Below are 57,671 nucleotides of genomic sequence, written 5' to 3'. Positions count from 1 at the left end.
TCACGCCGACCATCGCGCTTAGTCACAAAAAGAGTTTGAGTCATCGCTGAAGTGTTCCATTTCTTTTATAAATTTGATTAAACCGCACTTAGCACGCGGCGAGAAAATACACAGACGTTGCTGACGAATTACACAACATATGGGTGTATTTCAAAAGACGATCACAAGATAGTGTGTATTTGTTGATTTTGCAAGGGAAGGGAACAGGCTATTTTAGGCAGAGAACCGCAAGGGTGAGTAGCTGCTAACCTGCGGCTCAGTGTGCGTGTTCTTGCCTGATTTAGGCAAGCTTTTTTAACGGAATTTTTCTTAAAAAATTATTTGTTCTATAAATGAGCTTTTTAAGTCCAACCAGTTATTTGGCCGCTAAAGATCTACGGCCATCACCATGTTACGACAAATTATGCCGGTTTGCGTGCCACGACAAAATAGTTCACATCTAAACCGGGCCCCATTTTAAAGCTGTTATGCAGCGGATTAAAATGCAAGCCCGTGGCATCTACTAAAGACAATCCCGCATTTTCGATATGGCGCATCAAAACGGATGGTCTGATAAATTTAGCGTATTGGTGTGTACCTTTAGGAACCAGTCGTAGCAGATACTCGGCGCCTAAAATAGCAAATAAGTAGGCTTTAGGTGTTTTATTAATGGTGGAAAAGACTAAGGTTGCGCCTGGTGCAGCCAGATCAGCACAAGCCTGGATCACTGAGGCAGGATCGGGCACGTGTTCCAGCATCTCCATACAGGTTACCAGCTCAAAACTACCAGGGGATAATTTAGCGAAGTCTTCCGCTGTACTTTGTTGGTAATTTACCGTTAAACCACTTTCTAAAGCGTGCAGCCTGGCGACATTCAAACCATCAGTGGCCATATCGATGCCAGTGACCTCGGCGCCGGCCCGTGCCATACTTTCTGCCAAAATGCCGCCACCGCAGCCGACATCAATAGCTTTGCGACCAAATAAGCCACCCAGCTGGTCACTAATGTAAGAGAGTCGGGTCGGGTTTAACAGATGCAAGGGTTTAAACTCGCCTTCAGGATCCCACCAGCGGGCGGCAATATCATTAAATTTGGCAATTTCCGCCGGATCTACATTGTTATGTGTTGTCATTATTCAAACCTGGTTGTTTTTCGCTATTATAAAGCCTTGATCTGTTATGGCAAAGGCGGCAATCTAAGCACCCTGCATAATCAGGCATGGCAAGGTGCTTTTTATGTGGTAGAATCCGTCGTTGTCTCGCGCTAAACAAAGGCAAGAAAAGCGAGTTATCTATCTGATTTAAGGGAAAATAACGTTTTATGACAGATCTGGCCAAAGAAATAGTCCCAATTAATATCGAAGAGGAATTAAAAAATTCCTACCTCGATTATGCGATGAGCGTCATTGTTGGCCGCGCCTTACCCGATGTACGGGATGGTTTAAAGCCGGTACACCGTCGCGTCTTATTCGCCATGAAAGAGCTCGGTAACGATTGGAATAAAGCCTATAAAAAGTCGGCTCGTGTAGTCGGTGACGTTATCGGTAAATACCATCCTCATGGTGATAGTGCGGTATACGATACTATAGTGCGAATGGCTCAACCTTTTTCGCTACGCTATATGTTGGTGGATGGTCAGGGTAACTTCGGTTCGATTGACGGTGACTCAGCAGCGGCGATGCGTTATACCGAAGTGCGGATGGCCAGGATAGCGCATGAGCTATTAGCCGATCTGGATAAAGAAACGGTTGATTTTGTACCTAACTATGACGGTACCGAGTTAATTCCTGCGGTATTACCTACCAAAGTACCTAATCTATTGGTTAACGGCTCTTCTGGTATTGCTGTAGGTATGGCTACTAACATTCCGCCGCATAACCTCAACGAAGTGATTGATGGTTGTTTAGCGCTAATTGCTAATCCAGATATTGAATTGCACGAGTTAATGCAGCTAATCCCAGGGCCAGATTTCCCTACAGCCGCCATTATCAACGGCCGTAAAGGTATTGAAGAAGCGTACCGCACTGGCCGTGGCAAGGTTTATATCCGCGCCAAAACCTTTATTGAAACGGACGAGAAAACCGGCCGTGAAGCTATTATTGTTTATGAAATTCCGTATCAGGTTAACAAAGCCCGCCTAATTGAAAAAATTGCCGACTTGGTTAAAGAAAAACGTATTGAGGGCATTTCGGCGCTGCGCGATGAGTCTGATAAAGACGGTATGCGCATTGTTATCGAACTTAAGCGTGGCGAATCGACGGATGTGATGCTAAACCAGCTGTATACCAACACTCAGATGCAAACAGTGTTTGGTATCAATATGGTGGCCTTGGCAAACAATCAACCGAAATTGCTAAGCTTAAAAGAGATGCTGGAATACTTTATCCTGCATCGCCGTGAAGTGGTTACCCGTCGTACCGTTTATGATTTACGTAAGGCACGTGACAGAGCACATATCTTAGAAGGCTTAGCCATAGCGCTGGCTAATATTGATGAAATTATTGAGCTGATTAAAAACTCAGCCAGTCCAGCGGAAGCGAAAGCGGGCTTAGTGGCTCGTGGTTGGCAGCTTGGCGATGTTTCTGCCATGTTAGAGCGTGCTGGTGAAAATGCTGCGCGTCCAGAGTGGTTAGAAGCCCATTTTGGCATTCGTGAAGGCATGTATTTCCTAACCGAACAACAAGCGCAAGCCATTCTTGATTTACGCTTGCATAAGTTAACCGGGCTGGAACATGACAAGATCCTGGCAGAATATAAAGAACTACTGCAACTGATTGCCGAGTTACTGCATATCTTAGGTAGCCCAGAGCGTCTGATGGAAGTGATCTGTGAAGAGTTAGCTGCCATCAAAGCGCAATATGGCGACGCTCGCCGTACTGAAATCCAGGATAATATGCTGGATATCAATATGGAAGACTTGATCACCGAAGAAGATGTCGTCGTGACCTTGTCACACTTGGGTTATGCGAAGTATCAGCCGATTACTGACTACGAAGCACAGCGTCGTGGCGGCCGTGGTAAAGCGGCCACTACGGTAAAAGATGAAGATTTTGTTGATAAGCTGCTAGTAGCTAGCACCCACGATACCATTTTATGCTTCTCAAACCGTGGTCGCATGTACTGGATGAAGGTATATCAATTGCCTCTGGCCAGCCGCACGGCTCGCGGCAAACCTATCGTAAACTTATTGCCGCTAGAAGAAGGCGAACGTATTAATGCCATTCTGCCTGTTCGTGAATACGAAGAAGGCAAATATGTGTTTATGGCAACGGCTAATGGTACTGTGAAGAAAACGGCTTTAACCGAATATTCACGGCCACGGGCTAATGGCATTATTGCTGTGAACCTGAACGAAGGCGATCGCCTGATTGATGTAGGCATTACAGACGGCACTAATGAAATTATGCTGTTCTCTGATGATGGTAAGGTTGTGCGCTTTACCGAAGATCAGGTTCGTGGTATGGGCCGCACCGCCACCGGTGTACGTGGTATTAAACTACGTGAGGGCGGTAGTGTAGTGTCACTGATCATTCCAAACGGTGATGGTGCCATCTTAACAGTAACGGAAAATGGCTACGGCAAACGTACCTCGTTAACCGAATATCCGGCGAAGAGCCGTGCCACCCAGGGTGTGGTCTCCATTAAAGTATCAGAGCGGAATGGCCTGGTAGTGGGTGCAGTACAAGTTTCTGAAAGCGACGAAATAATGATGATTTCGAACAAAGGTACTTTAGTACGTACCCGCGTTAACGAAGTGTCAGAAGTGGGTCGTAACACCCAGGGCGTGATCTTAATCCGCACGCAAGAAGGCGAGAAAGTGGTAGGTGTAGAACGTATTGACGAAATTCAAGACGATGAAGCACTGACTGCACTGGCGGAAGGTAGCAGCCGTACGCCAGAAACGCAGGATAGCCAGTTAGCACAAGATGCGACAGGCGAAGAAGAGTAACAAACATAAAACGGGCGCTTTGGCGCTCGTTTTCTTTTTAAAATACTAAGAAAAATAACGTATTGTTTGTATGAATACCTTCGCTATTGGGCGTTAGCCGCGGCAAAGGTTTTACCAAGGCCAGTTAAACAACTCCATTATCTAACTCAAATAGTTAACGTAGAAGTGAGAAGTAAAATGACCACCTATAATTTTTGTGCTGGCCCGGCGATGTTGCCAGTTGATGTGATGCAACAGGCACAGCAGGAATTTATTAATTGGCATGGCCAAGGCTGTTCGGTGATGGAAGTAAGCCACCGCAGTAAGCCGTTTATTAAATTGGCTGCCGAAGCAGAGCAAGATTTACGTGATTTATTGGCAATACCGGCAAATTACAAAGTGCTCTTTATGCACGGCGGTGGCCGTGGCCAATTTTCGGCAGTGCCTCTTAATCTGATGCAAGCAGGCAAGAGCGCTGATTACATTATCTCGGGAGCCTGGTCTTTGGCTGCGGTAGAGGAAGCACAAAAGTTCGGTCAGGTGAATGCACAAGATATTCGCATTAGAACGGCTGAACAATTGCGTGGCCTGGTAAATACATCTAATTGGCAGTTAAATGAGAATGCTGCCTATGTGCATTGCTGTCCAAATGAAACGGTAGATGGCCTGGAGTTCACTGATTTACCGGTAACCTCAGTCCCTATCGTAGCCGATCTGTCATCGACTATTTTATCAAGACCGATTGATGTTAGCCGCTATGGGGTGATTTATGCGGGTGCCCAAAAAAATATTGGGCCATCAGGTTTAACACTGGCCATAGTGCGCGAAGATTTGTTACCGGCTAAAAACGCTGCTATTCCTGCAGTGTTAGATTATCGCTTAGCTGCTGAGAACGACAGTATGTTTAATACGCCGCCTACCTACGCCTGGTACTTAGCGGGCTTGGTGTTTAAGTGGTTAAAACAGCAAGGCGGTATTGCAGCAATGGCTGAGCGTAATCAACTAAAAGCCAATACCTTGTACCAGTATATAGACCAAAGTGGCTTTTACCGGAATGATGTTGATCCAACTTATCGCTCCTGGATGAATGTGCCGTTTTTCTTAGCCGATGAAAAGCTTAATGATCTTTTTGTGAGTCAGGCCGAACAGCATGGTTTACTGGCCTTAAAAGGTCATCGCATAGTCGGTGGCATGCGGGCCAGCATTTACAATGCGATGCCATTAGAGGGCGTGCAAACGCTGGTGAGCTTTATGCGTGAATTTGAGCGGGTAAACGGATGAAGACATTAACCTTAACGCCAATTAAACATATTGCCGGTGAAGTGCATTTACCGGGTTCTAAAAGTATTTCAAATCGCGTACTCCTTTTGGCGGCCTTGGCTGAAGGCGAAACCCAGATCACGAATTTATTAGATAGTGATGATGTTAAGCATATGCTTAATGCCTTAACCGCGCTTGGAGTTAAGTACCGGTTATCAGCATGCCGCACCCAGTGCGAAGTGCAGGGGCTGGGTGGCTTATTTCAACATACCGCTGCGCTGGAGTTGTTCTTAGGCAATGCAGGGACAGCCATGCGGCCACTCACTGCAGCTTTGGCGGCATCTAATGTGGATGTCACCCTAGTTGGCGAGCCACGAATGTATGAGCGACCAATAGGTCACTTGGTAGACGCGCTAAGGCAATGGCAGGCGGATATTCGCTACCTTGAGAATGATGGCTTTCCGCCACTACATATCAAAGGCAAAGCGCTAAGTGGTGGGCGCATTAGTATCGATGGCAGCATCTCTAGTCAGTTTTTAACCGCTGTTTTAATGGTGGCTCCACTTTTAGCAGGCGACAGTGAAATTGTCATTGAAGGCGAATTAGTCTCAAAACCTTATATCGACATTACACTGGCTTTGATGTCGCGCTTTGGTATTGAAGTGGAAAACCATAATTATCAACGGTTTTTGGTAACGGGTAACCGGTGTTATCGTTCGCCTGGGCAGTGGTTAGTTGAAGGTGATGCCTCTTCGGCGTCCTACTTTTTAGCAGCCGCTGCAATTAAAGGTGGCACCATTAAAGTCACCGGTATTGGTAAACATGCGGTGCAGGGCGATATCCACTTCGCTGATGCCTTGGAGGCGATGGGGGCCAGTGTTGAGTGGGCTGACGATTATATTGCGGTAACGCGTAACACCTTGCATGGTATTGACCGGGATTATAATGCCATTCCTGATGCGGCGATGACCATTGCGACCACGGCATTGTTTGCACAAGGTCCAACTGTCATTCGCAATATCTACAATTGGCGGGTAAAAGAAACGGATCGTCTCGCGGCGATGGCTACTGAGCTTCGCAAGGTAGGTGCTGAAGTAGAAGAAGGTCACGATTATATCAAAGTCACGCCACCGGCAGCACTTAAACATGCGAGTATTGCCACTTACAATGATCATCGGATGGCGATGTGCTTTTCGTTAGTGGCACTTAGCGATACCGCCGTAACTATTGAAGATCCAGACTGTACCGCCAAAACTTTTCCAAGTTATTTCGATGTTTTCAAAGGCTTAAGTCAGCAGTGATGCGATAATTATATCGACTTAAAGTAGAACGCGTAACCGTTTTCGTTACGCGTTTTTCTTTTTTAAGGCCAGTTGTAGATGTCGAATTAGCCGCAATTACTTTAAGGATAAGCACAGCAATTGTCATAAAAAGCTGTATAATAAGCGCCATTTTGAAACATCGATTAACCAGCTTTTTCACAGGGGGTAGGATGCCACAATTAGCACCAGTAGTTACCATCGACGGTCCGGGTGGTTCGGGTAAAGGCACGATCAGTCGTTTACTCGCTGAGCAACTGGGTTGGCAGTTACTTGATAGCGGCGCAATTTATCGGGTACTCGCGCTGGCTGCAATGCATCATCAAATTGCGCCCACTGACGAAGCCGCACTACAACCGCTGGCCGCACATCTGGACGTACAGTTTGCCAGCGACGCACAAGGGAATACCTTAGTGACGCTGGAAGGTGAGAATGTCAGCCAAACGATTCGTACTCAAGAAGTCGCGGATATGGCGTCTAAAATTGCGTCATTGCCCACGGTTCGTGAGGCATTATTGCGCCGGCAACGCGCCTTCGCGCAGGCACCAGGTTTAGTTGCCGATGGTCGTGACATGGGAACCGTGGTTTTTCCGCAAGCAGAAGTGAAAGTTTTCCTTACTGCCGATGCGCAAGAGCGCGCCAATAGACGTTATTTAGAGTTGAAAGCAAAGGGTTTTGATGTTAATATCGGCGACCTTTTGAGCGAGATCCAGACGCGGGACGAGCGCGATATGAATCGTGCAACGGCGCCGTTAAAACCGGCTGCAGATGCCCATATGTTGGACTCCACCAATAAATCTATTGAACAAGTGCTGCAAGAGGTGCTGCAGTTAGTTAACAGTAAGTTATCGTTAACCAGCTGATGAACCAGGCCAAGGCCGCATTTTGGACAGCCAGTGACAAGGATATTGCTGGTAAATTTAGCAACCCCATAACACATGACGTGAAATGGAGCACTTAACTGAAAAAGTGACTATGACTGAAAATTTTGCACTAATGTTTGAGGAAAGCCTCAAAGTAATCGAAACCCGCCCAGGTGCCATCGTTAAAGGTACTGTTGTAGCAATTCTGAAAGACGTTGTAATGGTTGACGCCGGTCTGAAATCAGAAGCTGCTATTCCTGTTGAGCAGTTCAAATCTCTGAACGGCGAAATAGAAGTTAGCGTGGGTGATATCATCGATGTAGCCTTAGACGCTATCGAAGATGGTTTCGGTGAGACCTTATTATCTCGTGAAAAAGCTAAGCGTCATGAAGCCTGGGTCCGCCTGGAAAAAGCTTGCGAAGATAAAGTAACCGTTATCGGTGTTATCACTGGTAAAGTTAAAGGTGGCTTCACAGTTGAAGTTGATGGCATCCGTGCTTTCCTGCCTGGTTCATTAGTTGACGTACGTCCAGTACGCGACACCCTGCACTTAGAAAACAAAGAACTTGAGTTCAAAGTTATCAAGCTGGATCAGAAGCGTAACAACGTGGTGGTATCACGTCGTGCTGTTATTGAATCAGAAAGCAGCCAAGAGCGCGATCAGCTGTTAGAAAACTTAGAAGAAGGCATGGAAGTCAAAGGTATCGTTAAGAACCTGACTGACTACGGTGCTTTCGTAGACTTAGGTGGCGTAGACGGTTTACTACATATCACTGATATGGCCTGGAAACGCGTTAAGCACCCAAGCGAAATCGTAAACGTTGGCGACGAAATTCCAGTAAAAGTACTGAAATTCGACCGCGAGAAGCAACGCGTTTCTTTAGGCCTGAAACAAATGGGCGAAGATCCGTGGGCAGCTATCGCTTCACGTTACCCAGAAGGTGCTCGCATCACTGGTCGCGTAACTAACCTGACTGATTACGGCTGCTTCGTAGAAATCGAAGAAGGCGTAGAAGGTTTAGTACACGTTTCAGAAATGGACTGGACCAACAAAAACATCCACCCATCTAAGGTTGTTAACCTAGGTGATTCTGTGGAAGTTATGGTTCTGGAAATCGACGAAGAACGTCGTCGTATTTCTTTAGGCCTGAAACAGTGTAAAGCTAACCCATGGGAAGAGTTCGCTAAGGGCTTCAACAAGGGCGATCGCGTAAGCGGTAAGATCAAGTCAATCACTGACTTCGGTATCTTCATCGGTTTAGATGGCGGCATCGATGGTCTGGTTCACTTATCTGACATCAGCTGGAACGCCACTGGCGAAGAAGCGGTTCGTGAATTCAAGAAAGGCGACGAAGTACACGCTGTGGTATTACAAGTTGACCCAGAGCGCGAGCGTATTTCTTTAGGTATCAAACAACTGGATGAAGATCCGTTCAATGGTTACCTTGCTGACAACAAAAAAGGTGCTATCGTTAAAGGTGAAGTAACTGCCGTTGACGCGAAAGGCGCTACTGTGATGTTAGAAGGTGCAGTTGAAGGTTATGTTCGTGTATCAGACATCGCTCGTGAGCGTATTGAAGATGCATCAACCGTACTGAAAGTTGGCGAAGAAGTTGAAGCTCGTTTAATGGGTGTGGATCGCAAAAACCGCGTAATCAGCCTGTCAATCAAAGCTAAATTCGAAGCTGAAGAAAAAGAAGCAATGGATACTGTTAATACCAAGCAGCAGCAAGAAGCTGACTTCGGTGGTAACGCCATGGCTGAAGCATTTAAGGCTGCTCAAAAGCAGGATTAATTGCTAATGAAGCAGGGGGCTTGTGCCCCTTGCTTTCTCTTACTGCAGGTTTGCCGGAGGGTCTATGACCAAGTCTGAATTGATTGAAAAGTTAGCTACAGATTTCCCCCATATTCAGGTCAAGGATGTTGAAGCATCTGTAAAAGAAATTCTTGAACAGATGGCACAATCACTTGCTTCCAGTGAGCGAATCGAAATTCGCGGTTTTGGTAGCTTTTCTCTGCATTACCGTGCACCACGTGTTGGCCGTAACCCAAAAACCGGCGATAAAGTGGAACTAGACGGCAAACATGTACCGCACTTTAAGCCAGGTAAAGAATTGCGCGATCGCGTAAAAGATAATACCTGATGCTACTGTTGCAGGTTACAGAAGCGGAGCTAAGTGTTGCGTAAAGTCCTATTTCTTATTTTTAGCATAGCCGTATTATTGCTGGGCTTTTTACTTGGCTCTACTAATCAACAGCTTACCGAGCTGAATTTATTAGTCGTTAAGCTCAATTTACGTGTAGTCGACATCGCTGTAATTTTCTTGATAGTTGGCATAGTACTGGGTTTGTTGTTTAGCTTATTCTTTGCCCTGCAACGTAAAACCAAACGCTGGTTGACTAACTCTACCGAAAAAACCTGATTTTTATGCCTGAATTGCTATTTCTGTTGCTTCCAGTTGCCGCCGCCTACGGTTGGTTTATGGGACGAAATAGCCTTAAGCATAAAGAGTTAAAGGGCAGGGCGAATATTACCCGCAACCTGTCTTCTGGTTTGAATTTTTTATTAACAGATCAAGAAGATAAAGCTATTGAGCAGCTATTAGAGTTGCTCGATATTGAAGCTGCGACCATAGACACCTATCTGGCCTTGGCCAACTTATTTCGGCGCAAAGGTGACTGGGATAAAGCTATTCGCATTCATGAAAAGTTACATAAGTTAAAATTACCTAAGCTACAAGCGCAGCAAATCCAATTTGAACTCGCCAAAGATTATTATTCTGCCGGTTTATTTGACCGCGCAGAGTATTTATTGCAGCAAATTGTCAGTTGCGAACCGCTACGAGAAGCCATACTTAAACAGTTATTCAGTATTTTTATGGCGACGCACGAACTCAATAAAGCTGTAGCACTGGCCGCTGAGGTGGAAAAAACCAAATCCAAGTCGTTGCGTATTGCGCTTGCCAATATGCATACGCAAACTTTGCAAGACAAGTTGTCTGAGCCTGCTCAAAGTGAAGTCCTGCCAACCGCTTATAGCAATAACTTAGCCGAGCTTGCCAGCCGCTATCCGCAAGCAGTGCGGCCACGTTATGAATTGGCTAAGTACGCGTTGTTACAACAAGACACTGCTACAGCGAAAGGCGCTTTGCTCAGTATTTTAAAGCAAAAGCCACAATGGAGCGCAGAGCTACTGCCGATGTTAAGTCAATGTCAGATGGATGCAGATGAGTGGTATCAGTTACTTACTCTGCTTGCTGATAAGCATCATAATATTAGTGCTCGTTTATTATTAAGTGAATGGCTAGCTGAACATGGCTCAACTAAAGCCGCAGAACACTATTTATTAGATAAGCTACGTCAACAACCTAATATTCGGCTGTTCCAAAAGTTATTACAACTACGCCAACAAGAATCGGCGCAAGCCGCCGAGGTATTGTCTTCGGTTGAAGAGCTGGTTAATGCCTATTTAGCCAGTAAAGTATTATATAATTGCCGCAGTTGCGGTTTTAAAACCCGTCAGCCTTATTGGCTATGTCCGTCTTGTCAGCAATGGGAAACGGTAGAACCCATTAGCGGTGTTGACGGTCGGTAGATCTCTAGCTCAAGGATTATTCATGTCTTGCCATACCCCTATTGTTGTTGCCCTGGATTACGAAAAGCAGGCCGATGCTTTGAATTTAGTTAGTCAACTTGACCCCAGTTTGTGTCGGTTAAAAGTCGGCAAAGAAATGTTTACCCGCTTTGGCCCACAGTTTGTTACCGCGCTTCAGCAGCAGCATTTCGATGTTTTTCTCGATTTAAAATTTCACGACATCCCGAATACGGTAGCAAAAGCCGTGCAAGCTGCTGCAGATTTAGGCGTATGGATGGTCAATGTTCATGCCAGTGGCGGTAGCCGTATGATGGTTGCGGCGAAAGATGCACTGACCTGTTTTGGCGCTAACCGGCCGAAACTTATTGCCGTGACAGTATTAACCAGTATGGAGCAAGCCGATCTGCTGGAATTAGGAATAACCTTAACACCTGCAGAGCAGGTATTGAGATTAGCGAGTTTAACTGCAAGTGCAGGCTTGGATGGTGTGGTGTGCTCCGCTCAGGAAGCAACACTATTAAAAAGTCAGTTTGGAAATGCATTTCAGTTGGTTACACCGGGGATCAGACCTGCAGATAGCGCTGCGGATGATCAGCGCCGGGTGATGACGCCACAGGCTGCCAAACAGGCTGGTGTTGATTATATGGTAATAGGTCGTCCTATTACTAAAGCTGCGGATCCATTAGCGGCCTTACAAAGTGTCGTGGCGCAATTAACCTAAGCCTCTGCCGTAACGATGAAAAAGGTAGGCTGAATGTAGTAGGGGATTAACACCTGAGATTCAGCCTGCAACTTAAATGGTATTTACTGCCGAGAAAGTTATCGAGTATAACGTAATCGAAAAAGCGCCATCCTGTTTATCCGCCAACATAATACTTATTTGACTAACATCGGCTAAGTTAAGTTTTGGCATGTTTCTGATGGCTTGCCCCCGATACTGGCCCCGAAATGCCGCCAGTGGCACATAATAATGCTGAGGCATGGTATCTGTTTCGAACTCTGCAACATAAGCAACGCCATTTGGAATAAATGGCGTTTTTAGACGTAATTGATACTTTCGACCATCAGCTAACGCATGCAAATAGAGACTATTTAATACCTTATCCCTTAAAGGTTTCGCTAAAGTAAACTCGGCAGAGGCAAAGCCGCCGTTATTAGCTAAGGATAAGTTACCAACAAACAATAAACCCGGAGGCTCATCAATAACAGCGATATTACCGGTAGAGCGACCACCCATAACGGTATCGTGAATAAGTCTGATCTGCGTAAAATGTTCAGGCTCGTAAAACGTTAAACTGATAGTTGAAGGCAAGTTGGCGAGCATAGTGTCAACCCTGGTATTTGCTGAGGCTTTAGTTATGGCTGTTTGTAATAAGACAGCCATAAAAGCGGTAATTATCATGTTAAAGCGCATAGCTAGGTCCAAGCGATTTTTTGTATAATACGCACACAACAGCAAAATAGATTGCATTTGCGGATACCAGCAAATCTAAAAGGCTTAGCTAGCCGTTTAACACAGCAATGAACGAGATACTGTGTTTATGAAACAACAAGTTGCTTGCGAGCTTTGCGGTAGACATTGTCTGCTAACATTTCATCATTTAATTCCTAAGAAAATGCACAGGCGTAGTTTTTTCCGGAGCCATTACAGCAAAGCCGAATTACAAAATGGCGTGATGCTCTGTGTAACATGTCATAAAACCATTCATCGTTTCTATGATGAAATGACGTTGGCCAAAAGGTTTAATACTTTATACGCGCTGCAAGCTGATGAGAAAATACAAAGCTACTTAGTTTGGGTGAAAAAGCAGAAGATACAGTAGTTTAGAGTAGTCAATAAGCTTGAAAAACTCTCTATTATGACGCAACTTATATAGCTCATAATGTATATTATGTTAAATTGACAATTGTAATGATACTATCATCACTATATTATTATCTGTATCACACTATTCGGCTTAGCACATGCTGCTTATATAAGGTTTTCCAATGGACTCTGATTTGCCCTTCTCTCAGGCTTGTGAAAATAATAAAGAACCGATTCTTGCCGTACTTAAACAAGCTTTTTACCAAACAACCACTGTATTGGAAATTGGCAGCGGTACTGGTCAGCATGCGGTGCACTTTGCTAGCCAATTAACACATCTGCGCTGGCAAGCCAGTGATCAGCAACATTACTTGCCAGATCTCAATGAGCGATTACGCAGAGCCGCTCTTCGTAATTTGCCTCAGGCACTCTGCTTAGATGTTACCCAGCAACAGTTACCGCCTGGCAACTTTGATGGCCTTTTTACCGCCAATACACTGCATATTATGAGTTTGTCAATGGTTGAAAGCATGTTTAAAAGGCTAAATCGGCTACTGAGTGAAAACGCAACACTTTGTATTTACGGGCCTTTCAACTACAACGGCACTTTTACCAGTGCGAGTAATCAGGCTTTTGATCAAAGCCTTAAAAGCCGTGATCCTGCTATGGGAATTCGTGATGTTGAACAAATACTAGTATTAGCCGAAGCACAAGGTTTTAGTTTACAGCAAGATCACGCTATGCCGGCTAATAACCGTTTATTATTGCTTCGACGATAATCAGCATTGTTCGGTCGCTTTATAAGGCAAAGCTTGCTTGGCAGCAGCGACATAAGCGGCAAGTTGCTGCGACTCTTGCATAAAATAGTTGTTAATTGCTGCCGATAATGGCGTATTGTCAAAAGCATAAGCGCCAAAACGTTTTACTGGTTCAAAACCCCGCTTTAACTTATGTTCGCCCTGGGCACCGGCATCAAAGTATTGCAGGCCATGTTTAATACAAAACGCAATTCCCTGGTAATAGCAGAGTTCAAAATGCAGTAAGTCGTTCTCTGCCAGGGCTCCCCAGTAACGCCCATAAAGTGTATCGTTACTCTTAAAACATAACGAGGCCGCAATAATATGGTCGGGTTGCTCAGGCGAAAACGCTGCAAATACCACTATCTGCTCTGCCATACTTTGCGCTATTAGGCTAAAACTGGCCTCACTGATGTAACCAGTGTGACCAGAGCGTTTAAGATAAGTGGCTTGATAACAGCGTATCAACTGTTGCCAGTGTGCAGCACCAAGCTCATCACCTGTAAGCGTTTTCAGAATTAAGTGCTGACAGCTAGCGCGCTCTTTTTGTAGTTGTTTGCGCTTTCGAGACGTTAAGCTGGCAAGAAAGTCTGTAAATTGCAGATAGCCTTTGTTCTGCCATAAAAATTGCACATCATGGCGTAGCCAAAAACCCTGCGCCATCAGTGACTGACATAAGACAGGATCGGGATAAAGCCACTGCACACTCGTTAACTGTTTAGCCGCAATAGCGTTTAGTAAGTACTGGCTTAAAAGCGGTAAGATCTCAGGTAATAATGCGTGATCAAGCAGACCTAAACGTGGCCCCGCCACCGGCGTAAACGGAATAGCCGCTACCCATTTAGGATAAAACGGCAGGCGATATTGCTCGTAGGCTTGTGCTATTTGCCAATCGAACAGGTATTCGCCATAAGAGTGCGTTTTTAAATAGCCTGGTACAGCAGCAATTAAGTGTTCATCTTGCCAAACAGTAAGATGCTGGCTGCGCCAACCACTGTTACCATCGACACTAGCGCCCTGCTCTAGCGCCTTTAAAAAAGCATAACGCGTAAAGGGAAAGTCTTGTGGAAACAATGGATCCCACTGCTTAGCCGTAACTTCGGCTAAGCTTGATAAAAAACGCAGGTTAATGCTCATACCAAGGCTTAGCTATTATCCTGCTTCTCTAAAAAATCTTTAAACTCAATGGTATAAAGCCTTAACAATACCATGGTTAACGCAAAAATAATGGGGCCATAAATTAAGCCTATCAAACCAAACAGCTGTAATCCGCCTAGGAGCGATAAGAAAATAAGTAAGGTGCTCATTTGCGAGCTACCCTGCATTAAGATAGGTCTTAAAATATTATCGATAGACCCTACTACAACGATGCCCCAGACCGCCAAAAAGATCCCCCAGCCCCAATCGCCAGTGAGTAATAAATATAAGCTGGCCGGTAACCAAATAAGCGCGGTCCCTACCGCTGGTATAAAGGAAGCAAACGCCATCATGGTGCCCCAGAACAAACCAGGAAAACCAGCCAGCGCCATAGCAATACCACCAGCAAAACCCTGAGCGATCGCCGTTAAGACAGATCCTAAAACCGCAGAACGTGCCACTTGTCTGGCTTCGTTTAACAACGCATCTTCTTGAGAACGGGATAAGGGTATTACCCAATACAGCGTATCAACAATCTTGTCGTGATCGCGTAGCAGGAAAAACAGGATAAATAACATCAAAATAAAACCAAAGACAAAACCCGTAATATCTCCAACCAGTTTGGTGCTCAAATCTAGCAGTTCTTTACTAAAGCTGGAGGCGAACTCCGTCATTTTTTCTATTAGAGATTGCGCAGTAAGGAAATCCGCAGGAATATATTCAGCCAATACTAGCTGCAATTGCTGTAAATAAGGATGCTGCAATAACTGCTCTGCACCACCGCTGTTTAACCAGGTATAGCTTTGCCGGGTAAAGGTTAGGCCTTGTTGTAAAATTGCCATAAAGACTAAAGATGCCGGCACCAATATCACGATCACCAACAAAACGCACGATAGGCTTGCAGCCAGGTTAGGTTTTCCAGGTAGCTTTTTTTCTATCCATTGATGCACAGGAAAACACAGCAAAGATAACACGAAAGCAAGTACTAGCGCACCAACGTAAGGCGCAATTAATAGGTAACTGGCATAGAGTGCGAGCAGTAGCGCGGCTATAAGAATATAGTGGCGCGATTCGACATCAAATTTATTCTGCATGTTCAAGTATCACTCCCTGTTTACTAGTACTAAGACGAAAGCCATCTTAGAATAAAATTACGCGTTAGTAACCGATTAATTTGGATTATTTAGAGGGGGTTAACATTTTTTAGATTTCACCTCTCGATTATCAGCAACACTTTCGTTTATACTGATAATCCCTTGGTAATACGGAGTGTTGTAATCAACTTGTATGAGTCTTTTAATCACCTTTGTGGTGCTATCTATTTCAGTGTCGTTTATTTGCTCGATACTGGAAGCTGCTCTCTTATCCATAACCCCCAGTTACATTGCCCAACAGAAACTTTCCAGACCTAAGCTTTATGAAAAACTTAAAGTACTGAAAGATAAAATTGATCAGCCTTTAGCCGCTATTCTTACGTTAAACACTGTTGCTCACACTGTTGGTGCTACCGGTGTTGGTGCGCAGGTTACTGTTGTGTTTGGTGATGGTTATCTTGGTATTGCTTCTGCGGTGATGACATTACTTATCCTTGTGCTGTCAGAGATCTTACCCAAAACGATTGGCGCCAGATATTGGCCAAAGCTAGCCCCCGTTTTACCCGCTTTACTAAATGGTATGATTTTTATTCTTAAGCCCTTTATTTGGTTATCAGATCAAGTGATGAAGCTTTTTGGCGGTGGGCAGCATGAGCACGATTTGCGGCAGGAAATTAAAGCTCTAACCATTTTAGGCCGTGAATTAAATAAGTTAGACGAAGATGAGCAACGTGTTATTGCCAATATTCTTGACTTACACGATGTTAAAGTACGCGACATTATGACACCGCGAACGGTTTGTGAAACTGCCAGGCCGGATGAAAAACTAGTCGATTTAGTTGAGCGTGTTAAAAAAGACCAATATTCCCGCTACCCCGTGATTGATCAGGATGAAGCACCGCTGGGTATCGTTTTTCGTTATGATATGTTAGATATTGCCGATAACTCCGTGGCTGCTGATATTATGAAGCCCGTTAAAATCATCTCGGATAAAATGAGTGTTGAGCAGCTAATGTCACAGCTGATGCGAGAGCAACAACACATGTGCCTGATTTATGATGAGTATGGCAGTTGGCTTGGTTTAGTCACGATGGAAGATGTGATTGAAGCCATTATAGGTCAGCCGATAATGGATGAAACCGATGATATTCCTAATATGCGCCGTTTTGCCAAGCGGCGCTGGGAACACAAACAAAAACAGCTTAGCGAAGAGTAAATAGATAAAGCCCCGTAATGGGGCTTTATCTTAAGCCGGGATATTGATGTTAAACTGGCTCTGCTGGTTGAATGCTTAGGGTCACCACCCTATCACCCACCATTTCAACGATTTTAAAGTGCCTGTCGGCATACTTAAACTCAGCTTGCTCTGCCAGGTTATTACCTAACATCCTTACACAGAGTCCTTCAAGGCTGATATCTTCTCTACCCTGATTTAACTTAGCGCCGTAACCATAACACCAATCGATATCGCTGAGCATAGTCGCGCCTTTCATCCGTAGTGGCCCTGCTGGTCTGCTGCCGGCAAAGCCTTTATCGGCGAAAGCTTGCTCAACAAAATCTTTATAATCGTCTTTTAGCACAATAAACAAGTGATCTTCAGGTTGTAGAATGGTTGAGCCGCGCGGGGCTATGACTTTCTCACCGCGGGTAATCATCGCTACGACCACGCCTTCTGGCAACGCCATTCGTGACAAACGTCGATATGCCGCTCTGGAGTTATCAGACAAGGTATATTCAACAATAGCGGCATCAACATCACCAAGCGACGTAATTTCCAGCGTGGCGGGTGCTTGTGCCTGGGGTTTCTCAATCAGGTTTAAACGCCGGGCTATCCAGGGTAAGGTAGACCCTTGCAAAGTCGCTGAGATCAGCACGACAAAGAATACAACATTAAATATCAGCTGAGCATTAGGTAAACCAAACATTAACGGGAAAATGGCCAGTATAATGGGCACCGAGCCTCTTAACCCCACCCAGGATACCAAGGTCGTCTCTCTTAGATTAAAACCAAAGAGTTTCATCAACGGAAAAACTGCCAGGGGTCTGGCGATAAAAACTAGCACGCCAGCAATTAAAATACCCTGCCACCAAACATCCAGCAGTGAGCTAGGAGTAATTAATAAGCCCAGCACCACAAACATGGTAATTTGACTGAGCCAGGCTAAGCCATCGTGAAATAAAAAGGTAGTACGCTGAAAGGCAAATTGGCTATTACCAATCATCACGCCGCAAATAAAAATAGCTAAAAAGCCACTGCCGCCGATGTTTGCTGCAAGTCCAAAGGCTAACAAACCCGATGCAGTAACCAGCACAGGATATAAACCACTGGCTTGCAAATGGATGCGATTAATCAATTTGATGACGGCATAACCGACGATTAAACCAATTATGGCTCCTAAGCCCATTTGCATCACGAATAATTGTAATAATGGTAGGCCTGGCTGCATATCGTTGACCAGTATTTCTAATAAACCGACTGTAAGGAATATCGCCATAGGATCGTTCGAGGCACTTTCTATTTCTAAGGTAGACTTCAAACGTGGGTTAAGATGAATACCGGCATTTCGCAGCAGTGAAAATACCGCCGCGGCATCGGTAGAGCCTACTATTGCCCCCAAGAGCATGCCGGTAATTAGGCTGATATCCAAAATATAGCTTGCCGCTGCACCAGTAATTACCGCAGTAACAAATACCCCTAAGGTGGCGAGCATCGACGCCGGCTTCCATACTTGCTTGATTGAACTTAACGGCGTTTGTAAGCCGCCATCAAATAGAATCAATGCCAACGCCAAGGTACCCAGAGCATGCGCCGCCTGAGGGCTATCAAAGCCAATACGGCCAATACCGTCTTCTCCTGCTAGCATCCCAACTAATAAGAACAGCACTAGCATAGGCAACCCTAACCGGGCAGAAATTTTACTGGAGAAAATGCCAAGTAATATCAGTACTGCAGCCAGTAAGATCAGTTTATCTACTACAAACATAATGTGGGGATCTTCTCTTGGGCTTAAAATTAAAAGTTAAACAACATAAAACCGACGCCAATACCATTTTGGCGACAGAGTTTTTTCACCGCTAAGTCCATCGTTAATTATTAGCAAATAATAACAGGTAAACATGACATTTCACTGAACCAATGTATTTTAGCAGATCTCTAAGCACAAAATATTGATTAGTATAGCTAAGTTTAAAAAGTAAACTACACCATCTAAATGTAACCCGGTGGCTTTACTACCTGTAAATATCGCTCATTATAGAGGTTTTATATTTATGAACTCATCGACTTATACCCCACCTAAAATTTGGCAATGGCAGCAGCAAAATGGCGGTGCCTTTGCCAATATTAACAGACCTGTGGCAGGTGCCACCCATGAAAAAGCCTTACCCGCGGGTAACCAGCCGCTGCAGCTGTACTCTTTAGCTACGCCAAATGGCGTTAAAGTCACTATTTTGTTGGAAGAGCTGGTGGCCGCAGGCATTAGCGCAGCGGAATACGACGCTTGGCTTATCAATATCCGTGAAGGACAACAGTTTAGTTCAGGTTTTGTTGCTATAAATCCTAATTCAAAAATCCCTGCCTTGGTTGATAACAGCACGGTACCGGCAACACGGGTCTTTGAATCTGCCAGTATTTTATTGTACCTCGCAGAAAAGTTTGGCGTTTTTATACCCAGGGAGCCAGCTAAGCGCACCGAAATGCTGAACTGGCTGTTTTGGCAAATGGGCAGTGCCCCCTTTTTAGGCGGCGGTTTTGGCCATTTTTATGCGTATGCTCCAGAGAAAATCGCCTATGCGATAGATCGCTATGCTATGGAGGCAAAACGGCAATTAGATGTATTAAATCAACAATTAGCAAAGAATACTTACATTTGCGGCGATGACTATACCATTGCCGATATGGCAATTTGGCCCTGGTATGGTGGTTTAGTGCTAGGTCGACTTTATGACGCGGCAGAGTTTTTATCGGTTAACGACTATCCCCATGTACTGCGCTGGGCAAAATTAATTGATAGCAGACCCGCGGTAAAACGCGGCTATGCGGTAAATCGTAATTTTGGTGCAGAGCCGCATCTTCCTGAACGCCACAGTGCGGCTGATTTTGTTGCCCTCGGCTTGTAAGCAACAGGCGCATTTAGGCGCCTGTATTAATCATTAGGCCTGAGCGAGCAACTCGGCTTCTTTTACCTGCTGGCGAAGTGCCAATTGCAGGCTGTCTGGCAGCTGCAGCTGCTTCGCCAGCTCGCTAAGGTAGCTTCGCTCCATAAAACTCTCTTCATCAATGACTAACAAACTGGCAAGATACATTTGTGCGGCGGTTTCTTGATCTTTAGCAAGACGGGCAACAGCGGTAGGGTCCAAAGGCTTTTTAAGTTCTGCGTCAACAAACTGGATAATTTGTGGCTCTGTAGTCAGTTTTGCGATCTCTGCATCAATAATTTCACGTTCCCGGTTATCAATATGCCCATCCGCTTTTGCGGCAGCAATAACTGCAACCAAAATAGCCTTACACTGCTGTTCTGGCAACACCGCATCAGGTGCCTGTGTTAACCTGTCCGTGTTAGTCTGCGCACTACTTTGGTTGTTTTGCTGCCAGTTATCAAAAGCTTTGTAAGCTAAAACCCCCAACGCGGCCATACCACCATAGGTCAACACTTTACCGCCTATCTTGCGCCCTTTTTTACTGCCTAGCAGTAAGCCCAGAGCACCACCTGCCAGCGCCGCGCCGCCCTTACCTTTTAACATCCCAGCCAAACCACTGCTAAGATCGTTGCCTGTTGTTTGAGCCGTAACCGCTGCGCCAGATTTTAATAATTTATCTAAAAAGGTTTTATTAATCATAAAATAAGCCCTAAAAATATCTTGCTCAATTAGAACAAGAAAATAGTAAATAATTCACTAATTATTTTGGACAATTCCCCGCCAGCCGGTAGCCTTGCTGCTCAGCTTCTGCACTTGTTTGAAAAATAATACGATTCGCCGGTGCCATACTTGAATAGTTTGGACAATCTGCCCGATGATAAACCCGGGAATTACGATTACCATGTATGGGTGAAACAATTGCCTGAGGCGTCTTTGAAATACTGCCAACGGCGGCAATGTTGCTGGGTACCCCGCTATTATTGGCCAGCCAACCTTGTGGGGTTAAGCCTACCCCACTTGTGTTAAAACCCAATTGCCAACTTTTTTCGCCAGTGACAAAAGGATTACTACGTTGGGTTAGTGCAGCAGTGCGATGATGACGCAGTAACTCTAGCTCAGAAACCGGATCTTGTTTATGCCAAGCAAGGTAAAGCTGCTGATCCTGACGACTCAAGGCTAGGTTGTAGCGATCTGCCATATAAAAAGCAACCCGGGCTATATCACCCCGGATATCGGCTTTTGGCTGGACTTTGCGATTTTTGGTATCAATTTTAATATCGCAGCGGCCAAACTGCGCACTAATATTTTCAGTGACCATCGCAAAGGGTAAATCAGAACGAATACCGTTAATTTGCCCTACAGCATAGGTCAGGTTAAATAAGTCAGCTTCGATCTTGTTGAAAATGGGATCTGTTGCCTGACAGTTTTTCCGCCCCCCATTTTGCCAGCACTTTAGCTGTTTACCTACCCAAGAAATCGGAATGATGTGTTCCACCTCTGAGCGTGCGGCTCTGGCAATTGTGGCCTCACTGGGTAAACCTCTTGGAGCATAAATAGCAAACCCGCAGGAGTCATGATCTACCCTACCGCCACTGCGGCCTACCCAGCTGATCTGACAATCACAATAAAAAGTGCGTTCACTACCCTGATAAATTTGTTTTAACTGTATTTTAGCTTGTTCAAAGTTAGCGGGCTCTGCAGCTAAACTTATACTAAAGAATATAGCGAATACTACCCAAGAAACCTTTAATATCACAACGATTACTACCGCGCTGGCCTGACGCTCCTGATGACTGCAAGTTCAAAAATGGCCAATTTTGAACGACTATCCTGTTGCGAGGCATCATGTTAACAAATTTTAATATGGCTCGGCGGGTTATTTATTGTGACGAAGCTTAAAAAACGCTATAACTTAAGGTACTAAACGATAAGGAAATATTTCAGTAATGCTGATTTTGGGATTTAGGCTGATTTTGCTTGCTTTGATAGTGTTGTCTTTGCCGGTAAAAGCGAGTGATTATCTGTTTAAAGCGCCTACCGATCCCCTTATCGCCCGACAATCTTCGGTTTATCATATATCTCAAGACAAAGACGGTTTTATTTGGTTTGGCTCAGATACCGACGGTCTTTTGCGCTACGATGGCAATCAAAGCATCAATTGGTTAAATCCTAATGCCAGTGGTGCAGCCAGGCTTAACATTAACACTGCCATTTTTACTGATAGCGGCGATCTGTGGCTAGCCAGTTGGCGTGATGGTTTACGCTACTACCCCAAAAACAAAACAGCTTATGCTTTTCCTATTGATGTTAGCAGCCGTAATGCTTTAGCAAGTCAGCGTGTACAAACCTTGTTTAAAGACAGTAAAAACCGGCTTTGGGTTGGAACTATCGAAGGGTTACATTACATCGATCTTGCCAGCCCCTATACTATTCAACGTATCGCCTTTGCGATGCCGCAGCATCCGCTTTATCAGCAGCGGATCTGGGGTATCACTGAATCTCCGGAAGGATTATGGGTCGCAACCTCACAGGGAATTGTGCTGCTTGATTTAGCGCTGCAGACTACGCAGCATTTCAATTTACCCACTGTTACCGATACCGATATTGCCAGAGCGAACGAAGCAAGGACTATCGAATATATTCACGAAGCCGTTTGGGCTGGCTCTGCTAATGGTGTCTTTAGTTATCAGCAGCTTTGCAACTGCTTTGTCCAATTGCATCAGCCAGCAGAGCTTGCATATCCCAGAGTGAACGCCCTACATCAAGGTATTGGTGCTACCCTCTGGGTGGGTGCTGCTAATGGTCTGTATCAGTTTGATACTGCAAAGCAAAATTGGTTAAAGACAGATGAACAGTACAATTTTTTACCCGATGTCGATGTCCGCAGTATTTTTTTAGATAAAGACCAGCAGTTATGGTTAGGAAGTCGTGAACAAAGTGTTTTTGTAGGGCATCAACAGTATCAAAGTTTTCAACTGTTATCGCGGCAGCTTCCTCAAGATATCGGTAGCGATATTAACGGCTTAACGACAGCTATCTATCATGATAAAACCGGTGCCTTATGGCTGGCTATCCAAGATAAGCTGTTTTATCGGGGGCCTGACAAAGTGTATTGGCAAACGATGGAAATACGGCAGCAATTTGGCATCAGGAAGGTGTACAGAATTACCGAGGATCCCAATGGCCAAATCTGGTTGGGCACAGACATAGGTCTGTTTCGCGTTGCCGATTTTACGCTTATCGCCGTCACTGCTCCTTTCGAGTTAGCAAAACTGCGAGTAGGCGCTGTCACCGAATTCGCTATTTCAGCCGCAGGTGATTTTTACCTGGGGCTGTGGCAACACGGTTTGATCTTCTGGCAACCTGCGTTAGTCAAGGCTAAATTGGAGTTGACAGAATTAAGTAAAACCAGTGGTGATCAAATTTATCACCTTAGCCAGGATGCAACAGGTAACTTTTTTGCGGTAAGCCGTTATTCAGGCTTATTTAGCAAAAGCACGACCGACAAGCAATGGGCACCGGTTTCGCTGGCTAAGCAAACCTTGGTCGATGGCTATAACTGCGTGTTACCTGAAAACGATAAGTTTCTTTGGTTGTGCTCTGAGTTTGGCCTATGGCGAGTGGATAGGAAAAGCTATGATTTAAAACAATACACCATCCAAGATGGCTTACCGAGCATGTTTATTAGTGCCGCTTTTTTTGATCACGAACAACGGTTCTGGGTATTAACCAATCAAGGGCCCGCCCGTTTTGATGCCTCGCTACAACGTTTTATCAGTTACAGTTTGCTGGATGGCTTGCCTGATTTGAGTATGCAGCGCAATAGTTACTCTGTTGGATCTGACGGTGAAACTTTGCTTGGCACACCAAATGGTGCCGTCCTAATGCACGTTGTACCGGAGCAAGAGAATTTACAAGCACCGCGTTTAGTGCTGGCGAAGTTGCTTATTAACGGTGTGGACCATACTCGGGAATATGAACAAGGCTCTGGTGTTATTGAATTACCATACTCGTATCGGGAACTTATTGTTGGCTACGCCATACTCGATTACCGGAACCCGGAAATGAATACTACCCGTACTCGTCTTCTGGGGTTGTCGAATCGTTGGAGTCCACACGATACCAATCATGAAGTCCGGTATGTCAATCTGCCTCCTGGGCAATATACGCTTGAAGTCGAAGGGCAAAATGCCAGAGGTATAGGTACCGACGGCCCCCTACGCTTACAAATTGTCGTTAAAGCGCCATGGTGGACAGCAACCTGGTTGTGGTTAGGTTTTATTGTCGTACTGTTCTTTGCAGCTGTCGCTTTTATGCAGCTACAACAACGACACCTTAATAAGCGCAATCAAAAACTACAGCAGTTGGTAGCTGCGCGCACCAGTGAGCTTGAAGCACTTACCGTAAAACTAAAACAACGTGCAGAGCATGATCCACTTACCGGGCTATTAAACCGGGCAGGTTTTACTGAAAGGTTTAAACAGTTGCTGCAAATTTCTAGCCGACAAAATCAAGTTGTGACATTGGTATTGATTGACCTTGACCATTTTAAAAAGCTCAATGACCAATATGGACATGATGCTGGCGACAAAGTGTTACTGCATTTTGCTAATTTACTAAGAAGCAGAGTAAGAGCGTCAGACAGCGCCGGCCGCTGGGGTGGAGAAGAATTTATTATTGCTTTGGGTAACTGCCGCGCCGAGGGCGCAAAGCTATTTTGTGAGGAATTACTAGACAGCTTGCAACAAACACCATGTCTCTATCATCAATCATCACTTAATTATACAGCGACCTTTGGGGTCGTCTCATTGCCGTTGACAATAGATAGCCTGGATGCCTGGATAAAGTTAGCCGATCTCGCCCTTTACCAAGGCAAAGCTTTAGGAAGAGCTCAAGTAGTTATTCATAACAACAATGCTTAGAAATTCAAGTCTGGTTAAGTGGAAGCCTGCCTTTGTTCGTAATACATACAGTCGGATCGGATAATGCGCATTTCGCTGGCATTAACCTAGAACTTTCAGTACTGTACGCGCTTTACGTCTCAACCGGAGTTTTTATGAGCACAGAGCACCTTTTTTCTGAATTGCAGCTTGCAGTTCAGCGCCTTCTTGAAAAAAATCAGCAACTAAGCAGCCAACTTCATCAGCTACAAGAGCAGCATGAATTACTGCAACTGGATGTACTGGAAAAAGATGAACAGCAAGAACAATTACAACAAAAAATGCAGACGTTATTAACCACTCTTAGTGAAGCCGCTGGCCGTTAATGAGTGATATTGAGTCTTGTACTGTACAGATTTTAGGGCGGCAATACCGCTTTAAACATCCCTCAGATAAACAGCAACAATTGACCTCTACTGCTGCAGAGTTAGATTTGCGTTTAAAGACTCAAGTCGCAGACTTACCCTTGGCAACCCGGGATCAGCTGTTGATTTTAACTGCTATAAATCTACTTAATGAGCTGTCAGAGCTACAGCAGCAAACCGCAACCTGCGTCGAGCAATTAGTAGCACAAATAAAAGAGGCTGGATAAACCAGCCTCTTATTGTTAATTACTAACCCGACGATAATGCCGGTATTCAGGTTTCCAAAAGTTATTTTCTATACGTTGTTGTAGTTGGTTATCGTCAACATCTAAAGCTAACCCTTGTTGCATGGCTACTTTAGCCACTGCAAAAGCAATTTTTTTACTTAAAGCGGAAAGTTCAGTGAAAGCAGGTAATAAACCACCCTGTCCAGTATTTGCCAGCGGCGAGTTAGCCGCTAAGGTCTCGCTGGCAGCACGAAGCATATCATCGCTGATCAACTTGGCTTTAACGGCAATAACACCAAGACCAATGCCTGGGAAAATATAGCTGTTATTACATTGAGTAATAAGATGCTGTTTACCATTAAAGTTTACTGGCTTAAAAGGGCTTCCGGTGGCGACAATCACCTCACCATCAGTCCATTCGATCACTTGCTCTGGTGTGGCTTCTATCTGGCGGGAAGGATTGCTAAGTGGGAAGATAATCGGCAGATCACAGCCCTTCTTCATAGCGCGAATGATTTGTTCGGTAAATAAGCCAGCCTGGCCTGATACACCAATCAGCACCGTTGGCTGAGCACAGTTCATAACATCTAATAAACTTGGAAACTCCCCGCTGTAACTCCAGTTGCTAATCGCCGCTTTACTTTGTACTAAGGCTTGCTGGAAGTCGCGTAGCTCAATCATCCCCTCAGCTAATAAACCAAAGCGATCAACCATATAAATTTGATTGCGAGCTTGAGCTTCACTGGCGCCCTCTGCCACCATTTGGCTGATGATTTGTTCCGCAATACCACAACCTGCTGAACCAGCACCAACAAAAACAACTTTTTGATCTTTTAACTGTGAACCTTTAGAGCGACAGGCGGCTAACAAAGTACCAACGGTTACTGCAGCGGTACCCTGGATATCATCATTAAAACAACAAATTTGCTCACGGTAACGCTGTAAAATCGGCATGGCGTTGGGCTGAGCAAAATCTTCAAACTGTATAATGGCTTCTGGCCAGCGACGTTTTACTGCTTGGAGAAAAAGATCAATAAACTCGTTATACTCATCCTGTGCTACACGTTTGTGCCTCAGCCCCATATACATTGGGTCATTCAGCAGCTTTTCGTTATTGGTGCCTACATCCAACATCACCGGTAAAGTATAAGCTGGGCTAATACCGCCACAAGCGGTGTATAGAGATAACTTGCCGATAGAAATGCCCATACCGCCAATACCTTGGTCCCCTAAACCCAGCACTCGCTCACCGTCTGTGACAACAATAACTTTTACTTTTGCTTTGGTGGCATTACGTAATACATCGTCTAAGTTATGACGATCTTCATAGCTAATAAAGAGTCCACGGGCACTGCGGTATATATCAGAAAACTGTTCACAGGCATCTCCGACCGTTGGGGTGTAGATGATGGGCAGCATTTCTTCGAGGTGCTGCTGCACTAAACGGTAAAAGAGCGTTTCGTTGTTGTCCTGAATTACCCGCAAATAGATATGTTTATTGATAGCATCTTCGAAGCTACGATATTGTTGGTAGCAGCGGCTTACTTGCTCTTCAATAGTTTCATAACGCGGGGGTAATAAGCCGGTCAGGTTAAAGGCGGCACGTTCTTCGCGGGTAAAGGCGCTGCCTTTATTTAATAATGGGGTTTCTAATAAAGCTGAACCGGCATAACCAGTATACAAAGGGCGCTTTGTTGAGATATTAGCAGACATGATCTAATCCGAAAATGACAGCTGCCACTTAAAAGTGGCAGGCAGATGGTATTAATAAAGGGTGCTGATCCTTGGGTTTAATACAGATAACACAAACAACCCTTCAGTATTGCAAAAATTAATCGCTTTAATTAAATCGGCTTGCTCAAGCTCTAAGAGCTCAATCAAGAAAGGATCGACTAAAGTCTTAATACTATAAAGCTCCGGATGCTGATTAGCCAGTGCTAAACGCACCGCAAGATGTACGACCAGTTGCTCCGGTGTCCTCGCTTCATAGTGGGTATTATGTTGTAGCGCTAGGGGCTCAACGATAGGATCGGGCAATTGCCAAAGGTTTAACAGCTCAGCACCGCAGATGGCGTAACTAAAACCTAAGATTTTTTGCTGTAACTGCCAGGGTTTTATCTCGGTAGTATATTCCTGGCAACGGGTCGCAATCTCTGGATTTTGTTGGGCCAGTATTAATTCACCGATATTGTGCAACAAACCAGAAACATAAGCTTTGTCAGCATGTTTAAAGCCAAGATGAGTAGCAAGGTATTTAGCAATCAATGCTGCATTAACGCTTTGCTCCCAAAACCGGTCTAAATCTATGGCATTGGTGTTTAACTGGCTACACGCTGAGCTAATACCGATACTTAAGATTAAATTATAAACCTGCGTCTTACCTAAAACTAATAAGGCTTTGCTTACCGAGTCTACTTGGTAAGGCAAACGATAAATTGCACTATTGGCTAATTTTAACAATTTAGAAGTAAGAACCGGATCTAGCAAAATAACGTCGGCAATATCGTCTAAATCCGCTGTATCTGATTCCAAAAGTTCGCGAACGCGGAAATAGCTATCCGGCAATGAAAAGAGTTCTACTACATTCTGCGCATACTGAAACGCATTCATTCTCGTTTCTCCGGTGGTAACTAATTTACATTAAATTAGTAACTGACTTAAGTGTTACTGTTACTTGTCATTTTACAAGGTTTCAGCTGAAAATTTTAGCTATATTTCTACTAAGCAGAGAAGTTACGATAAATAATAGGCAAAAGTAAATGGAAAAGAGCACAAAGCGATAACCTTGTGCTCTATTGTCTGCTGGTTAACCGTAAATTTGGAACAAGTCCGCATTAAGCCATAAATGCATAAAAATAGCCGCGATATAACCTAAAGCAATAACGGGTGCCCATTTTAAGTGGCCGGCAAAAGTATACATCCCTCTTGCTTGTCCCATCAATGCCACACCAGCGGCCGAACCGACAGATAATAAACTACCACCAACGCCGGCAGTTAGAGTAATTAATAGCCATTGGCCGTGTGACATTTCTGGTTGCATCGTTAGCACCGCAAACATTACCGGTATGTTGTCTATAACGGCAGATATTACACCCAGAGCCACGTTGGCATTGGTTGCGCCCCATTGGGTATATAATAAATCAGACATTACCGCAAGGTAACCAAGAAAGCCTAAACCACCAACACACATCACTACGCCGTAAAAAAACAGTAGGGTATCCCACTCAGCCCGTTGTACTTTACTGAAGACGTCAAAGGGCACCACTCCACCTAAACGACGCAAACGTTCCATATCTCCTGCTCGTTCAGCCATGGCTTTTTTGCGCGCCAGTGAGCCGGGTAAGGTCATTCTTAGGAAATAACCAAAGAACTGTAAATACCCCAGGCCCATCATCATGCCGAGCACTGGCGGTAAATGCAGGAAGGTGTGACAGGCAACAGCTGTACCAATGGTAAATAAGAACAAACAGACAATACGAATGGCACCGCGTTTTAACTCAACGTCTTCCTCTACCGCTGAAGGTTTACGTTTTTCGATAAAGAAACTCATAATAGCGGCAGGAATAACAAAATTAACTAATGCCGGTAAAAATAATACAAAAAATTCTTGAAACTTCACCAATCCCGCCTGCCAAACCATTAAGGTGGTAATATCGCCAAAGGGGCTAAAGGCACCGCCTGCATTTGCGGCAACAACGATATTAACGCAGCATAAATTGATAAATTTCTTATCGCCCTCTGCTACCTTCATTACTACAGCGCACATTAGTAATGCTGTAGTCAGGTTATCGGCCACCGGTGAGATAAAAAATGCCAAGAAGCCAGTTATCCAGAACAAGTTTTGATAACTAAAGCCTTTTTTGATCATCCAGGCCCGTAAGGCGTCAAACAGTAAACGCTCTTCCATTGCATTGATATAGGTCATTGCCACTAACAGGAATAACATTAACTCTGCAAATTCTAATAGGTTGTGCCTAAAAGCATCTTCTGTTACTCCGGGCAAACCATGCTGAATATAAACCCAGCCGATTAAGATCCAGATCAAGCCTGCCGCCACCAGTACCGGCTTAGATTTACGCATATGCAGCTTTTCTTCACCCATTACCAAGGCGTATGCTACAACAAAGATAGCGATACAAATAAAGCCAACAACCGAATTTGTAAGTTCTAATTGACCTGCTGAAGCAGCAAATGCCTGCGGGCTAAGCAACAGCAGTGCTGCAGCACAAAGCAATGTTAGGATGCGCATTTTTCAACCTATTTATTTTAATCAGTTTTCAAGAAGGGTCTTGCCCGGATTTTGGGCGGCCGGATAATAACACATCCGGATGGCTAGAGTGTCAGATGAAATGACAAAATACTACGATTAACTGCGAATTTTAGACCAAAGTGGTATGAGGGCGTGACTAATAATAAAGAGAGCTTTGCGCTCCCTTTATTATTAGTACCAGTAGTTTAATTTAAGCGACTAAACTACGTAACATCCAGGCATTTTTTTCATGCACTGTCATACGTTGTGTAAGCAGATCTAAGGTTACCTCGTCAGCGGCACCGTCTGCTACCGGCACAATAGAGCGTGCAGTTTTAGCAATAGCTTCCTGACCTTTCACCAGATCTTTAATCATTTCCTCGGCACTTGGAATACCGTCGGCTTCTTTTAAGCTAGTTAGTTTGGCATATTCTTTGTAGGAACCGGGCGCAAATTCACCTAAAGCACGAATACGCTCGGCAATGTCATCTACGGCAACAGCAAGCTCGGTATATTGGGTTTCGAATAACGTATGCAATGTTTGAAACATTGGTCCTGTTACGTTCCAATGATAATTGTGGGTTTTTAAATACAGTGTGTAGGTATCAGCTAGTAATACGGATAATCCATGCGCAATAGCCTTACGCTGTTCTTCATCAATGCCGATATTAATCTTCATAAAACTCCCCTGTGTTTAAGGTATCGCGATAGCGATAGCTAGAATGCTTACTACTAAAAGTAACAGTAGTTTGCTCAAGAATACACTGTCTATAGAGAAGAAATGGGGATAAATACCGAAAAATCAACAGCCACTGCAGGAAGTTTTCGCTACAGTGGCCATTTAGCTTAGCGCTGGGCTTGCTGTGCAGCTAATTGTTGTGCCAAATACTCTTCGTAGCTACCTACGAAATTACGCACGTCTTGCTCAGTAATCTCAATAATTCGGCTAGCCAAAGATGAGACAAATTCCCGATCGTGACTAACAAACAACAGCGTACCTTTGTAATGCTCTAACGCTAAGTTTAACGATTCAATTGATTCCATATCCAAATGGTTAGTTGGTTCATCCATGACCAGGATATTAGGGCGCTGCAACATTAGTTTGCCGAATAACATGCGGCCTTGTTCACCACCCGATAACACTTTAACGGATTTCTTAATTTCGTCTTGAGAAAATAACAAGCGTCCTAAAATACCGCGAATCGCTTGCTCATCGTCAGCAGGTTGCTTCCATTGGCTCATCCAATCAAACAGACTGAGGTCTTCCTCAAAGTCATGTGCATGGTCCTGTGCATAATAGCCGATGCTGACATTCTCAGACCATTTCACCGTGCCACTTTCCGGTGTCAGGTCGCCCACCAAACATTTTAGCAAGGTCGATTTACCGATACCGTTAGCACCTAAAATCGCCACTTTTTCGCCGACCTCAATAGTCAACTTTAAATCTTTTAACAAGTGTAAATCGCCAAAGCTTTTATTTAAGCCTTCAACTTCGAGCGCTAATCGATAAAGCTGTTTTTGTTGCTCGAAGCGAATAAAGGGGTTAACCCGGCTCGACGCTTTCACTTCTTCAAGTTGAATTTTTTCAATCTGCTTGGCGCGGCTAGTTGCCTGACGCGCTTTAGACGCATTAGCAGAGAAGCGACTCACGAAGGTCTGCAGCTCCGCAATCTGTGCTTTCTTCTTCGCGTTATCTGATAACAAACGTTCCCGGGCTTGAGTGGCAGCGGTCATATATTCATCATAGTTACCCGGATAAACCCGCAGTTCACCAAAATCGAGATCGGCCATGTGCGTACAAACGCTATTTAAAAAGTGCCGATCGTGCGAGATGATAACCATAGTAGAGTTCCGCTCTGCCAATACGTTTTCTAACCAGCGGATAGTGTTAATGTCCAAGTTGTTGGTAGGTTCGTCCAATAGCATGATCTCTGGATCCGCAAAGAGTACCTGTGCTAGCAATACCCTAAGTTTAAAGCCGGGTGCTACTGCTGACATCAAACCATTATGCAATTCAATAGGAATACCAACACCGAGCAAAAGTTCGCCGGCACGAGACTCGGCAGAATAGCCATCCATTTCACCAAAAGCGACTTCCAAATCGGCGACTTTCATGCCGTCTTCTTCGCTCATCTCGGCAGAGGCGTAAATGCGATCACGTTCAGATTTTACTTCCCAAAGCTCAGCATGCCCCATAATCACCGTATCGATGACGGTGTATTGTTCAAAAGCAAACTGATCCTGATGTAACTTTGCCACCCTATGGTTTGGCTCTACAAAAACATTACCCGCACTTGCTTCTAACTCCCGGCTTAAAATTTTCATAAAGGTCGACTTGCCGCAGCCGTTAGCGCCGATTAAACCATAGCGATTCCCATCGCTAAATTTAACAGAGATATTTTCAAACAACGGCTTAGCGCCGAATTGCATGGTAATGTTATTGGTTGAAATCACAAATTGGTCCGTTACTGGGTTAAAACAACTGAAAAAGGAGCGCTACTATACGCGCTTTAGCTGAAAAACTCAAAGCGCTACAACAGCGACAGTGTTACTTAAATAAATTCTATCAAAAGCAAAAGAACCGGCATTCAGCCGGTTCTTTTGCTTTTGGTTGCTTTACTTACAACGCTGCGGCAACGGCTTTAGCCGTAAGCTCTGTCACTTTATGCCAATCTTTAGCAGCAATGGCATTATCTGGTACTATCCAAGAGCCACCTACACAACTAACATTAGGCAGTGCTAAATACTCGCGATAGTTTTGTTCATTAATGCCGCCGGTTGGGCAAAAGCGAATATCGGCAAAAGGACCATAAATTGATTTTAAGGTTTTTACTCCACCGGCGGCTTCTGCCGGAAAAAACTTAAAGTGTGTATAACCTAAACTCATGCCTTCCATTAACTCAGAGATACTGGCAATGCCGGGAATTAATGGGATAGCTGCATCCTTACCAGCTTGCAGTAACTCACGTGTCATGCCTGGGCTGATGGCAAATTTAGCACCGGCGGCAATAACGGCATTAAGCTGCTCTGCATTAGTAACAGTACCGGCACCTACCACCGCCTCTGGCACCTGTTCAGCCAAAAGTTTAATCGCATCCAATGCAGCTGGCGTGCGTAATGTTACTTCTAATACCTTGATACCTCCAGCGAGCAAAGCTCGAGCCAAAGGAACTGCGTCATGTAAATCCTTAATCACGATCACCGGTACTACCGGCCCCATTGCAAACACCGCTGACGGTTGTAATTGCCAATTTGTAAATGCCATAACTTAACCCGCCAATGTTTGTTTTAAATATACTGCGGCGCCTAATAAACCTGGCTGCTCGGCAGTGACAATAAAAATAGGAATTTGCCGATTAAAATCGGTAAAGCGCCCTTTGGCTTCAAAACGAGCGCGAAACTCACTAGAACCTAACAAAGGGAGCAGCTTGGGAACTATGCCCCCTGCGACGTAGACACCACCGAAGGTGCTCAGTGTCAGTGCTAAGTCACCGGCAACACTGCCTAAACTGGCATAGAACTGTTGTACCGCGGCAGCCGCTAATGTTGAGCTACCACTTAATGCCTGTTGTCCTATTTCACCAGCACTTAATGCAGGAGTAGCAACTTGTTGCAAAGCCGCCAAGGCCTGATAGATCGCCTCCAACCCTGGGCCTGATAACAACCGCTCAGGAGACACATGACCGTATTGCGCGGCTAACTGGCGCTGAATAAACCATTCCTGTTCATTTTGTGGCGCCCAATCAACATGCCCGCCCTCGCCGGGCAATGGGATGAATTTATCGGCAACGGGTACCAAATGCGCTACGCCAAGGCCGGTACCGGCGCCTAATACTGCCATTGGTTTACCACGAACTGCTGACTGCCCACCAATTTGGATTTTTTGATCATCCGCTAATGCCGGTAAACACATGGCCACAGCCGTAAAGTCATTCATCACCAACAAGGTATTTAGCTTAAGCTGTTGCTGCATCCCTTTAATGGAAAACTGCCAGTGAAAGTTCGTCATGCGCACTTCGTCATCATTAACCGGACAAGCGATAGCAATAGCGACATCTTTGATATCCGTTAGCTGCTGCTCTTGTTGATAATGACTAAGCGCATCTGCCAAGCTCTCAAAGTCAGCGCAGGGGTAAACCGCGACTTGATCCAAAGCTAAGGTATCCAGGGCTACCCGACTAAAGCGGGCATTAGTACCGCCTATATCGGCGACAATGGCAAATTGGCGCATCTTAGCCATGTAAGTGCTCCTCGGTAATAAATAAACTGCAGGCCCCCTGCTCTGCCCCGGTAAGTTGCTGACGTAAGGCGCCAAACATTTCCCGGCCCATACCATAAAAATTAGTACTGAGATCAGTCGTTGCCAGAGGGCGAGCGGCCAATTCGGCGGCATCCACTAAAATATCTAGCTTACCGGTTTCACCGTCCACCAAAATCATGTCACCCGTTTGAATCCTGGCAATATTGCCACCGTCTACCGCTTCTGGTGTTAAATGGATGGCAGCTGGTACCTTGCCCGATGCGCCTGACATCCGACCATCAGTGACCAGCGCCACTTTATAGCCTTTGTCTTGTAATACACCCAGTGGCGGCGTTAACTTGTGAAGTTCTGGCATGCCACAAGCTTTTGGCCCCTGGAAACGCACCACTACCACGCAGTCTTTGTTTAATTCACCCGCTTTAAAGGCGGCATCTAACTCATGCTGGCTATGAAATACTACGGCAGGCGCCTTAACGACTTCGGTACCTGTGCGTAAAGACGAGGTTTTCATCACTGCGCGACCAATATTGCCGGCCATCAAAATTAAACCGCCATGGGCTTTAAAAGGTTTATCCGCTGAGGTTAATACCTCTAGATCTGACGACACCTCCGGACCATCAATCCAAACTAATTTACCCTCTTGCATCACTGGCGTTTGGGTATAACGACGTAAACCTGGACCTGCGATGGTTTGGACATCTTCGTGCAGCAAACCTTGATCTAACAAAGTCCGGATCAGGTAGGCCATACCGCCAGCTTGTTGGAAATGGTTAATATCAGCCTGCCCATTTGGATAAATTCGGGTAATCAGCGGTGTGGCATCAGACAGCTCAGCAAAGTCGTCCCAATTTACAATAAAGCCTGCAGAGCGCGCCACAGCAATGAGATGCATGGTGTGGTTGGTTGAGCCACCAGTCGCTAATAGCCCGACAATTCCATTAACCACGGCCTTAGCATCAACCAGTTTACCAATTGGCAGATAATCGGTACCCAACTCAGTTAAGCGGGTTACCTGCCGTGCAGCCGCTTTGGTCAACTCATCGCGCAGTTCTGTGCCCGGATTAACAAAAGACGAACCAGGTAAGTGTAAGCCCATCATTTCAACCACTAACTGGTTAGAATTTGCAGTGCCATAGAAGGTACAGGTTCCTGCCGAATGATAAGATTTTGATTCCGCTTCCAATAATTCTTCTTTGCCCACTTTACCTTCAGCAAATAGCTGGCGAACACGGGCTTTTTCTTTGTTAGGGATACCAGAGGGCATTGGGCCAGCAGGAACAAACACAAAGGGTAAATGACCAAAGCTTAACGCTGACATAAGCAAACCAGGGACGATTTTATCGCAAATGCCCAGCATTAAACCGCCATCAAACATATTATGCGATAGGCCGACTGCTGCTGACATTGCAATAATATCGCGGCTTAGCAGACTAAGCTCCATCCCTGGTTGGCCTTGGGTAACACCATCGCACATAGCAGGCACACCACCGGCAAATTGCGCAACGCTACCCACTTCGCTCACGGCCTGTTTAATCAGATCCGGATAAGTTTGGTAAGGTTGGTGCGCCGACAGCATGTCGTTGTAAGACGAGATAATGCCAATATTTGCTTTGGTTAAGCTGCGCAAATCAGATTTTTCAGCCGCATTACAGGCTGCAAAGCCATGGGCTAAATTGCCACAACTTAACACGCCACGGTGAGGCCCTTTTTTTCTGGCCTGCTCCAGCCGCGCCAAATAAATAGCCCGGCTTTTGCTGCTGCGAGCGATAATACGATCGGTAACCTGCTGAACCACTGGATTCATAATAACCTCTATTTCGGTGAGTACATCACATCGACGGCAACCGATGGATGGTGCAAGAAAGCCCTAATCGGCATTTGCACAGGATCGGTGTTTGCAAGTGCCTGTTGTAATACCGGGAACTTGTTTTCACCTACCAGATGTAAAAAAATATGTCTGCTATCAAGTAAACGTGTTTTGCTTAAACTAATACGCTGGAAAGGTGCTGATGTTGGTTCTGTCGCCAGTACCGCCGGCGCAGTATCACTTAAACCCGCTGTTAATTGCGCGCTACACGGAAACAAAGATGCCGTATGGCCATCTTCGCCCATCCCTAAAATTACCGCATCAAAGGTTGGTAAACCGGCAACTCTGGGCAAAATCTCCGGTATAGCCGCAAACGCATGCTCTGCTTCAGCATACAAACTAATAAACTTGGCTTTAGCCGCATAATGTTGCAGTAAGGTTGCTTTAACCAAACGCTCGTTACTCTGCTCTGAGTCCACCGGTAAGTAGCGATCATCTGCTAATAAAATGGTGACTTTTTCCCAGCTAAGAGGCGTCGAGGCAAGCGTCTGAAATAAAGCTTGCGGTGTCCGACCACCTGATACCACTAAATAAGCCGCATCTCGCTCGGCTATGGCCGTCGTTAAAATAGCAACCAGTTTGCTAGCGAAGTCATGGTTTAAGGCACTGCTGTCACTAAATTGATGTAATAAATGCATGCTTACTCGTCCCAATTTCTATCATCACGTGCCATCATAGAAATAGCCGATACCGGCCCCCAACTGCCGGCCTGGTATGATTTTGGCGGTTCATTACTAATGCGCCACGCATTGATGATGCCATCTACCCATTGCCAGGCTTGCTCAACTTCATCCCGGCGCACAAACAAATATTGATTACCCAGCATGGCTTCTAACAACAGACGCTCATAAGCATCAGCGATGCGCTGTGCTTTAAAGGTTTCATCAAAGCTTAGATCCAGCTTGCTTTGTTGCAGACGCATGCTCTCGCCAAGGCCAGGGATTTTATTCATAACCTGAATCTCTACCCCTTCATCTGGCTGTAAACGAATGATCAGTTTATTGGCAGGTAATTCACGATAGGTTTCATGAAAAATATTATGCGGCTGAGGCTTAAAGCAAATTACCACTTCGCTGTGCTTTTTCGGCATCCGCTTACCGGTTCTTAAATAAAACGGTACACCAGCCCAGCGCCAGTTATCGATATCCACTTTAATAGCAACAAAGGTTTCTGTTTTACTATTCGGCCGGGCGCCTTCTTCTTCCAGATAACCCGGTACGGCCTGGCCGGTCGTGAAGCCAGAAGCATATTGACCACGTACGGTTTTTTCCTGCACATTAGTATGATCAATACGGCGCAGTGCTTTAAGTACTTTTAACTTTTCATCACGAATGCTGTCAGCATCTAATCTGGCAGGCGGCTCCATCGCTATCAGCGAAAGCACTTGTAATAAGTGGTTTTGCACCATATCACGCATCTGACCAGCGTCGTCATAATAGCTCCAACGCCCTTCTACGCCGACTTCTTCTGCGACAGTAATTTGCACATGATCAATGGCATTGTGATCCCAGTTAGACGCAAAAATGGCGTTGGCAAAGCGCAATGCCAATAAGTTCAGTACGGTTTCTTTACCTAAATAGTGGTCTATACGATAAATTTGACATTCTTTAAAGTATTCAGCCACTTTATCGTTAATAATCCGGGATGAGGCCAAATCATGGCCGATAGGTTTTTCTAGTACCACCCGTGATGGTTCCGCGGCTAAGCCAGCCTCTGCCAAACCACGACATAAATCACCGAATAAAGAGGGTGGCGTGGCAAAGTAACTGACCGGAATGCGCTTTTCAATATCGACGACGGCAGAAAGTTTTTGGTAATCCGAGGTCTTGGTTAAATCTATCGCTACATAATGTAACTTAGCCGCTAGTGTTGTCCAAACTTGCTCGTCTAACGGCTCTTTTTTAAGAAAGCGCACCAAATTGGTTTTTACCAGTTCAATATAACCGGCGTTATCCATCTCATCGCGTGCCACGCCAACAATGCGCGAATCAGCACACAACAAGCCCGCCTTTTCTAACTGATATAATGCAGGTAGCAACTTCCTGCGGGCTAAATCGCCCTTGGTGCCAAACAGAATAAGATCACATGCTTGATTTTGCGTTGTGCTTGTCATAACTCAGCCTTGAAGAAGATGTAATTTTACAACACTTACCCCATACTAACGGAGTAAATGTGGCTTGTAAACGCTACATTGTGTAATTAAATTACAAAATGGTTTAATTTTTGACTATCTCTATATTATAGTGCAGCCTTGATCGCATTCCTTGGGATTTGTGGTAAATTTAGTACTGTTTTGTCTCACCTATTGAAATAACACAGTGTCACAAACAGTAAAAATACCAAAATATAACATAGCAAGCACGCCCCCTAAACTGTGGGGGAAGACAAGCGCAGGTATCCGCGAATGAATGTACTGGAAAAAATTGTTAGCACCGTCAATAACTTCAGCAAATCTGAACGTAAGGTGGCAGATGTTATTTTGGCTAATCCACAAATGACTATTCACAGCAGTATTGCGGCTCTGGCCAAAATGGCAGATGTGAGTGAACCTACCGTAAACCGTTTTTGTCGTCGTTTGGACACCAAAGGCTTTCCGGATTTCAAATTGCATTTAGCGCAAAGCCTGGCAAATGGCACTCCTTATGTTAATCGCCATGTTGAAGAAGAAGATGGCCCGGAAGCCTACACTGCCAAGATTTTTGAATCAACAATGGCAGCTTTAGATACTGCCCGGCAACGAGTGGATATTAACGCTATTAATCGTGCCGTTGATGTATTAACCCAGGCGAAGAAAATTTCGTTCTTTGGTCTGGGTGCGTCTGCCTCTGTTGCGCATGATGCGCAGAATAAGTTTTTCCGCTTTAACGTACCCGTTGTTTGCTTTGATGACATCGTCATGCAGCGCATGTCAGCCATTAATAGTAGCGATGGTGATGTGGTGGTATGTATTAGTCACACTGGCCGTACCAAAAATCTCTGTGATATTGCTGCCATTGCCCGCGAGAACGATGCCACAGTAATAGGTATTACTGCCTACGATAGCCCATTGGCCCGTGAGTGTACTCTGGTATTGTCGTTAGATGTGCCTGAAGATACTGATATGTATATGCCAATGGCCTCACGTGTAGCCCAGCTAGTACTAATTGATATATTAGCGACAGGCTTTACGCTGCGCCGTGGCAGTAAATTCCGTGAAAACCTGAAAAAGGTTAAAGACAGTTTACGCGGTTCACGTTTTGACAAAAAAGATCTGAATAACTAATTAACAGCTTCTAGTGCAATCTGTAATTTTAATTCAGCTTTGCGCTATATTCTGTAATAAAATTACATTAGACTAGCGCAACGCTAGTCTAATTGCGCTCAAACAGCAGGAGTTTTCGATGCCTAGAAGAACTAAAATTGTCGCCACCCTCGGCCCAGCTACCAGTACCCAAGCCACTATTGAAAAACTGATCCAGGCAGGTGCCAGTGTTTTTCGCCTGAATTTTTCTCATGGCGCAGCAGAAGATCACAAAGAGCGTGCACAGATGGTTAGAGCCGCGGCTGAAAAGCTCGGCTGTCATGTGGCGATTTTAGGCGATCTACAAGGCCCGAAAATTCGTGTCTCAACCTTTAAAGATGGCGCCGTTATCCTAGAAGAAGGCCAAAACTTCGTGCTGGATGCCGCGCTGCCAAAAGGCGAAGGTGATGTAAACCAAGTCGGCATCGACTATAAAGAATTACCGCAAGACGTTACACCTGGCGATTTACTGCTATTAGATGATGGCCGTATTCAGTTACAAGTTACCTCGGTGAATGGTGAACGTGTTAGCACCGTCGTTACAGTAGGCGGTAAGCTCAGCAATAATAAAGGCATCAACCGTCAAGGAGGCGGCTTAACCGCTCCGGCGCTAACTGAAAAAGACAAACGCGATATTATTACCGCAGCAGAAATTGATGTTGACTATTTAGCTGTGTCTTTCCCTCGCTGTGGCGACGATTTACGACTGGCGCGTGAGCTTGCGGTAGCTGCCGGCTCTGAAGCTCGCATTATGGCAAAGGTAGAGCGTGCCGAAGCAGTTGCCGATGATGAAACCTTAGATGATATTATTCGGGCGTCTGATGCTGTAATGGTAGCACGCGGTGATCTGGGTGTAGAAATTGGCGATGCCGAATTGGTAGGCCAACAAAAGCGTATTATCGCCCGCTCGCGTCAACTAAACCGCATCGTCATCACGGCGACGCAAATGATGGAAAGCATGATTGAAAGCCCAATGCCAACCCGCGCCGAGGTAATGGATGTTGCCAACGCTGTGCTAGATGGCACCGACGGCGTTATGCTGTCAGCCGAGACAGCCGCTGGTAAATATCCGGTTGAAACAGTTAAAGCGATGGTGCGGGTATGTAACGGTGCCGAGAAGCACCCCTCTATTCAAAGCTCTAAACACAGAATGAATTTAAGCTTCACCGAGGTCAGCGAAACTATTGCGCTATCGGCGATGTATGCAGCAAACCATTTAGAAGGTATCAAAGCGATTATTACTTTAACCGAGTCCGGTTATACGGCGAAGCTGATGTCGCGTATTACCTCATCACAACCCATTTATGCCCTGTCGCGCCATGTGAAAACCTTAAACAAAATGGCGATGTACCGTGGTGTTTATCCGGCGTTTTTTGACAGCACTGAGGTTGGTGTTGCTGAGCTAGCGGATCGCGCCATCGATGTAATTCGTGACAAAGCAGGCTTAAAGGCCGGTGATTTAGTCATAATGACACACGGTGATGTGATGCTGCAGGTAGGTGCTTCTAATACCTGCAAAATTGTTACTGTAAAATAACTGCCAGTAATGAAATAAAAAATGCCCCGCTTAGCCGGGGCATTTTTTATGGTGCTAACAGTAACCTTATTGTAGCAACGTTTTTATCGATCTTTATCGCCAGCCAAACTCAGCCGTTTATAACACATCGCGCTGTAACTTACGTACTTTGCGTGCGGCTCTATATTCTACAAATTGCGGCGCCAATGCGGTCAAGGCTGAACCAGCTACCACTAACAACGCGCCAAACCATGACCATAGGTTGAGTTGCTGTGGCACAAACTGCGGCCAAATCCAAGCCACGATATTGGCGCTAATAATCGTAATTAACGGTGTGATTGCAAGTACAGCACTGACCTTTGACGCTTCCCAGTGATGTAACGCCTCGGCAAAAGCACCGTAAGCAATAACAGTGTTTAAGCAACAAAACAACAGCAAAGACCATTGCAACACGGTTAAGCTGACCACAGGCTGAAAATCTGACACTGGGATAAAGGCAATAGTACCGGCGATGTAAATTAAATACATAATTTGCTTAGAGCTGTAATGCATAAGCAACTGCTTTTGTGCCAAAGCATAAGCTGCCCAAGTGATAGCTGCAACAATCATCATCAGCACCCCCCAGGTTTCACTACTGGCCTGCAGCACTAAAGTGAGTAAACGTTCATTAAAAAACAGCAGTAAACCGGTGACTAAAAGCACTGCCCCAACCTGCTGCAAAAATAATAAACGCTCTTTAAAGATGATAATACCGCCTAGCATCATTAAAAAAGGTGCCAACTGAATTAGCGTCTGGGCGGTTTCAGCAGTAAGTAAATTTAAGCTTGATAAGTAGAAAATGTAGTTAAGGAGTAAACCAATAACCGCCACTGCCATTAGCCAAGAAATTTTTAGCTGCTTCAATAGGGCTAATCTGGGTAATTTACCTCGCAGTCCCAACCAAACACCAACTAATATTGCTGCAACTAAAAAGCGAATTGCCGTTATGGTGTTAGCTGTAAAAACCTCAAGCAGTATTTTTAACGCTATGGGCAAAATACCCCATAATATTGCTGTGGTTAATGCCAGTAGCAAGCCTAAAAGAGTTTTACCGGTTATCTGGTGCATGAAACGCGTTTTCCTGAGCAAAAATCTGACAGAACGTCAGCAGTGCTATTGTCGCTTAAAAGCAGCAACACTGTCGCGGCATTTCTTTAAAATTGCGACAAATCAAAGTAATTTAACGATTTAGTACTATACTGGCCGCAGGTTAAAAGGAGAATTCTGTATGGCAACAATAAAACGCCTTGGCGTACTTACCTCCGGCGGCGATGCGCCTGGTATGAACGCCGCTATTCGCGCTGTGTTACTTACTGCCGCCAGTTACAATATTGAGGTGGTGGGTTTTAAACACGGCTACATTGGTTTGCTAGAGCAAGAATATAAAACCCTGATGCCACAGCATGTACAAAATATTATTCAACGTGGTGGTACCATTTTAAAAAGCGCACGTTGTCCGGCTTTGCAAACGCCTGAGGGCCCCAAGCTTGCGGCAGCCACCCTACACCAACTGAATATTGATGCGCTGATTGTGATTGGTGGTGATGGCAGCTTTAGAGGCGCTTTAGAAATTGCTAAACATTACCAGGGCCAGATTATAGGCGTGCCCGGCACTATTGATAATGATGTTGATGGTACAGACAATACTATAGGTTATGCCACCGCTATTGATACGGCGTTAGATGCTATTGATAAAATTCGTGATACGGCAGATGCCTTCGAACGCATCTTTTTAGTTGAACTGATGGGACGCCATAGCGGTTTTATTGCATTGTCGGCCGGAATAGCAGGCGGTGCTGAGCAAATTATTTGCCCGGAATTTGGCCCGCTAAGTGCGGAAGACTTACGCCGGGTGCTCACCCCTATCCAGCATGCCCAATTATTAATGGGTAAAGCCAGCTATATCATTGTGGTAGCGGAAAATAGCTACCCTGGCGGCACAACGGCGCTGGCAGATGCCCTAACCAAAGCGATAGGCATTGAGTGTCGGGCATGTATCTTGGGTCATATTCAACGGGGTGGCAGCCCGGTAGGTGCCGACCGCATTTTAGGCTCTAAGCTGGGTGCCTATGCCGTAGAACAATTGTTGCAGGGTGCTCATTTACAGATGGCTGGTGAGGTAAATGGTGAGCTTAGCTTGTATCCATTAGCGCTAACCGGCGAGCGCACCAAAGCGATAGATCCGTTTTTGGTGCGCTGGCAACAGCAAGTGGGAAGTGCTTAGTGGCTAAAGACCTGTTTTACCCGGTCTTTGTAACTGCGGCTTACTTTGACAGACTGGCCATTGGTGAGCACCAGTTGATGCTCACCATTGCTTAGCATCTGTAGTTTCGCAATAGTATGCACATTAACGATAGCAGAACGATGCACCCGCACGAATAGTCGGGGATCCAACTCTGCTTCCAGCTCTTTCATGGTACGACGCAAAATGTGGGTTTGCCCATCGCGGGTATGAATACACATATAGTCCCCCGCCGCGTCAACCCAATCAATTTCAGCAACCGGAACACGGGTAATTTCACCGCTGTCTTTAATGCTGATCGCTTCTGGAAACCGGCTACTGACGACCGGCTCAGCTTTATCTAAACGCTCCAAAATAATATCCGCTTGATCCCCGGTTAAACGGGCTACGGCTTCGGCTAACTGATCTTTATGTTTTTGATTATCAGACGCTGCATGATAGGTTAATACTTTATCGACCGCCGCTTTTAACCGCTCGGACTCTACCGGCTTTAGCACATAATCTACAGCATTAACCTCATAAGCGTTAAAAGCATATTGATCATAAGCAGTAACAAAGACGATGTACGGCAGCTTATTAATTTGCTGTTGTAGTTGCTTTAACACAGCAAAGCCATCCATGCCAGGCATCTCTACATCCAGAAAAACTAAATCCGGCGTAAGCTCCATAATAGCCGTTATTGCATCTGGGCCATTGGCACATTCTGCGACTACCTTTAATTCAGGGAATGCGGCCAGTCGCACCAGCATCCCTTTGCGTGCCAAAGGTTCGTCGTCTACTACTATGACATTAAGCATGTTCGGATTCCGTTTTTTCTAGTTGTAAGGGGATTCTAATATTTACTTTTACGCCCCGAGGCTCATTATGGGTTAACACTAAGGCAAAATCATTATCATACAACGCCGCCAGGCGCTCGCGGGTATTGACTAAACCAACCCCGCTGTCGCTATTATCGGCAACTTTCACGCTGCCATCAACTATTGACATACCGGGTCCGTTGTCTGCTACTTCCAGTAATAAGTCGTGCCCAAAGGTTTTGGCTCTGATGGTAATTTCGCCACCATTAACCTGGCTTGCTACCGCGTATTTAATAGCATTTTCAATTAGCGGCTGCAAAATTAAGCTTGGCACCAAGGCTTTTTCTGTACCTGGCTCTAATTCAATAACAATGCCCAGTCGTTCGGAGAAGCGAACCTTTTCAATTTCCAGGTACAAACGCGCTGCGTAGATTTCCTGCTCCAACATCACTTTGTTTATCGGATCTTTATACAGCGAGTAGCGTAAAAAATCGCTTAAACGGCTAACCATTTTGTTCGCCGTATCGTTGTCATTAATCAGCACCAAAGTAGAAATGGCGTTTAAGGTATTGAATAGAAAATGCGGATTAAGTTGATAACGCAACATTTTAAGCTGAGCTTCATGTGCCTTATTCATTGCCGTTAGCAGCTTTTGTTTCTCTAACTGTAAAGTTTGGTAATATTTAATACCAAAATACAGGCCACTCCAGCTTAGCATAACGTAAAAAGCGGCGGGTGTATCTCTGATATAGAGCAACCAATCTGCTGGCCGGTAACCGTGCCGGTAAATTTCCCAGTAATTAAAGTTACGAACTACAGTCCAAAGCATGGCGATAAGCAGCGCTACCATCAGCACTACAAAAATCATTTTCCAAGGTTCCCAAAACCATACCTTACGGTATAAATAGCGCAGCGGTATGGTCAACAGCCAACCGACATACGCATCTAAGCTAATAACAATTAAAAATGCATCTCTCGTATCCAGCATCAGTGAGCTGAGATAATTCACGATAGCAAAGCCGAGCCAACCTAAGGTATGCAGGATCCAGAACTGGCGATTTCTGTCTTCGAAGAGTCTGTTCAAATTTACTGCCAATTAACGCAAAACTAATAACACCATTATAGCGAGCAGTGTGACGAAAACCTTAGCCGCCTGCCTTGTTTAGCCAGACATTAATCGCAAGTGACTGAATAAAAGCCACCGTAAATATTCAGGGACAGTCATTCCGTCCCTAAACTGGTTAATAACGTATGTGCAAACGCTGTAAGATAAAGCCGAGCAGCCAGGCAGGCCCTATTAATAAAAAAGCTAAGTCTTGAAAGAACGAAGGTTTTTTACCCTCTATTTTGTGACCAATAAATTGCAATACCCACATTACTATGAAAATGAGTAAGGATAACAACCAGATCTCAATAACACTTTGCTGTTCTAACGCTCGCAGCACGGTAACAACGGCCGCTGAGAAAATGGTCATACCCAGGCCCAGGCTAAACGAAAGCAAAAAGTAAAACAGCAAAACGGGTACCAGCAATAACAAAGCCCAATTGATGCCCTGCTCAACAAAGCCGCTAAAGGGCATCGGGATCTGCCAAAGTAAACCGATAACAGTGGCATAGATGGTGGGTACAGCAAACCAGTGGATCAGTTTATTGGTTGGATGTTGATGGCTTACCGCATATTCGCTAAACCATTGTTCTGCTGATTTCATAACAGGCCCTGCTTATTATTGTTATCTATATTAGTTGCAAAATAACAAGGTCGGGCCAGTTATACAAGTGACTAACCTAAAACCGGTGTCGGTTTTCTGTTTTCATCCAGTGCCACAAAAGTAAAGCTGCCAGAGATGGCTTTATGCTGATTGTCGTCGTACATATGTTCAACAAAAATATCTACCTGTACTTTGATACTGGTACGACCAACATGCGCTACTCTGGCGACTAATTCTAAAATAGTACCTGCTGGGATAGACTCTTTAAAATCAACACGGTCAGAGCAGACCGTTACTAAGGGCTTACGACAAAAACGAGTAGCGGCTATAAACGCTGCTTCATCCATCCAGGCCAGTGCTTCGCCACCAAATAACGTATTATGATGATTGGTTCTTCCCGGAAATACTGTTTTGGTGACGCGGGTTACCGCGTATTCGATACGTTTACTAATTAAAGCTTCTTGTGACATGGAGATACCTAAAATGACTGACAGCCCGTATTATATAGATAAATAGGCGTCAGCGGCAGAGTTTAGCTGCTAACAAACTGCTGTAGAGTTGCTTGGTATCAAACCTGGGAGTTAGAACCTAAAGCAGATAGAGAGTTGTTGAATTAATTGGAGAGATGCTATGTCTGTTGTGCATTATCAACTAAACATTGCTGATTTAAGTTCCCGAACATTGCTTGTTAAACTCAGCTTTATCCCGCAGCAACCGGTGCACCAATTGCAGTTGCCCGCCTGGATCCCCGGTAGCTACATGATCCGTAATTTTGCCAGGCACATTACGCATATTCGCGCCTATGATGTAAATGGCGAACTCAGCTTATTGCAGCTCGATAAGCAAAGCTGGCAACTTTGCTGCGGGCAACAGCCTGTCACAATAGAATATCAGATTTATGCGAACGACTTATCAGTTAGAGCGGCATATATCGATGACGAAGTGGCAGTATTAAACCCTACCTGTGTATGCTTAGAAGTTTCTGAACTTAGCGAATTGCCGCAGCAAATCGAATTTAAAGAACATGAGGCACAGGTAAAACGCGTAACCAAAAACTGGCGAATTGCGACCGCGTTACCGCGGTTATCAGGTGAGCAGCTAAGTTGCCAAGGTATTTTTCAAGCGGCAAACTATCAGCAACTTATTGACAGCCCTATTATTGCCGGGATCTTTAGCCTACAGCAATTTAACCTGGACGGCGTGCCTCATTACATCGTGGTTACCGGGCAAAATATATTTGATGAGGCCCGGCTACTGGCGGATGTCAGCAAACTTTGTCAGGCGCAGCGTGATGTATTTGCAGCCTTGCCCGAGGACTTAAATCAATATTGGTTCTTATTGTGGGTCACAGAAAGTGGCTATGGCGGTTTAGAACATCAATTCAGTACGTTATTGCTTTGCAATCGTCACGATTTGCCTATTCCGGCATTAGCAGAGCAAGATGAGTCTTATCACACATTATTAGGGTTATTCAGCCATGAGTATTTCCATACCTGGTGGGTGAAACGACTAAAACCGGTAAACTTTCACCCTTATCGTTTAGATAAAGAGCAGTATAGTAGACAGCTCTGGATGTACGAAGGCTTTACCTCGTACTTTGATGATCTAGCTCTGGTGAAAGCCGGCGTGATCAGCCAGCAACAGTACTTAAAAGGGTTAGAAAAACTGATTTCCAGGGTTACACGTAACCCATCTGAGCAAGTGCAAAGCCTTACAGACAGCAGCTTTACCGCCTGGACCAAGTTTTATTTACAAGATGAGAACGCGGTAAATAGTATTGTCAGCTACTACGCTAAGGGTGCTTTGGTCGCGCTGATTTTGGACGCCGAATTGCAGCAACATGGCCATAGTTTAGCGGCGCTATGTAAAGCTCTCTATCAACAATACCTGATAACAGGGACTGCTGATGAGAGTATTTTTATTTTACTTAAGTCGTGGCAATTACCGGAGTTGGCCAAGGAACTGAACAGCTGGGTCAATCAAGCTGGTCGACTGCCACTTTCGACTGGCCTGGCGAAACTGGGTTTAACTTTAAATTGGCGCAGTCCACAACAGTTTGACGATCTTAGTGGCAGCACAGATAAAACAGCCGTAGCGAGCTTGGGTTGCAGTTTAAAGTACCAGGCCAATAATGTCTTTATTCATCAGCTTTATGTCGGCTCTGCAGCACATCAGGCAGGTTTAATGAGTGGGGATCAGCTTTTGGCCTTAGCCGGCTACAAAATTACCGAGCATAGCTTACCGCAGCTATTAAAACGCTTACCGATAGATTCAGCACAAAGCTTGGTGATATTTCGTAAAGATCGCTTATTAACCCTGACACTGCCGCTGCAAACAGCAAAGCCGAACGTTGCCATGCTCAGTGTAAGGGATAATAAAAAAGTTGAGACCTGGCTTAACGCCTAAGTTAAGAACACGCCAGAAATGCACTTTGGCAACTCTGGCGTGTTTAAGACAGTGAAGGTTGTAAATTTATCGATATGCTTAAGGCGCTAAACTAAGACGCTGCACCTGAGCGGGAGTAAACTCAGGCAACAACAATTGTGGATCTAATCGCTCTTGCAGCCAATTAATCCGCCAATCTAAATGCGGGCCAGTAACGCGGCCTGTCGCACCAACATCAGCAATTTGCTGGCCTTGGCTCACGGCATCACCTACTTTTACGGCAAAACGGTTTAAGTGCATAAAGGTAGATGTTACCCCATAACCATGGTCGATGATTAAGGTTAAGCCTGAAAAATATAGATCTTCAGCTAATAACACCTTACCATCCCAAGGTGAAAGCACCGGCGCACCGACTGGCGCGGCAATATCTAAGCCAAAATGTGGATTTCTTGGCTGACCGTTAAAAATACGCTGGCTACCATAAACGCCACTGATCCGCCCCGCAGCTGGCCGTAATGGCTCGGCGAAAATAGCAGTTTTATCAGTTAAGGCTGTGCGCACCTCTCTGACTTTCCGATTATCACTAGCAATACGGGCAGTAACCTCTTTAGGGGGTTCTACGTATTTTTGCTCTACGCCAGTAATCTTTTGAATGTCATAATCACGACCGGTAAAACGTAACGGCAACATATTGGTCTTACCGGCATAGATTACCTTGAGTTGATGATTAAGCGCTGCGTCACGGCCAATGCCGAATACAAAGCGACCGTCTGGCCCTACCTTAATCTGGGTTTCGTTAAACCACACCTCAGCGCCGGCTGGTGCTTGTGCCCGGATTAAACTGCCTTGGGTCAGTTTACCTTCTAATACCACTTCTGTCGCTGTTGCAGAAAAACTACTAGCGCAAAGCAATAGCGCCTTTACCCACGCCTTCATAGGCAACCACCTTATATTGTTTACTGTTATCAGCTTGTTTGAGTTGCTCTGCAATATAGTCTGCCAGGCACTCTACAGTGGTGTCACAGGGTACCACTTCGCAATGACTGGCGGGAATACAGAGCTCAAACCAGCCTTGCGCTGCCTGATAACGGAAGCTTAAATCTCCTGCTGCCGGAGTGAGGTACTCTAAGGCTGTTGCCTCCACCAGATCACTGTCGGTACCCAGATAGATATCTTGCCAACGCTCGCTCCAGCTTTTATTTAAACGCGGTGCCAGCATACCGTCTGCATAAATTTGAATAGTAGAGCGATGGCCATGCGCAATACGCTGGCAATTGCCATCATGCTTTTTCAAGCCATGGCTGTATTGATAATAGAAACCGCTAATAGCTTCTGTTCTTAAAGTTAAGCTAAGCTTTTCCACATTAGCGGGCAATAAAGGTTTAATTTGCTGCTCTAAATAGCTGCCAACGCTTTGCTCGTTGATCTCAGTGCCTGGAATAAAAGCAAAAGCTTCAGTTGGGCAAGCTAATTGTAAAGTACCGCGTGCACTCTGGTAACTCACCAGTACCATATCGTGTTGAATGCTTTGCGTTAACCCTGGGCAATCTGCTGCTATCGCCAATTTATGATCAACCAGCTTATCAATAGCCTGCTTAATCACTTTTTTAACTTTACCAAAATCAAATACCATAGCGGTATCATCAAGCTCGCCTTGCAGTTCTACATCGACAATAAAGCTCTCACCCAAGATACCGCGTTGCTGGTGCAGATAAGAAAAATCGATTACGGTAAGATCCCGCACAAATAAAATCATGACGCCTTCCTGAAATGAATGCTAAGCGAATTAGAACAGCATTATACCTTCGAAGCCGGATGGCGTCATCCTTCAGCGCTTGTGTTCATTCAGCCAGCTATTAAGAATACCCACCTGCCCTAATTTATGAGCGGCGTACATTAAACGAATTGCATTACTTAGTAAGGTACTATCATTCCATTGCGTTTTTTGCGCAATTTCTTCATAGCACTGCATCGCTTCCGGAGTTAAGTAACCGCGCAACTCCTTCTTACCAGAGTCTTTCTGCCGCTCGCGATAGCGCCGCTGTTTCTCTGCATTGGTTAACGCCTGACTTTTTTCGCTACTCATCCCACCACCACTTATCCACACAACTCCGGTACCGGCCCGACCAGTTTATCCACACGTCTCCGGTACCGGTCTGACCAGATAACGGAGTATTAAATGTGGATTTTTTTAAAACTATTACAAATCGGACTTGTTTAGCGTACAGCTGTTCGCTAAGCTGACGCAGCATTTTTATTGGATTAAACATACATGACTAAGAATAGCTTTACAAAAGAAGATTTAATTGCCTGCGCCAATGGCGAACTCTTTGGCCCAGGTAATAGCCAACTGCCGTCTGACAACATGTTAATGATGGACCGTATTCTGCACATTTCTGAAGAAGGTGGTTTATACGGTAAAGGCCAAATTATTGCCGAGTTAGACATTAACCCTGACTTGTGGTTCTTTGGCTGCCATTTTAAAGGCGATCCGGTGATGCCTGGTTGTTTGGGTTTAGATGCAATGTGGCAACTGGTTGGCTTCTTTTTAGGTTGGGCTGGTGGTCCAGGCAAAGGCCGCGCCCTAGGTGTGGGTGAGGTGAAATTCACTGGTCAGGTGCTGCCTACAGCCAAAAAAGTGACATACACCATTAATATGAAACGGGTTATTAAGCGTAAGCTGTTTATGGGTATTGGCGATGGTATCGTTAGTGTTGATGGCCGCGAGATTTACGCGGCAACAGATTTAAAAGTTGGTTTGTTCCAGGATACCTCTAGCTTTTAAGTTTACTGTGAATCTTCAGTAAAACATCCCCCCTAAAAACCATAAAGCCCCGTATATTTAACGGGGCTTTTGCCTGTTACTAAACCTGATGTCAGGTGCCTTTATTAAATAAACCGATATTACGGTCTTCCATGGCGGCTCGCCAACCCCCTAACCATTCTGAGCGAGCATCTAAATTCTGATAAGGGCAAATTTCTTTTGAACGGCCAGTAACACCAGCACGATAACCTTGAGCATGAGCACGTTCCAGACGATCACGTTTTTGTCTTTTCATACGGCAGTCTTCCTCAACTGAAATAATTTAGTAAGCAACAACGGGCCATAACACCACAATGTTACAATTAATAGATAGCTAAGAAGTGCAAAAGGTTCAAACGAATTTAAGTAAATATAGTACTTGACTTATGGTAACGGCATGACTTCGTTACAATTTAATGGCAATAAGTTTTTAGACGAAAATATTATAAAAAATTATTTATTGAGTACAAAATTGTAGCACTCAATACTGCAATCGCAGCAAATAAAAAAGCTGCCGAAGCAGCTTTAAAGACAAAAATAAACGTTATGCATTAAACTTTGCGACGACGCAGTAGAGGTAAAGCGCCAAGCAACATTAGCCAAAACATGGAAAAACTGCCGCTCTTACGTTCATAAGTAGCATCTTCACCATTACAATTTTCCACCTGACCATTGGCAATAGGACGTAATTTAACGGCAGTAGCTTGTTGCTGTTTTATCACTGTACCGTCTGTAGCAAGCTGCTCTTCACCGGTTGGCCCTAACAAAGGACGATTAATCAACGCCGTGGCTAGGATCTCACCATCATCGTTAATTGCGGTAGCCTCAACCAAAGTCGGGGCATCACAACCAACCAAATCATTTAGATCTCTGAAACTATCAGCGGTAGCATCATACATAAACGCATGGAAACGTCTGGTAGTGGTACCACCAATAATAACTTCAGCCCGACCAACGACCTGACCATTATTATTCAGATCTCTAGGTTCAGTGCTAGAGCTGTTAAAAAATCCATTCGGAAACTTTACGCTGTTACTGTTCATATCATAAACAAATAAGCGATTACGTACCAAACTATTGATATTTTTCAGAGCATAGCCAACAACCAGATTTTGATTATTGATATCAGTTGCAATACTGGCCAGCCATTCATTAGTGTCGATAAAACCTGTTACCTCTTCACCATTAAATATAGTTGCATGAGGCGCAGCATAGATACGTTGTTGTTCAAAACCAAAATTGTCGAAAACACGAATCTTACGGCTTATATCGGTATACAGTGAGTGGCCGACTGCAATATTATTATCATTTATAGCGTTAGCGCGGCTATAGTAAAACGGTGCTGGATAATCTTCTGATGTCGGAGCCTGCTCGCCCGTACCTTTCTCACCTAAAAAGCCCAAAGTGCTGTTAAGTATGGCTGTACCGTTATCATTAAGTTGCCAAATTGCCGCTCTTTCCTGATAACCTTGTGAAGCTATCTCGACAGTTTGAAAGTTACGTATCTGATTTAACAACGAGTTAATATTGATACCACGAGCAGCCATCTGGGCATTTAAACAAAACTGTACCGGTTGTAAATTACCATTACAGGCTGTTTCTACGGTCTCTGTAAGGCTGGCGCTAACGCCTGATGAGGTGAAACCTGCTACCATACCATTATTGTTAATGGCCTGAGCTGCCGACATACCCCCGCCTAAAGCGGTAAAAGCAGGAGGCAACACAGTACGTTGAGAGCCATCTGCAACATAACCTAATAAGTAGCCTGGCTCTGGTACCCATACGGTCGCAGGTTGTGGGATCACTGGCACTTCTGGCTCTTCTTCATCTTCACCCGGCACTATGATTGCCGTAAAGGTTTCTTTAAAAGAAGGCGCGCTGGCAGTACCAGCAATTTGCCCAAGATTATTCACGCCATAAGCAAACTCGTTATTGCCTTTGGTATTGGTAATATCGCGAAATACGACCTGCTCGGTAACACCATTTTGTGCCTGCCGAATCACCCGCAAATTACCGACTGGCTGAGAAAATAAACCGGCGTTACTGACTAAAAAATTAACTAAAATGCCTGTTACTGTGCTATCAACATTGCCATTTTTTGCATCGGCTAGCTGTTCTTCGGTAAGTAGTGCTTTGATGATTTCACTGTCGAAGTCAATTTCAGTTAAATCTACCTGAAAATCTAACAACACATTACCATTACTCACCACATCACCCTGCGGGGTCGCGGCTACACCACTGGTAGATTGAACTTTGTTGGTAGTATCTAATTCAACGATCTGATACACCGCGGCATTCGCCGTAAAAACTGTCAGCAACGGCAATACTGCTAGGCTGATCGGTGATAATTTCATGCATGGCCCCTAAAAATTTACGAAATTGCAGCTTCTAATTCTTCCCAGCGCTGATACGCCTGCGCCAGCTTCGACTCGGTTTCTTGTAATAGGTTCAACCGTTGCTGCGTGTAGTCTGCCGTGCCTTTAAAAAAGTCGGCATCATTAACCTCAGTTTGCAGTGCAGTTAGCTCAGCATCCAGTGTTTCAATTAAGGCTGGTAATAGCTCCAGCTCACGTTTTTCTTTATATGATAACTTCTTAGTGCTGCTAACAGAAGCCTCTGGCGCATTTTCTACTACTTTAGCTGTTGTCGCGGCTTCAGATACTGTTTTGCTGCTATTTTTCAAAGCACTATTATTTGATTGCCGCTGCTGCCAGGCTACGACTTCGTCATAACCACCGGTAATTTCGATAATTTTAGCATTTCCCGCAAACAGCAATGAGCTAGTCACGGTATTGTTTACAAATTCCCGATCGTGGCTTACCAACAGCACTGTACCTTGATATTGCTGCAGAATATCTTCTAAAAGCTCTAAGGTTTCCACGTCTAAATCGTTGGTTGGTTCATCGAGGATCAGCAAATTACTGGGTTTAGCAAAGAGCTTTGCCAATAATAAACGGTTTTTCTCACCACCCGATAAAGCGCGCACCGGGGTACGGGCGCGCATAGGCGGGAATAAGAAGTCTTGTAAGTAACTTAGCACATGGCGGCTATTGCCATTTTGCATAATTTCTTGCTTACCATCGGCCACGTTATCTTGTACGGTGGCGTTTAAATCCAGTGCCATACGATGCTGGTCAAAATAGGCGACTTCGATATTGGTGCCGCGTTTAATCTCGCCACTGTCTTGCTGATAATCGCCCAGTAATAGCTTAATAAGCGTCGATTTGCCCACGCCGTTCGGCCCTACTAATGCTATGCGATCGCCACGCATCACCAGCAAATCCAGGTTTTGTAAAATCGGCACACCGCCAAAGGCATGGCTTAACTGTTTTGCTTCAAATACCAGTTTACCGGAGCGGGCTGCTTGTTCGATATTAAAATCGACCTTGCCCAGCACTTCTACCCGAGCCGCACGTTCTTGACGCAGGGCTTTAAGTGCCCGAACCCGCCCTTCGTTACGGGTGCGACGCGCTTTAATCCCCTGGCGGATCCACACTTCTTCATCGGCCAGCTTCTTATCAAACAGGGCATTATGCTGCTGCTCGTCTTCTAGGATCTTTTGTTTGCGATCCAGATATTCCTGATAATTACCAGGGTGCGAAGTGAGCTGGCCGCGATCTAAATCGATAATGCGGGTGGCTAACGCACGGATAAAGGCCCTATCGTGCGAGATAAAAATAATGGCGCCGTTAAAGCTTAATAAAAATTGCTCTAACCAATTAATAGCGGCCACGTCTAAGTGGTTGGTCGGCTCATCCAATAATAAGATATCGGGCTTTGCAATCAGTGCACGGGCCAGTGCCGCTTTACGTAACCAACCCCCTGATAACGTCGCTAGGCTGTTTTCGCCGTCCATCGCAAATTGCTCACAGAGCATTTGCACGCGAGACTCTAATCCCCAACCATCGCGGGCATCTAATTCACTTTGCAGGCGCTCAAATAAGCGGTATTCGGCATCGCCCGCGCCTTCCAGGTTTTCTGATAAGGTATAAAACTGTTGCAACTTTTCCGCTAAATCGCCGGCGCCTTCGCGGATAAAATCAGCAATTTTTACATCCATTTTTGCCGGCGGATCTTGCTCTAAGCGGCTTAAAATAACGCCGTTGGTCATCACAATTTGGCCATCGTCCAAATTTTGCTGACCGGTCAACAATTTTAAAAAGGTCGATTTTCCGGCACCATTACGGCCCACTAAACAGACGCGCTCGCCAGTAAACAAGCTAAAATCGACATGATCTAATACCGGATGGGTACCAAAGGCTAAACTGGCCTGCTGAAAACGTAATAACTCCACTACTTTATATCCTTTGTATGCTGATCCAGCCACTGCTGCAATGAGATGGCATCAAACGGCCAATATAATAACTGCTCTGCCCCTTGGGCATCGGTGCAGGCAAGCACCGGAATATGCACCCGAAAACGCGCTAAGGCTTGCTCGTCATCGACAATATCCACAATCTGTAACTCGCCTGCCACACCGGCGGCCTTAACTAAGGCCTCGGCGTCTTCGCATAAATGGCAGCCCCAGGTGCTGTAAAGGGTGTATCGACTCACGGCCGGGTTAACTCAAAACAGACATGGATATTCGGGTTACGCTTAAAATCTTCTGGCAAGGTGGCGGCCGAGATATCTTTAATCTGCCAGCCGGCTTCAATAAGCGCAGCGCTATCAATTTTAAAGCGGCGCTTATTGTTGGAGAAAATGACTTTCGCGCCTGGCGCCATTTTGCCAATCAGCATATTTAGCATATTGACGTGATCGCGCTGCACATCCCAGCTATCTTCCATTCGTTTTGAATTAGAAAAAGTAGGCGGATCCACAAAGATCAAATCAAATAGATTGCGGTTACGCGCCAGCCACTGCAAGCAATCGGCTTGTTCAAACTGGTATTGCTTACCGTTTAAGCCATTTAGCATAAAGTTACGCTTGGCCCAATCCAGATAAGTATTCGACATATCAACCGTCGTCACGCTTTGCGCGCCACCCAGTGCAGCATGCACCGAGGCAGTACCGGTATAGGCAAAGAGGTTTAATACCCGCTTATCTTTGGCTTGTTGCTGAATTAAATGCCGGGTAATGCGATGATCTAAAAACAGGCCAGTATCTAAGTAATCGCGCAGGTTTACCCAAAACTTAGCACCATACTCCGACACTTCTTTGTATTGGCCAGCTTTAGCCAGTGCCTGATACTGATTCGTGCCCTTTTGCTTTTCGCGCACCTTTAAGATCATTTTATCCGGGTTTATACCCAGTACCGTTGGGACTTGGTTCACTACATCAAATAAGCGTTTTTGCGAGACGTGCTCATCTACCGTAGCCGGTGCCGCATACTCATGCACCACGACTTCGCCATCGTACCAATCAACTGCCACGTTATATTCTGGAATATCGGCATCGTATAACCGATAGCAATTTAAGCCTTCACGCTTGGCCCATTTTTGTAATTGCTTCAGGTTTTTCGCCAAGCGATTACCAAAGGAGCTACTTTCACTAAAAAACAGGGACGGTGCATTATTACTCACCTGCACCTGCTTTTCAGTTAAATCGAATAAGGTGAACTCACAATCGAGCGGGCCATTGCTAAACTTATAGGCTTTGCTTTTTGATAAACGCAGCGCACGCAGTAAATCGCTATTCGAGGTAATAATAGCCAAGCGCCAGCCCTGATATAGCTGCTTTAACGACAGCGCAAACTTGCTATACAGCGGAATAAGTGAGGGTAAATCGCCCAAACGCTCGCCGTATGGCGGGTTAGTGACAATAATACCGTTAGCGTCGCACACTTTATGCTTTAAGGCAGTGGCATCGCCGTAATCAAAGTTAATTAGGTTAGCGACACCGGCACGTGCCGCATTTTGCCGCGCTTTGCTTAAGCTACGCTCGTCAGTATCGCTACCCCAAAATTGGATGGTATTACCCAGCGCTAACTGATCAGGGGCGATTTGCGCAGCTTTGGCCTCCGCCACTAACTGTTGCCATACCGCAGCACGATGACCTGGCGTGCGTTCAAAAGCAAAACTTTCGCGCGCTAGGCCTGGCGCCATATTTAAACTTTGCTGCGCTGCTTCAATTAAGATGGTGCCGCTACCACAGAAGGGATCAAATAGCGGTGTACCTGGCACCCAGCCAGAGCGTTTTAATAAAGCGGCGGCTAAATGCTCTTTTAAGGGCGCATCACCCTGCCCGCTGCGATAACCGCGCTGGTGCAAGGATGGGCCAGAGAAGTCTAATAAGAAGTGGAAATGCAGTTTATCCAAGCGCACCTGAAAGCGCACATCGGGGGTTAAGCGATCGACATCAGGCCGCTGCCCGGTTTCTTCGCGAAACTGATCGACAATGGCATCTTTTAAGCGCATACCGCCAAACTGGGTATTATCGATTTTTGGGTGCTTACCCACACAATCAACCGCCAGCGTTTGACGCACCGACATTAACTGGCCCCAGTCGATTTTACTGGCAATTTGATAGATATCCGATTCAGCCGTTACCGGCTCTGATTGAATCAAACGCATAATGCGCGTTGCCAACCGCGACCATAAACAAAGGGTATAAGCCGTTTTCACATCGGCCTTAAAACGTACCACACCCATCGACACTTTAAGCACTTCACCCTGATAAGAACGGATTTCATCAGCTAATAGCTCTTCCACGCCCTTCGACGTTAAAGCCCAAAATTCCAGCATTGCAGCAAACCTTAAAAGAAAATTGCGCCTAGTATAGCAGAATTAGGCTTTTGGGTGCGGCAACTTTATTAGTCGCCAACAGCAAAATTCACACCTAAAATTCAAGAAAGTAAATCACCGCTGCTGCCGACAAAGGCACTGCATTGCAGCCAGCACTTAGCTAGTTCGTTTAGCAAGTAACGTTAAGATTCAAACTTAAAAGTAAAGTATGAAAAAGTGTTTCACGTTGTAGATGAGTATTTAGCAATATAGGCAGGCTTAAACGCTGCAATTTTGCGCATCGTGCTGCTTTAAACTGCATACTGGCTACTTTATGGTCGAACAGTAATTAAATTACAAAATACTCCTTGCATGCCTAACGTAAAAACACTAAGATGCGCCCCGCAATG

The 57,671-nt window shown here is 45.1% G+C and carries 52 protein-coding genes (1 of these 52 cut by a window edge); 21 read left to right on the top strand and 31 right to left on the bottom strand.

Annotated elements, in window-relative coordinates:
- Together nrdA and ubiG are read right to left on the bottom strand one after the other, a co-directional pair.
- On the bottom strand, window positions 1–44 hold the beginning of the coding sequence (nrdA, locus tag IE163_RS14500) for a class 1a ribonucleoside-diphosphate reductase subunit alpha (RefSeq protein ID WP_189433706.1). 2,242 nt of this gene lie to the left of the window's left edge; the window shows 44 of its 2,286 coding nt (coding positions 1–44); the start codon lies at window positions 42–44; the stop codon falls past the left edge of the window.
- A 357-nt stretch (window positions 45–401) separates the two neighbouring features.
- The gene (gene ubiG / locus IE163_RS14495) at window positions 402–1,112 is read right to left on the bottom strand and encodes a bifunctional 2-polyprenyl-6-hydroxyphenol methylase/3-demethylubiquinol 3-O-methyltransferase UbiG (protein ID WP_189433705.1); all 711 of its coding nucleotides are present in this window, start codon (window positions 1,110–1,112) and stop codon (window positions 402–404) included.
- A gap of 188 nt (window positions 1,113–1,300) precedes the next feature.
- Between ubiG and gyrA the strand changes: the two genes are divergently transcribed.
- The 9 genes from gyrA to pyrF all read left to right on the top strand — a co-directional run bounded on the left by gyrA (window position 1,301) and on the right by pyrF (window position 11,665).
- Window positions 1,301–3,928 (top strand): DNA gyrase subunit A, encoded by a 2,628-nt coding sequence (gene gyrA / locus IE163_RS14490; RefSeq protein ID WP_189433704.1) that lies wholly within the window; start codon window positions 1,301–1,303, stop codon window positions 3,926–3,928.
- Between the two features lie 177 nt (window positions 3,929–4,105).
- Window positions 4,106–5,188, top strand: a complete 1,083-nt coding sequence (serC, locus tag IE163_RS14485) for a 3-phosphoserine/phosphohydroxythreonine transaminase (RefSeq protein ID WP_189433703.1) — start codon at window positions 4,106–4,108, stop codon at window positions 5,186–5,188.
- On the top strand, window positions 5,185–6,468 hold the full coding sequence (gene aroA, locus IE163_RS14480) for a 3-phosphoshikimate 1-carboxyvinyltransferase (protein ID WP_189433702.1): 1,284 nt from the start codon (window positions 5,185–5,187) through the stop codon (window positions 6,466–6,468). Before serC ends, aroA begins: the two co-directional genes overlap by 4 nt.
- A 191-nt stretch (window positions 6,469–6,659) precedes the next feature.
- The gene (cmk, locus tag IE163_RS14475) at window positions 6,660–7,349 is read left to right on the top strand and encodes a (d)CMP kinase (RefSeq protein ID WP_189433701.1); all 690 of its coding nucleotides are present in this window, start codon (window positions 6,660–6,662) and stop codon (window positions 7,347–7,349) included.
- A gap of 112 nt (window positions 7,350–7,461) precedes the next feature.
- Window positions 7,462–9,144 (top strand): 30S ribosomal protein S1, encoded by a 1,683-nt coding sequence (rpsA, locus tag IE163_RS14470; protein WP_189433765.1) that lies wholly within the window; start codon window positions 7,462–7,464, stop codon window positions 9,142–9,144.
- 64 nt (window positions 9,145–9,208) lie between these two features.
- Window positions 9,209–9,493 (top strand): integration host factor subunit beta, encoded by a 285-nt coding sequence (ihfB, locus tag IE163_RS14465; protein WP_189433700.1) that lies wholly within the window; start codon window positions 9,209–9,211, stop codon window positions 9,491–9,493.
- A 33-nt stretch (window positions 9,494–9,526) separates the two neighbouring features.
- Window positions 9,527–9,772 carry a DUF1049 domain-containing protein gene (locus IE163_RS14460; RefSeq protein ID WP_229833587.1) on the top strand — a complete coding sequence of 82 codons (246 nt, stop codon included), beginning with the start codon at window positions 9,527–9,529 and terminating at the stop codon, window positions 9,770–9,772.
- A 59-nt stretch (window positions 9,773–9,831) separates the two neighbouring features.
- Complete coding sequence (locus IE163_RS14455) at window positions 9,832–10,944, top strand: N-acetylglucosaminyl transferase (protein WP_229833586.1); 1,113 nt, start codon at window positions 9,832–9,834, stop codon at window positions 10,942–10,944.
- Window positions 10,945–10,966: 22 nt separating this feature from the next.
- A complete protein-coding gene (pyrF, locus tag IE163_RS14450) occupies window positions 10,967–11,665 on the top strand; it encodes an orotidine-5'-phosphate decarboxylase (RefSeq protein ID WP_189433698.1) in 699 nt (232 codons plus the stop codon).
- Window positions 11,666–11,737: 72 nt separating this feature from the next.
- Here pyrF and IE163_RS14445 read toward each other — a convergent pair whose 3' ends face one another.
- On the bottom strand, window positions 11,738–12,358 hold the full coding sequence (locus IE163_RS14445) for a CIA30 family protein (protein WP_189433697.1): 621 nt from the start codon (window positions 12,356–12,358) through the stop codon (window positions 11,738–11,740).
- Between the two features lie 127 nt (window positions 12,359–12,485).
- Here IE163_RS14445 and IE163_RS14440 point away from each other — a divergent pair, with 127 nt between their 5' ends.
- Window positions 12,486–12,767, top strand: a complete 282-nt coding sequence (locus IE163_RS14440; RefSeq protein ID WP_189433696.1) for an HNH endonuclease — start codon at window positions 12,486–12,488, stop codon at window positions 12,765–12,767.
- 166 nt (window positions 12,768–12,933) lie between these two features.
- The gene (locus IE163_RS14435; RefSeq protein ID WP_189433695.1) at window positions 12,934–13,530 is read left to right on the top strand and encodes a DUF938 domain-containing protein; all 597 of its coding nucleotides are present in this window, start codon (window positions 12,934–12,936) and stop codon (window positions 13,528–13,530) included.
- Here the strand turns inward: IE163_RS14435 and IE163_RS14430 are convergent, their stop codons facing one another.
- Both IE163_RS14430 and IE163_RS14425 read right to left on the bottom strand, forming a co-directional pair.
- Window positions 13,531–14,685, bottom strand: a complete 1,155-nt coding sequence (locus tag IE163_RS14430) for a GNAT family N-acetyltransferase (protein WP_189433694.1) — start codon at window positions 14,683–14,685, stop codon at window positions 13,531–13,533.
- An 8-nt stretch (window positions 14,686–14,693) separates the two neighbouring features.
- Window positions 14,694–15,779, bottom strand: a complete 1,086-nt coding sequence (locus tag IE163_RS14425; protein ID WP_189433693.1) for an AI-2E family transporter — start codon at window positions 15,777–15,779, stop codon at window positions 14,694–14,696.
- Between the two features lie 193 nt (window positions 15,780–15,972).
- Here IE163_RS14425 and IE163_RS14420 point away from each other — a divergent pair, with 193 nt between their 5' ends.
- Window positions 15,973–16,995: a CNNM domain-containing protein gene (locus IE163_RS14420; RefSeq protein WP_189433692.1), complete on the top strand. Its 1,023-nt coding sequence runs from the start codon at window positions 15,973–15,975 to the stop codon at window positions 16,993–16,995.
- A gap of 49 nt (window positions 16,996–17,044) precedes the next feature.
- On the opposite strand, the gene IE163_RS14415 is transcribed toward IE163_RS14420, so the two are convergent.
- Complete coding sequence (locus tag IE163_RS14415) at window positions 17,045–18,763, bottom strand: potassium/proton antiporter (protein WP_189433691.1); 1,719 nt, start codon at window positions 18,761–18,763, stop codon at window positions 17,045–17,047.
- Between the two features lie 286 nt (window positions 18,764–19,049).
- Between IE163_RS14415 and yghU the strand changes: the two genes are divergently transcribed.
- Window positions 19,050–19,898: a glutathione-dependent disulfide-bond oxidoreductase gene (yghU, locus tag IE163_RS14410; RefSeq protein ID WP_189433690.1), complete on the top strand. Its 849-nt coding sequence runs from the start codon at window positions 19,050–19,052 to the stop codon at window positions 19,896–19,898.
- Window positions 19,899–19,931: 33 nt separating this feature from the next.
- Here yghU and IE163_RS14405 read toward each other — a convergent pair whose 3' ends face one another.
- Both IE163_RS14405 and IE163_RS14400 read right to left on the bottom strand, forming a co-directional pair.
- A complete protein-coding gene (locus IE163_RS14405) occupies window positions 19,932–20,618 on the bottom strand; it encodes a tellurite resistance TerB family protein (protein ID WP_189433689.1) in 687 nt (228 codons plus the stop codon).
- A 61-nt stretch (window positions 20,619–20,679) separates the two neighbouring features.
- Window positions 20,680–21,675, bottom strand: coding sequence for an endonuclease (locus tag IE163_RS14400; RefSeq protein ID WP_229833585.1), 996 nt, complete (start codon window positions 21,673–21,675; stop codon window positions 20,680–20,682).
- Between the two features lie 190 nt (window positions 21,676–21,865).
- Between IE163_RS14400 and IE163_RS14395 the strand changes: the two genes are divergently transcribed.
- From IE163_RS14395 to IE163_RS14385, 3 genes are all read left to right on the top strand, one after another.
- On the top strand, window positions 21,866–24,841 hold the full coding sequence (locus IE163_RS14395) for a ligand-binding sensor domain-containing diguanylate cyclase (protein WP_189433688.1): 2,976 nt from the start codon (window positions 21,866–21,868) through the stop codon (window positions 24,839–24,841).
- A gap of 134 nt (window positions 24,842–24,975) precedes the next feature.
- Complete coding sequence (locus tag IE163_RS14390; protein ID WP_189433687.1) at window positions 24,976–25,185, top strand: hypothetical protein; 210 nt, start codon at window positions 24,976–24,978, stop codon at window positions 25,183–25,185.
- Window positions 25,185–25,451: a cell division protein ZapA gene (locus IE163_RS14385; RefSeq protein WP_189433686.1), complete on the top strand. Its 267-nt coding sequence runs from the start codon at window positions 25,185–25,187 to the stop codon at window positions 25,449–25,451. The genes IE163_RS14390 and IE163_RS14385 overlap by 1 nt, the downstream gene beginning before the upstream one ends.
- Window positions 25,452–25,466: 15 nt before the next feature.
- On the opposite strand, the gene IE163_RS14380 is transcribed toward IE163_RS14385, so the two are convergent.
- From IE163_RS14380 to zwf, 10 genes are all read right to left on the bottom strand, one after another.
- Window positions 25,467–27,164, bottom strand: coding sequence for an NAD-dependent malic enzyme (locus IE163_RS14380; RefSeq protein WP_189433685.1), 1,698 nt, complete (start codon window positions 27,162–27,164; stop codon window positions 25,467–25,469).
- Between the two features lie 51 nt (window positions 27,165–27,215).
- Window positions 27,216–28,061: an HDOD domain-containing protein gene (locus IE163_RS14375; RefSeq protein WP_189433684.1), complete on the bottom strand. Its 846-nt coding sequence runs from the start codon at window positions 28,059–28,061 to the stop codon at window positions 27,216–27,218.
- A 196-nt stretch (window positions 28,062–28,257) separates the two neighbouring features.
- Window positions 28,258–29,700 (bottom strand): sodium:proton antiporter NhaD, encoded by a 1,443-nt coding sequence (gene nhaD / locus IE163_RS14370; RefSeq protein ID WP_189433683.1) that lies wholly within the window; start codon window positions 29,698–29,700, stop codon window positions 28,258–28,260.
- A gap of 211 nt (window positions 29,701–29,911) precedes the next feature.
- Window positions 29,912–30,379, bottom strand: a complete 468-nt coding sequence (locus IE163_RS14365) for a Dps family protein (protein ID WP_189433682.1) — start codon at window positions 30,377–30,379, stop codon at window positions 29,912–29,914.
- Between the two features lie 167 nt (window positions 30,380–30,546).
- Window positions 30,547–32,154: an ABC-F family ATPase gene (locus tag IE163_RS14360; protein WP_189433681.1), complete on the bottom strand. Its 1,608-nt coding sequence runs from the start codon at window positions 32,152–32,154 to the stop codon at window positions 30,547–30,549.
- Window positions 32,155–32,320: 166 nt separating this feature from the next.
- Window positions 32,321–32,965, bottom strand: a complete 645-nt coding sequence (locus IE163_RS14355) for a bifunctional 4-hydroxy-2-oxoglutarate aldolase/2-dehydro-3-deoxy-phosphogluconate aldolase (RefSeq protein ID WP_189433680.1) — start codon at window positions 32,963–32,965, stop codon at window positions 32,321–32,323.
- Between the two features lie 3 nt (window positions 32,966–32,968).
- Window positions 32,969–33,940, bottom strand: a complete 972-nt coding sequence (locus IE163_RS14350) for a glucokinase (protein ID WP_189433679.1) — start codon at window positions 33,938–33,940, stop codon at window positions 32,969–32,971.
- Window positions 33,933–35,765 carry a phosphogluconate dehydratase gene (edd, locus tag IE163_RS14345; RefSeq protein ID WP_189433678.1) on the bottom strand — a complete coding sequence of 611 codons (1,833 nt, stop codon included), beginning with the start codon at window positions 35,763–35,765 and terminating at the stop codon, window positions 33,933–33,935. Before edd ends, IE163_RS14350 begins: the two co-directional genes overlap by 8 nt.
- 8 nt (window positions 35,766–35,773) lie before the next feature.
- Window positions 35,774–36,466, bottom strand: coding sequence for a 6-phosphogluconolactonase (gene pgl / locus IE163_RS14340; RefSeq protein ID WP_189433677.1), 693 nt, complete (start codon window positions 36,464–36,466; stop codon window positions 35,774–35,776).
- 2 nt (window positions 36,467–36,468) lie between these two features.
- On the bottom strand, window positions 36,469–37,941 hold the full coding sequence (gene zwf, locus IE163_RS14335; RefSeq protein ID WP_189433676.1) for a glucose-6-phosphate dehydrogenase: 1,473 nt from the start codon (window positions 37,939–37,941) through the stop codon (window positions 36,469–36,471).
- A 291-nt stretch (window positions 37,942–38,232) separates the two neighbouring features.
- Here zwf and IE163_RS14330 point away from each other — a divergent pair, with 291 nt between their 5' ends.
- Together IE163_RS14330 and pyk are read left to right on the top strand one after the other, a co-directional pair.
- Complete coding sequence (locus IE163_RS14330; protein WP_189433675.1) at window positions 38,233–39,090, top strand: MurR/RpiR family transcriptional regulator; 858 nt, start codon at window positions 38,233–38,235, stop codon at window positions 39,088–39,090.
- A gap of 118 nt (window positions 39,091–39,208) precedes the next feature.
- Window positions 39,209–40,645 (top strand): pyruvate kinase, encoded by a 1,437-nt coding sequence (gene pyk, locus IE163_RS14325; RefSeq protein ID WP_189433674.1) that lies wholly within the window; start codon window positions 39,209–39,211, stop codon window positions 40,643–40,645.
- Window positions 40,646–40,762: 117 nt separating this feature from the next.
- Here the strand turns inward: pyk and IE163_RS14320 are convergent, their stop codons facing one another.
- Window positions 40,763–41,731 carry a DMT family transporter gene (locus tag IE163_RS14320; protein WP_189433673.1) on the bottom strand — a complete coding sequence of 323 codons (969 nt, stop codon included), beginning with the start codon at window positions 41,729–41,731 and terminating at the stop codon, window positions 40,763–40,765.
- Between the two features lie 160 nt (window positions 41,732–41,891).
- Between IE163_RS14320 and IE163_RS14315 the strand changes: the two genes are divergently transcribed.
- On the top strand, window positions 41,892–42,887 hold the full coding sequence (locus tag IE163_RS14315; protein WP_189433672.1) for an ATP-dependent 6-phosphofructokinase: 996 nt from the start codon (window positions 41,892–41,894) through the stop codon (window positions 42,885–42,887).
- Here IE163_RS14315 and IE163_RS14310 read toward each other — a convergent pair.
- From IE163_RS14310 to IE163_RS14295, 4 genes are all read right to left on the bottom strand, one after another.
- On the bottom strand, window positions 42,884–43,702 hold the full coding sequence (locus IE163_RS14310; protein WP_189433671.1) for a LytR/AlgR family response regulator transcription factor: 819 nt from the start codon (window positions 43,700–43,702) through the stop codon (window positions 42,884–42,886). The genes IE163_RS14315 and IE163_RS14310 overlap by 4 nt on opposite strands.
- Window positions 43,695–44,786, bottom strand: a complete 1,092-nt coding sequence (locus tag IE163_RS14305; protein WP_189433670.1) for a sensor histidine kinase — start codon at window positions 44,784–44,786, stop codon at window positions 43,695–43,697. Before IE163_RS14305 ends, IE163_RS14310 begins: the two co-directional genes overlap by 8 nt.
- A gap of 157 nt (window positions 44,787–44,943) precedes the next feature.
- Window positions 44,944–45,411 (bottom strand): Mpo1 family 2-hydroxy fatty acid dioxygenase, encoded by a 468-nt coding sequence (locus IE163_RS14300; protein WP_189433669.1) that lies wholly within the window; start codon window positions 45,409–45,411, stop codon window positions 44,944–44,946.
- A gap of 71 nt (window positions 45,412–45,482) precedes the next feature.
- Window positions 45,483–45,881, bottom strand: coding sequence for an acyl-CoA thioesterase (locus tag IE163_RS14295; RefSeq protein WP_189433668.1), 399 nt, complete (start codon window positions 45,879–45,881; stop codon window positions 45,483–45,485).
- 160 nt (window positions 45,882–46,041) lie between these two features.
- Between IE163_RS14295 and IE163_RS14290 the strand changes: the two genes are divergently transcribed.
- A complete protein-coding gene (locus tag IE163_RS14290) occupies window positions 46,042–47,817 on the top strand; it encodes a M61 family metallopeptidase (RefSeq protein WP_189433667.1) in 1,776 nt (591 codons plus the stop codon).
- A 78-nt stretch (window positions 47,818–47,895) separates the two neighbouring features.
- Here IE163_RS14290 and IE163_RS14285 read toward each other — a convergent pair whose 3' ends face one another.
- The 3 genes from IE163_RS14285 to IE163_RS14275 all read right to left on the bottom strand — a co-directional run bounded on the left by IE163_RS14285 (window position 47,896) and on the right by IE163_RS14275 (window position 49,882).
- Window positions 47,896–48,732 (bottom strand): M23 family metallopeptidase, encoded by an 837-nt coding sequence (locus IE163_RS14285; protein WP_189433666.1) that lies wholly within the window; start codon window positions 48,730–48,732, stop codon window positions 47,896–47,898.
- Entirely contained in the window at window positions 48,695–49,552 is an 858-nt protein-coding gene (locus IE163_RS14280) for a 6-pyruvoyl trahydropterin synthase family protein (protein WP_189433665.1), read from the bottom strand. Before IE163_RS14280 ends, IE163_RS14285 begins: the two co-directional genes overlap by 38 nt.
- A 72-nt stretch (window positions 49,553–49,624) precedes the next feature.
- A complete protein-coding gene (locus IE163_RS14275) occupies window positions 49,625–49,882 on the bottom strand; it encodes a RepB family protein (protein ID WP_189433664.1) in 258 nt (85 codons plus the stop codon).
- 186 nt (window positions 49,883–50,068) lie between these two features.
- Between IE163_RS14275 and fabA the strand changes: the two genes are divergently transcribed.
- Window positions 50,069–50,581: a 3-hydroxyacyl-[acyl-carrier-protein] dehydratase FabA gene (gene fabA, locus IE163_RS14270; protein ID WP_189433663.1), complete on the top strand. Its 513-nt coding sequence runs from the start codon at window positions 50,069–50,071 to the stop codon at window positions 50,579–50,581.
- Window positions 50,582–50,672: 91 nt separating this feature from the next.
- On the opposite strand, the gene rmf is transcribed toward fabA, so the two are convergent.
- From rmf to rlmKL, 5 genes are all read right to left on the bottom strand, one after another.
- Window positions 50,673–50,855 (bottom strand): ribosome modulation factor, encoded by a 183-nt coding sequence (gene rmf / locus IE163_RS14265; RefSeq protein WP_189433662.1) that lies wholly within the window; start codon window positions 50,853–50,855, stop codon window positions 50,673–50,675.
- Between the two features lie 295 nt (window positions 50,856–51,150).
- Window positions 51,151–52,953, bottom strand: a complete 1,803-nt coding sequence (locus tag IE163_RS14260; RefSeq protein WP_189433661.1) for a DUF3466 family protein — start codon at window positions 52,951–52,953, stop codon at window positions 51,151–51,153.
- Between the two features lie 17 nt (window positions 52,954–52,970).
- Window positions 52,971–54,893 carry an ATP-binding cassette ATPase Uup gene (uup, locus tag IE163_RS14255; RefSeq protein ID WP_189433660.1) on the bottom strand — a complete coding sequence of 641 codons (1,923 nt, stop codon included), beginning with the start codon at window positions 54,891–54,893 and terminating at the stop codon, window positions 52,971–52,973.
- Window positions 54,893–55,153: a glutaredoxin family protein gene (locus IE163_RS14250; protein ID WP_189433659.1), complete on the bottom strand. Its 261-nt coding sequence runs from the start codon at window positions 55,151–55,153 to the stop codon at window positions 54,893–54,895. Before IE163_RS14250 ends, uup begins: the two co-directional genes overlap by 1 nt.
- Complete coding sequence (gene rlmKL, locus IE163_RS14245; RefSeq protein ID WP_189433658.1) at window positions 55,150–57,282, bottom strand: bifunctional 23S rRNA (guanine(2069)-N(7))-methyltransferase RlmK/23S rRNA (guanine(2445)-N(2))-methyltransferase RlmL; 2,133 nt, start codon at window positions 57,280–57,282, stop codon at window positions 55,150–55,152. The genes IE163_RS14250 and rlmKL overlap by 4 nt, the downstream gene beginning before the upstream one ends.
- Between the last annotated feature and the right edge of the window lie 389 nt (window positions 57,283–57,671).

This window comes from Alishewanella longhuensis, assembly GCF_014653435.1.
GTDB lineage: Bacteria > Pseudomonadota > Gammaproteobacteria > Enterobacterales > Alteromonadaceae > Alishewanella > Alishewanella longhuensis.
The sequence above is the reverse complement of the archived record's forward strand: the minus strand, read 5'-3'. Positions and strand labels throughout refer to the sequence as shown.

What these genes read in the sequence shown, in the direction of transcription:
- ubiG (WP_189433705.1), bottom strand. Translation starts at nt 1,112, where the DNA reads ATGACAACACATAACAATGTAGATCCGGCGGAAATTGCCAAATTTAAT.
- gyrA (WP_189433704.1), top strand. Translation starts at nt 1,301, where the DNA reads ATGACAGATCTGGCCAAAGAAATAGTCCCAATTAATATCGAAGAGGAA.
- serC (WP_189433703.1), top strand. Translation starts at nt 4,106, where the DNA reads ATGACCACCTATAATTTTTGTGCTGGCCCGGCGATGTTGCCAGTTGAT.
- aroA (WP_189433702.1), top strand. Translation starts at nt 5,185, where the DNA reads ATGAAGACATTAACCTTAACGCCAATTAAACATATTGCCGGTGAAGTG.
- cmk (WP_189433701.1), top strand. Translation starts at nt 6,660, where the DNA reads ATGCCACAATTAGCACCAGTAGTTACCATCGACGGTCCGGGTGGTTCG.
- rpsA (WP_189433765.1), top strand. Translation starts at nt 7,462, where the DNA reads ATGACTGAAAATTTTGCACTAATGTTTGAGGAAAGCCTCAAAGTAATC.
- ihfB (WP_189433700.1), top strand. Translation starts at nt 9,209, where the DNA reads ATGACCAAGTCTGAATTGATTGAAAAGTTAGCTACAGATTTCCCCCAT.
- IE163_RS14455 (WP_229833586.1), top strand. Translation starts at nt 9,832, where the DNA reads ATGGGACGAAATAGCCTTAAGCATAAAGAGTTAAAGGGCAGGGCGAAT.
- pyrF (WP_189433698.1), top strand. Translation starts at nt 10,967, where the DNA reads ATGTCTTGCCATACCCCTATTGTTGTTGCCCTGGATTACGAAAAGCAG.
- IE163_RS14445 (WP_189433697.1), bottom strand. Translation starts at nt 12,358, where the DNA reads ATGCGCTTTAACATGATAATTACCGCTTTTATGGCTGTCTTATTACAA.
- IE163_RS14440 (WP_189433696.1), top strand. Translation starts at nt 12,486, where the DNA reads ATGAAACAACAAGTTGCTTGCGAGCTTTGCGGTAGACATTGTCTGCTA.
- IE163_RS14435 (WP_189433695.1), top strand. Translation starts at nt 12,934, where the DNA reads ATGGACTCTGATTTGCCCTTCTCTCAGGCTTGTGAAAATAATAAAGAA.
- IE163_RS14430 (WP_189433694.1), bottom strand. Translation starts at nt 14,685, where the DNA reads ATGAGCATTAACCTGCGTTTTTTATCAAGCTTAGCCGAAGTTACGGCT.
- IE163_RS14425 (WP_189433693.1), bottom strand. Translation starts at nt 15,779, where the DNA reads ATGCAGAATAAATTTGATGTCGAATCGCGCCACTATATTCTTATAGCC.
- IE163_RS14420 (WP_189433692.1), top strand. Translation starts at nt 15,973, where the DNA reads ATGAGTCTTTTAATCACCTTTGTGGTGCTATCTATTTCAGTGTCGTTT.
- IE163_RS14415 (WP_189433691.1), bottom strand. Translation starts at nt 18,763, where the DNA reads ATGTTTGTAGTAGATAAACTGATCTTACTGGCTGCAGTACTGATATTA.
- yghU (WP_189433690.1), top strand. Translation starts at nt 19,050, where the DNA reads ATGAACTCATCGACTTATACCCCACCTAAAATTTGGCAATGGCAGCAG.
- IE163_RS14405 (WP_189433689.1), bottom strand. Translation starts at nt 20,618, where the DNA reads ATGATTAATAAAACCTTTTTAGATAAATTATTAAAATCTGGCGCAGCG.
- IE163_RS14395 (WP_189433688.1), top strand. Translation starts at nt 21,866, where the DNA reads ATGCTGATTTTGGGATTTAGGCTGATTTTGCTTGCTTTGATAGTGTTG.
- IE163_RS14390 (WP_189433687.1), top strand. Translation starts at nt 24,976, where the DNA reads ATGAGCACAGAGCACCTTTTTTCTGAATTGCAGCTTGCAGTTCAGCGC.
- IE163_RS14385 (WP_189433686.1), top strand. Translation starts at nt 25,185, where the DNA reads ATGAGTGATATTGAGTCTTGTACTGTACAGATTTTAGGGCGGCAATAC.
- IE163_RS14380 (WP_189433685.1), bottom strand. Translation starts at nt 27,164, where the DNA reads ATGTCTGCTAATATCTCAACAAAGCGCCCTTTGTATACTGGTTATGCC.
- IE163_RS14375 (WP_189433684.1), bottom strand. Translation starts at nt 28,061, where the DNA reads ATGAATGCGTTTCAGTATGCGCAGAATGTAGTAGAACTCTTTTCATTG.
- nhaD (WP_189433683.1), bottom strand. Translation starts at nt 29,700, where the DNA reads ATGCGCATCCTAACATTGCTTTGTGCTGCAGCACTGCTGTTGCTTAGC.
- IE163_RS14365 (WP_189433682.1), bottom strand. Translation starts at nt 30,379, where the DNA reads ATGAAGATTAATATCGGCATTGATGAAGAACAGCGTAAGGCTATTGCG.
- IE163_RS14355 (WP_189433680.1), bottom strand. Translation starts at nt 32,965, where the DNA reads ATGGCATTTACAAATTGGCAATTACAACCGTCAGCGGTGTTTGCAATG.
- IE163_RS14350 (WP_189433679.1), bottom strand. Translation starts at nt 33,940, where the DNA reads ATGGCTAAGATGCGCCAATTTGCCATTGTCGCCGATATAGGCGGTACT.
- edd (WP_189433678.1), bottom strand. Translation starts at nt 35,765, where the DNA reads ATGAATCCAGTGGTTCAGCAGGTTACCGATCGTATTATCGCTCGCAGC.
- pgl (WP_189433677.1), bottom strand. Translation starts at nt 36,466, where the DNA reads ATGCATTTATTACATCAATTTAGTGACAGCAGTGCCTTAAACCATGAC.
- zwf (WP_189433676.1), bottom strand. Translation starts at nt 37,941, where the DNA reads ATGACAAGCACAACGCAAAATCAAGCATGTGATCTTATTCTGTTTGGC.
- IE163_RS14330 (WP_189433675.1), top strand. Translation starts at nt 38,233, where the DNA reads ATGAATGTACTGGAAAAAATTGTTAGCACCGTCAATAACTTCAGCAAA.
- pyk (WP_189433674.1), top strand. Translation starts at nt 39,209, where the DNA reads ATGCCTAGAAGAACTAAAATTGTCGCCACCCTCGGCCCAGCTACCAGT.
- IE163_RS14320 (WP_189433673.1), bottom strand. Translation starts at nt 41,731, where the DNA reads ATGCACCAGATAACCGGTAAAACTCTTTTAGGCTTGCTACTGGCATTA.
- IE163_RS14315 (WP_189433672.1), top strand. Translation starts at nt 41,892, where the DNA reads ATGGCAACAATAAAACGCCTTGGCGTACTTACCTCCGGCGGCGATGCG.
- IE163_RS14310 (WP_189433671.1), bottom strand. Translation starts at nt 43,702, where the DNA reads ATGCTTAATGTCATAGTAGTAGACGACGAACCTTTGGCACGCAAAGGG.
- IE163_RS14300 (WP_189433669.1), bottom strand. Translation starts at nt 45,411, where the DNA reads ATGAAATCAGCAGAACAATGGTTTAGCGAATATGCGGTAAGCCATCAA.
- IE163_RS14295 (WP_189433668.1), bottom strand. Translation starts at nt 45,881, where the DNA reads ATGTCACAAGAAGCTTTAATTAGTAAACGTATCGAATACGCGGTAACC.
- IE163_RS14290 (WP_189433667.1), top strand. Translation starts at nt 46,042, where the DNA reads ATGTCTGTTGTGCATTATCAACTAAACATTGCTGATTTAAGTTCCCGA.
- IE163_RS14285 (WP_189433666.1), bottom strand. Translation starts at nt 48,732, where the DNA reads ATGAAGGCGTGGGTAAAGGCGCTATTGCTTTGCGCTAGTAGTTTTTCT.
- IE163_RS14280 (WP_189433665.1), bottom strand. Translation starts at nt 49,552, where the DNA reads ATGATTTTATTTGTGCGGGATCTTACCGTAATCGATTTTTCTTATCTG.
- IE163_RS14275 (WP_189433664.1), bottom strand. Translation starts at nt 49,882, where the DNA reads ATGAGTAGCGAAAAAAGTCAGGCGTTAACCAATGCAGAGAAACAGCGG.
- fabA (WP_189433663.1), top strand. Translation starts at nt 50,069, where the DNA reads ATGACTAAGAATAGCTTTACAAAAGAAGATTTAATTGCCTGCGCCAAT.
- rmf (WP_189433662.1), bottom strand. Translation starts at nt 50,855, where the DNA reads ATGAAAAGACAAAAACGTGATCGTCTGGAACGTGCTCATGCTCAAGGT.
- IE163_RS14260 (WP_189433661.1), bottom strand. Translation starts at nt 52,953, where the DNA reads ATGAAATTATCACCGATCAGCCTAGCAGTATTGCCGTTGCTGACAGTT.
- rlmKL (WP_189433658.1), bottom strand. Translation starts at nt 57,282, where the DNA reads ATGCTGGAATTTTGGGCTTTAACGTCGAAGGGCGTGGAAGAGCTATTA.